This window comes from Flectobacillus roseus, assembly GCF_030056595.1.
Taxonomy (GTDB): Bacteria; Bacteroidota; Bacteroidia; order Cytophagales; family Spirosomataceae; genus Flectobacillus; species Flectobacillus roseus.
The window spans coordinates 1-57,671 of sequence record NZ_JASHIF010000027.1; the positions used below are offsets into that span (position 1 = coordinate 1).

Below are 57,671 nucleotides of genomic sequence, written 5' to 3' on the forward strand. Positions count from 1 at the left end.
AACAGAAGATATTCGTTCCCACTTTCGTCGGTGGCGATAAAGTAGCCATTGTCCTCTTTGAAACTTAGATTTTCGTTCGGTAGAAGTATCCTGTAAGCCAAATTCATTTTGTTGGGAAAAGTCCTTTCTTTGTTCTCCAAAGTGACCTCTTTTTGTGCTTGGATATACAAATCACGTGGGTAAATGTCATCCGAAAACTTCTGTTCGTTAGACTGTTTGATGATGGCTCTTTGGAAATATTGCCAAAATGAGGGCGGAACGTACTTGTATTGATGATAGATAAGAAATACATCGTTACAATTAATTCTATTGTACGCCAATAGGTCAATATACTGTGGAAAGTTTCTTACGTTCCCAGTTATACGAGAGCCCACATCATCGAGTATGGTGATGGCATTCTTTACTGTAAGAGCCTCCTGACAAAAGTCCTGAACCCTGCTGCCTCTATCTCTTACTACTGCCCAGCAGTAATAATCCTCCTTACTTGCACCATAGCTTTGAATGTCATCTACTGTTATGACTTTGTAGTTTGGGAGTACAAAGTTTGGGTTGATGAAACCTATGGCTTTCCTAATACCTGCAGGCTCAAAAGACTCATGCCACATGGGGTCATATATCAGCACCTTTTTGATAAGTTTCTTCTGCATGGCCATTGCTTGGATGATATAGGCAAGCTGAAGCACTGTTGTGGTCTTAGCGGTTTTTTGAGCGCCCACAACAAGCCAGTTGAAGGCTTGTTGTTCAGCATTAGGAGGACTATTTGACAAGGCTTCTTGTATTCGTTTGTACAAGTGATAGTCCATAATTGTCTTAGCTACCAAGTAGCTGGTTTTTGAGTTCTTGTCTGAATATCTTAGGTACTGACTCCAAAATAGTGTCAATATTAGTTTCGAAGTATTCTTTGGTTTCGTTTGACCATTTTTCAAAACATTGATTGATGGCGTCTTTTACTTGCTCATGTGAATTTTTTTCAACATCAAAGTATAAATCTTTGACTTTATTCGCAGTAACTATCACACAAACACCACTGGAGTGTTCATGAGAAACTTCCATATTGATATAATGCTCCTGAATATTCTTTGTTTTTTCTTGCAGAGCTGATAGGTCTAATCCAAACATAGTTTTAGATAATATGTGTTAAAATGAGTTCGATAAATTGTCCAAGCTTCTCCATGTTAGGTTTTCTTGTTAGTGAATTTTTCTAAGAGTTGCTTACCATATTCCATAGCTGGCTTCTTGTATTTGAGCGCCTTATCCACCAACATATCTGCACCTAATTCATAGATTGGCGTACTCATAATGGTTGTGTACATACTGATAATTTCCATCTCCGAAATCATCTGGTGTTTGCCAGCCATATACTCAAGTCTGTACTTTTGGAAAAGAGTATCTTCTAATAGCTCCAGTAAATCTTCCTCAATGTTCGTAGTGAGCTTAGTGAACTCTTTGAGTTTCATCTGGTTTTGCAAAGCGACTCTAATCTCGTCAGGCAAATCTTCCACTTCATCAATGTCATCAATGTCATTTTCCTTTTCGTAGTCCTCAAGCTTTTTCTCTTCATCCAAGTCTTTTACGACCATCGTAAACAGTACACGCATGGTCACACCCTTTTGGCGTAGCACGGAACAGATTCTTCGAGCGTTAATCTTTGCTTCTTGTCGAAGGTTCTTTTCCACTTGTTCGATAGGAGCTGCGAAGGTAGCCTGTACTGGAGCAATGGTTGCCTGAGGATAATTGACAGAAGGTTGTTGTTGATACGGATAACTTTCCTGAGAAATTTCGCTCGTTTGTTGTGGAGTACCCGCCAAACCGAATAGCCCAGGACCTTGTGTGATGTTATTGACATTTTGAGCGAATTGTTGTGTGGATTCTAACACACTTTTGCCTTTGTTGAAAGTATTTTTTAGATTCTCAAACATGATGTTTTATTTTTTGTCTAGTCTTTCGAATGCGTCTATAATCGCTTTTCCGATTCGCGTCCTCTTTATAAACTTCTTACCCCAAAGCATGGTAGCAGTCCAGATGTTCTCTTTAACACGTGATTGAAAAGCTGAGGATGCTTGCAAGTATTTTTCCTCCAGTTGCTTGGTTTTCTTCTTTCTCCAACTCCATCGAAATTTTGTTTGAGCATAATGCTTTTCCACTGAGTGCATAATCAAAGGTTCTAATTGAAGCCCTTGAGTAGTCAAAACCCCTTGCTTGATAAGCATCTCGAATAGCGCTTTTAGATGGACTTGATTGAACTCCTCAGTTTTAGAAATCTGATTACGATATTGGAGGTTATTAAGTGCCTCCTGAAAGAATGAATCCCAAAAAGCTGTGTCTCCTTCGTCGTAGATTTTGCAAACTTCGAGAGGTGCATGAGTGGTATCATCTATGTCAATTACCGCTAGTACTTTCATGTTTTTCTAAGAGTTCAGCAAAGTATTCAGGAGTATAATCTCTCTCCCTAAAATGAGGCTCATTAGCAAGTTCTGCCGCTATTCCAAAGACATATTCCAAGCCCTTGAGTAGTTCATCAAACTTTACGGACAATGCCTGATAGCTTGCCGTGTTCTCCTGTTGAGAAGCTTGTACAAGCGATAGTTTTTCGTACTGACTGCGATAATAAATTGCTTCCTGTTGTGCTTGCTGAAGCTGTGTTTCGAGTTCTTCAAGACGAAGCTTAACAGCGAACGAGCTTTGCGTCTGAATTTCTGGTTTTTTATCTGGTTGTTCCCCATCATATTGGTAGTCGTTAACGGCGTTAACGCCATGTTTTACTTCGTTAACGCTAGCGTTAACACGTGTAAACGGCTGGTTAACAGCGTTTACACTATTTTCGCAACTTTGAGTGAGAGGGTGGGGGTGCGTTAACGCCATTTTGGCTAAACCTGTAAAAAAAACCTCCTTCAAAAAGTCCTGAAAATCCAGTTTTTGGCTTTCATTTTGTCCTTTTTCTCGGCTTTGAACTACCTCATATAGCTCAGAAAGTTCACTTTCTGACAGACATATATGTACTTTATGGGAATCATAATCAAGCCTGTTGATATACAAGAAAGTTCGGTTTAAAATCAAGTAGTTTAGCAAAGCTGATAGCCCTTCAAATCCGAAAAAACCTGCTTCTGCCTCAAGATTCCTTTTGGTAAGTTCAGGTACTCTTGCCCCAATACCGACACGTGCGATATCCTCCATGATTAGTATGGTTTTGAAATTTCAGCAATGAGTGTTACAGGATTTGAAATGACATTATTGTCTTCATCTTCAGTGTCAAAAATATTGACAGCTAGCCCCAAATCATTCAATTCTTTGGAGAGTGTATTGATAGCAGAGAGGTGTTGTCTTAATTGTTCAGACTTTTGATTTCTGATTGCTTCATCATCAAGGTTTTCTTGAGCATTTACTACAATATCAGTCATGTTCGTAGTTGTTTAGAAGAGAGAAAAAGTGTATTTTTGGTAGTCTTTTCCAGAGATACTACAAAAACCTCACTCATCCTCTCTTTAGTTAGCATCTGCCTTTTGTTTTTGTAAAGGTGTGATGGCTACACTTCGTACGCAAGCCCTGATACACTATTGAAACACTAATGAAACGCTTTTGAAACAATTCTAACTTTAGACCGATGAGAGGTATTACAAAAAAAGAAATTAGGACTATACTTAATTGCGAAAGTAGAGCTACATTTAATCGCCACATTAACAGAGGGGGACTCCGCACAAAGCTTCCAACATTTTTCTATGAACGTAACACTTTTTATGGGGAGGAGATAGCGATTTTGGAGAGAGTGTTCAGGGTGAAGTTGGGGTGAGGGTAAATAAATATTAGAACTGCATAAGATTTGGGTATAACTAAAATTTAGTAATTCTAAAACGATACTATTTTGGAGAAAATTACAAAGAGTCAGATTTTCCCTAAATGTTTTGGTCATGTAGTTTTATATTGTAACAATATAAAATTACATGACCATTTTTGATTAATACTATACCAAAGTTCTAACTATTATTATGGTTACTCATAAAAGGCTGATTGTAATACCTTTTACCAGTAGATTTATACAAAGCGTTGGCAACAGCCCCGAACACAGGAGGGAAAGGCGGCTCGCCAAGACCTGTTGGGTCGATGTTGTTTTGTACAAAATGAACGTCTATCTCTTTGGGTGCTTCGTTATGACGAATGATGTGGTAATTATGGAAATTACTTTGTTCGGCTGCTCCGTTTTTGTGGGTCAATGCCCCGTAAAACGCATTACCGATGCCATCTACGACTGCCCCTTGTACCATGTTTTTGGCGGCATCGGGGTTTACGACAATACCGCAATCAATGGCACTGGTCACTTTTTCAACATAAGGCTGACCGTCACGCATGACTATATCCACCACATGACCTGCATAAGAAGCATGACAAAAATAAGCGGCTACACCACGCTTTTTACCTTTATTTTCGGGTTTGTTCCAGCCCGATTTTTCTCTGAGCAACTCCAATACGCCAGCGTATCGGTCGGCATCATATTCGTTGTTTTTACCTACTGGATTTTCTTTGGCACGTTTCAATAAATCCAGACGGAAGGCGATTGGGTCTTTGCCCATTGCTTCTGCTACTTCGTCTAAAAACGACTGTTCGGCCGCAGCGTTAAAATTTGAGCGAGGTGCTCGGAAAGCCCCAATGGTAATATTAGAAGGAATTTCCCAAGCCTCAGCCAAGTAATTATCCACTGCACCAGCAGGGAAACGATTGGCGTGAATAGGATTTTCGGGAATACCGCCTCCTTTTACGTGAAAAGCAATCAGGTTTTTGTTTGCGTCTAAAGCCGCACGGTAAGTCGCCGTGTACATAGGGCGATAGATGCCGTAAGTCATATCGTCTTCACGGGTATAAATCAATTTGATAGGAGCTTTCAAGCGTTGAGAGATACGAGCCGCTTCATACACATATTGCCCATAAGCTCTACGTCCAAAACCACCACCCATACGGGTCATCTGAATCTCGATTTTATCGGCAGGTAAATTCAAGATTTTTGAAAGTGTTGGCTCCATCCAGCCGGGGGCTTGTAAAGGACCAGCTACTAAAGCTTTATCTTCTGAAACATGGGCGAAGAAGTTCATCGGCTCCATGGTATTATGAGCCAGAAACGGAGCGTTATAAGTCCGTTCAATCACCAGAGCGGCATTTTTGAAAGCCGTTTCTGGGTCGCCATCTTTTCTTAATTGCTGTGCAGGTCTTTTTGAGTATTCCGCCATCAATGCTAATTGGTCGCTTGTGGTTTCTAATCTGCCCGGAATGGTTACTTCTCTTTTTCCCCCTCGTCCCATCATGGTTTCTTTGATGTCGCCAGTGGGTTCCCATTGGGCTTTGATTTTTTTACGAGCGTTCATTACTTCCCATGTAGATTTACCCACAATGGCAATCATTTCGTTGGAAGTACGAGTATCAAAACCACCTTGTTCAAACCCATCGTCATAGAGTTTGAAGCTAAAAACATCTTTGATTCCCGGCATTTTTAAAGCTTGGGACGCATCAAAAGATTTGAGTTTCATCCCAAAAGCAGGCGGATGCTGAATCATGGCAATGAGCATTCCGTCAACTTTATAATCTATGCCAAAAAGCGGTTTTCCCGTAACTACTTTTACTCCTTCTGTATTTTTCTTTGAATGACTAACGATAGAAAAATCTCTTGGCGTTTTTAGCTTTACTTCTTTCGGAACTGGAATAGTAGCCGCCTTGCTCGCCATTTCGCCATACTTTGCCGATTTTCCGCTTGAATGCGACAAAACACCTGCTTGAGTTGTAATTTCATTGGCCGGTACGCTCCACGTTTGAGCCGCTGCCTCGATAAGCATTTGTCTTGCCGAAGCCCCTGCGTTTCTCAAAGGTTTCCAGTACATTCTTACAGAATTACTACCGCCCGTAAATTGTGGCCCTAATTTTACGTTATCGTGTGGTCCCATTTCTACGACCACGTTTTTCCAATCTACGTCTAATTCTTCGGCTACCATCATCGGGAGCGAAGTCATGACGTTTTGACCAAATTCGGGATTTGGACAAATAATTTTGATAATATTATCGGGCGTAATTTTGATATAGCCATTGAGTTCATTCCATTGGTCTGGCAAATTCATTGCCTCCATTTTGTCGGCAGCTTGAGCATTGGCGAGCCAACTAAAACTCAACAGGAGTCCACCACCTGCCAACATAGAAGACTTTAAAAACGAACGACGGTTTTCTGTATTGGTATTTTCCATTTTTAATCAAGGTTAAGGTAGGTTACTTTTGTGCTGCTGCCTTAATCGCCTCTTTGATACGTAGATAAGTACCACAACGACAAATGTTTCCACTCATATAATTATCAATATCTTCGTCGGTTGGATTAGGATTGGTCTTTAGTAAAGCCGTAGCACTCATGATTTGTCCAGCCTGACAGTAGCCGCATTGAGCCACGTCGTGTTCAATCCAAGCTTTTTGTACGGGATGTGTCCCATCGGCAGATAGCCCCTCGATGGTTGTAATGGCTTGTTTGCCAACAGCCGAAACAGGGAGGCTACAAGAACGCACCGCAGTACCATCTAAATGAACTGTACAAGCCCCACACATAGCCATACCGCATCCAAATTTAGTACCTGTCATATTCAAATGGTCTCTTAACACCCAAAGAATTGGTGTTGAAGGATCTACATCTATCTGTTGAGTTTTTCCGTTTATTTTTAGAGAATATTTTGCCATAATGCTTAGTTTACTTTAGATGGATGATTAACAAAACTATACGATAAAATCAAGGTTAAATAATGCTATTCAAATAAAAACCTACGATTTTCAAACATTCGTACTCTCAAAAATCACAAGTTTTCGCTGAAAGGTTGATTGTAAAAACGCTTACCTGTTGCCTTGTATAAAGCATTTGCCAAAGCCGCATATACTGGCGGATAAGCTGGTTCGCCCATACCCGAAGGCTCAAGTGTATTTTTCACAAAATGTACCTCTATTTGTTTGGGAGCTTCATTGTGGCGAATCATACGATAGTTATGGAAATTATTCGCATCTGGAACGCCTTTCGTGAATGTCATTTTTCCGTACATGGCTGCTCCGAGGGCATCGACAATTCCGCCTTCAGCCATATTTTTGGCAGCATCAGGGTTGATAACAATGCCACAATCGATGGCACACCATACTTTGTTGACAATAGGCATACCGTCTTTTACTTCCAAATCAAGGATATGAGCTGCATAGGAATCATGACAGAAATAGGCTGAAAAACCTAGTTTTTTATTCATTTTGATACTTTCCCAATTCGCTTTTTCTTTGACTAATTCCAATACTTTGGCAAAGCGTTCGGGTTCATATTCGTTGTTTTTGCCTACAGGTTTTTCTTTGGCTCTATTCAATAAGGCTAAACGAAAATCAATGGGGTCTTTTCCTGCCACTTCTGCTACCTCATCCAAAAATGATTGTTCGGCAGCAGCCATGAAATTGGAACGTGGTGCTCGGTACGAACCGACTGTAATATTTGAATCAATGGTAAAATCTTCTGCTAAATAATTATCGACAGCCCCAGCAGGAAAACGATTGGGATACAAAGGAGATTCTGGTGTTCCACCTGCTTTTACATGAAAAGCAATTAGGTTATTGTCGGCATCTAATGCCGCCCGAAAATAGGCTGAATACGTAGAGCGATAAATCCCCGCAGTCATGTCGTCTTCACGGGTGTAAAGTAATTTTACAGGTGCTTTTACTTTTTGTGAAATCAATGCGGCTTCTAGTAACCAGTGTGCATAAGAACGGCGACCAAAACCACCACCCAAACGAGTCATTTTTATATCTATTTTCTCTAAAGGCATCCCCAGACGAGCCGAAAGGGCTTGTTCTGTAAATTCTGGTTTTTGTAATGGTCCAGAAAGTTCGGCTTTTTCGTCTGTCACATGAGCAAAGAAATTCATAGGTTCCATGCAGTTATGTGCCAAAAATGGTGCATTAAAAGTACGTTCTATGACTTTTGCAGCATTTTTAAAAGCAGTTTCTACATCACCATCTTTGCGACGAACCGTAGCAGATTGGCTCATTCGTTCAGCCAATTTAGCCTTGTGTTCTGTGGTATCTTCTAAGCCAGCAGGAATTTTTTCTACTATCTTTCTCCCCAACATATTGCGATTTTGGGTATAGCTTTCTATAGATTGCCAAGTAACTTCCAAGGCTTTTTTTGCCTGCATTACTTCCCAAGTACTGTTGCCTACAATAGCGACTACTTCGTTGAAAGTGGTTGTATCAAAAAACGTTTTTTCGTAATCGTCATTGAAAATCCTAATGGGAAAAACCGCTTTGATTCCCTTAATTTTGCTAACAGCTACTTCGTTCTGTATCGACTTAAATTTCAAGCCAAATGCAGGCGGATGTACAATCATGGCGATTTGCATTCCTTTAACTTGGGTATCAATACCGAATAAAGGTTTGCCCGTTACAATTTTCGCTAAATCAACATTGCCCTGACTTTTTCCTATGATTTTGAAATCTTGGATGTTTTTTAACTTTACTTCTTTCGGAACAGGAATTTGAGCCGCAGCTGTTGCCATATCGCCATAGTTGGCTGATTTTCCTGAATTTTTGTGATACAAAACACCCGACTCAGTACTTATTTCATCCACAGGAACATGCCATTGTTGAGCAGCCGCTTCCCTGAGCATTTGGCGAGCGGTAGCCCCTGCCATGCGTAGCGGTTGCCAGCTCAAATGTATCGCCTGACTACCTCCGATAAATTGTCGCGTAAAATGTTTGGTATCTAAATCGGCTTGTTCGATTATGATTTTGGAAAAATCAACGTCCAATTCTTCTGCCACAATCATCGGCATCGATGTTTTTACGCCTTGTCCGCCTTCGGGATTGGGCGACATGATTTTGATGACATTATCGGCCGTAATTTTTACAAAACCATTGAGTTCATTCCAACCAGCGGGTAATGGTGCTTCTTTCTTTGTATCAATCGCTTTAAAACTTGAAAAACCAACAATACTTAGCATCAATCCGCCCCCTGAAAGAGCAGATGCTTTTAGAAATGAACGACGACTATGAGTTTTCATATCTTTTGAGTTTAGGATCAATTATTTATCTAACCCTTTTTCTTTCAACCATTTAGTGAGCAAATCAGCAATTTCAACATTATTCAAATCAGAAAAAGGAAAGTGCGTATTGCCTTTAATACCTATTTCGGGTAAATGAACCACCCGAACATCGCCCCCATATTTATTTACTGTATCACGCCATTTTTTTGCCATTTCCATTCTTGCTCTCCAGCCATCTGCACCCGGATTGGGGTCTGGTTTTTCTGGAATAAAATCGCCATAATAAATGATAATGGGGATTTTGGTGAGTTTCATAAAAACAGACATCGGTACACCGATTGCAGCAACTGGTCCAGCCGAACTTTCAACAGGTGCTGGAACTTCATTTTCTGGAAAAAGAAAACCGCTACCCGGTTCGTAAGATGCAATTGCTTTGATTTTACTATTTTTTACGGCGGTAGCCCAACCAAAACCTCCCGAATGAGAGTGTGTTACGAGTACTCCTTCCCCAATTTTATCAAAAAGTTTTGACGTAGCATTGGTTATAACTTCCGTATCAAAACCACCAATATTGGGTACCATCTGACGAAAATACTGGTTTAAGGTTTCTTCATCTTTGGCAAATTGTACCCCCGGAAAATAGTCATAACCAATCCCTACTCTAAAAGTACCAAACCATGTTTGCTCGTCTGGTGTTGGGTTGATGGTAGCTGGTACTGTACTTCTACTTGCATTTCCTCTGCGAGGCTGGTCAATGAGGTAAACACCAAATCCTCTTCTCAGAAAAATGTTATTAAATCCTTCACGCCCATCGGGTGTTGTTTCCCAAGTTTTAGAAAACTGTCCGATGCCATGCCAAAAAATCAAAGGTAATTTTCGTGCTTTTGCAGGTATTTGATAGGTAATATAAGCGTGGTCGCCATGAAAAGTTTGTCCCTCCGGCGTTCGTTTAATAGGGTCAAAAGTACCTTCATTTTTGATGACCGAACCTCCAACGGCGAAGCTTCCTTGGTCTTTGATGACTAATAAATTCTTATTAGAAACGCAGGCAGTCATCAATAATGGAATACCTATTACTGCCACCAGAAAATGATTTCTTCTAAAACCAATCATGTTTTAAATTATTTTGTAAAAGCTTATTATACAAACCCAATATAAATTTAACTGTTTTATATTGTACTTTTTAACTTAATCAAACTTTGTCTAATATACTTAAAGTGTTCCTATGGTATCAATAATTTAGTAAATGACAAAGAACCCATTTTCCATTCATTCCCAACTTTAACATATACCTCTGTTACCATAAATGGATTGCTCACTTCATTTCCATTGACAACTGCCAATAGTGTAATTCTATTAAGTAAAATAACAGTATTTTCGATAACTATTGGGGATAAAACCTCATGAATGTCAGCCTGTTTATAATGAATGAAGCCTGTTTTAATAACCTCTAATTCACGTTCTTTGCCCCAAGAGCCACCCATGTGCACAAACATTGATTTATCATCAAACAATTTGGCTAATTTATCGACCTCTTTATCTGCCATCCATTGCCATTTGTTTTTTGAAAGAGTTTTGATTTCATCTCCTATGGTATTTTGAGCAAGCATATTCATTGAAAGTAAAGTAAAAGTTATGATTCCGAAAATTGTTTTTTTCATTGTTTTGATTCGTTTAAAAGTTATTTTTAATCTAATAATTCATTCGTACACTAAAAGGTAAGCATCATTAGCTTCTTGCTTTTCTCTTCTCTATGTAGGGTTTTTGTCATCATAAATTCAGTTGCGACAACATTATATGTTATATTCCATAGAATGGCTGTTTTATTCTAAACTTCAACAGAAGTATCATAAACGAAATTTTAGCTTGTTGATTCTCATCGTACTGTTATACATATATTTGAGTGTTTAAGCTTTATTTTGAGCATAAATGAATTGCCTTAAAACGATTACTATTTATTACAAAGGTCTTTCTATTTTCAGGAATGAATAGTATAAAAATTACTGCATTTTCTACCATTTTCACTGATTGCAATCTGTGCTTTGAAATAGTTTTTAGTGAATGAGTACTTTTGTTTCAAATACTAAAAAGATGGAAATTTTATACCCGATAAACAATATCAGTAATTACAATGCTGACAATAATCATAAAACACTTCACCCCTTGGTAAGTGTAATGGATTTCTCAAAAGCTAGTGAAAGAAATTGGGGAACGGAAGCCAAAACTATCAAGTTTCAGTACGGGCTTTACTGTATTTACTTAAAAGATGTGAAGTGCGGCGATATTCGTTATGGTCGAGATTATTATGACTATCAGGCTGGCACATTGGTGTTTTTTGCTCCGGGGCAAGTGATGGAGGTTGAGAATCCTGGAATAAGTTATCAGCCTATGGGCTATGGCTTGATTTTTCATCCCGATTTGATACATGGTACAACTCTTGCCAAAACCCTTTGCGAGTATAATTTTTTTAGTTACAAAACCAACGAGGCATTACACATTTCTGATGATGAACGCCAATTGATTTTAGACCTTTTAGCTAAAATTGAATTAGAATTAAAACAGCCTGTCGATAAACATAGCAAGAAACTAATTGCCGCTAACATAGAATTATTTCTTAATTATTGTGAGCGTTTTTATGACCGACAATTTATCACAAGAGATAATGTTAATAGAGGGATTTTAACAAAATTTGAAGACTTGCTTAATAACTATTTTCTATCTGAAAAACCGCAAAGTATTGGTGTGCCTTCAGTGGCTTATTGTGCCGATGAACTTCATTTATCTGCTAACTATTTTGGTGATTTAATAAAAAAAGAAACAGGACAAACCGCAAAAGAATATATCCTGAACAAAACGATTGAAATAGCTAAAAATAAAGTATATGCAGGCGATAAAACCGTGAATGAAATTGCCTACGAATTGGGCTTTAAGTACCCACAGCACTTTACTAGATTGTTTAAACAGCGAGTAGGATGTACGCCAAATGAATATAAGCACTTAAACTAAAATCATGCAAACAGTAAAACTAAACAACGGAATCGCAATGCCAATTTTAGGCTTTGGTGTGTTCCAAATTCCAGATGCTAACGAATGTGAAAAGGCTGTGATTGATGCCATAGAAACGGGTTATCGCCTTATCGACACTGCGGCATCTTATATGAACGAGCAAGCGGTAGGAACGGCTATCAAAAACTGTAGCGTAGCCAGAGAAGAACTTTTTATTACGACCAAACTTTGGGTTCAAGATACAGGTTACGAAAAAACGAAATTGGCTTTTCATAAATCTTTAGAGCGATTGCAAGTAGAATATTTGGATTTATATCTGATTCACCAGCCGTATGGCGATGTTTTTGGCTCATGGCAAGCTATGGAAGAACTTTATAAGGAAGGCAAAGTACGAGCTATTGGCGTTTCCAATTTTCAGCCAGATAGAATTATGGATTTATTAATGTTTGGAGGAGAAACGCCACCCGCAGTAAATCAAATAGAAACACATCCTTTTTGTCAGCAAATCGACAACCAAACTTTTTTAAAGGAAAATAATATTCAGATAGAATCTTGGGGACCATTTGCAGAAGGAAAAAACGCTATTTTCCAAAATGAGTTATTGCTCGGTTTGGCTGCAAAATATAAGAAGAGTGTTGCTCAAATCATTCTTAGATGGCTTACCCAACGTGGCGTGGTAGTCATTCCAAAATCGGTGCGTAAAGAAAGAATGGCGGAAAATTTTAACAGCTTAGATTTTGACCTTGATGAAGTGGACATGGAAAGTATCAAAAGTTTAGATACAAAAACAAGTCTCTTTTTCGACCATAGAAATCTAGAAATAATCAAGTGGATGGGTAGTAGAAAATTAGACATTTAAAGTTGTTCAGTGCTCCCTGATTTATTTCTTCCACAAAATATCAGGGAACACTTAGGTCAAAAACGCTAGTTTTACTTTTTCTCAAAGCTATTTTTTCGATGCTCCAAACCCCACTCCAACATTAAAGGTATCACTTGTTGAAATGCTTGACTCGATGCTGTCAATTTTTGCTTAATCTTAATAGAAATGGGTAAAAAGCCATTTTATTTTTTTCAACTATTGGTGAGCCCTGTAGAGTGGCTGAGTTCTACTGGGTGTGCTCACTAAAAATCGTCCTTCAAGGTTTGTTGTAGCATTTCGACCAGTAGTTCGTCTAGTGCTTCAAATTCTCCCAATATCCGTTTATAGCTAGATTTGTGATACCATTGAATGTCAAAGCACTTAAAGAGGGTTTCCATTTTGCTATTTCAGTGCTTAAACGAGCATTTGAGAGTGTCATCGCTTCATGAATTTGAAATTTCATAACACTGTCTCTATAGTCATGTTAGTCAAACCAATGATGGAAATGTGAATCAAAAAGCGATGCTACAATTAGGCTTGGGTTGAGTACCTTTCCATTTATTTCTGTTTTAAGCTTTTGGAACACTCTTTACAAGTATAAACCTCTGAACATCCGAAGGACGTTGTTTCTCCACAGTCCTTTGAACATATTTTACATTCTAACTTAAACATCATAGGAATATCTAAATAAAAGTCTGAAAGACTTTTATAAGAATAAAACGGCCCATCGTATATTTTGAGTGACTTAGAAACATCTAGTTTCAGATGCCAGATAAAATAAACAGTTTTGTATATGCACTTATAAACTCTTTCTAATAAGAGCCAAATTGTATCTCGAGTAAAAAGGAGAATTTTACGAATTAAAATAAATAGATATTTCATTAGACATATATTTCAATTAAAATGAGATTTATATTAACTCTCTTTCAACAAATAACACCAAATGGTCTGCACACCATTCAGCCTTGTTTGAAGGGTCAAGCGATAAATAATTATTAAGCCAAATGTCACAAGACATTCTATCTTTCATCAAATCTTTCACTTGTTCATATCTTTCATCTGTAAATAAGTCTATTTTTTGCTTTTCTTTAAGCATTTTCTTTGTTTCTAATTTCATTGGTTTGTATTTGAGAGTGGTTGATCTATTTACAATACGTTAGAATCCAGTTATTGAGTATTTTAATATGTGATAGCATTTCCATGTCTGCTTTGATGTAGGGCTGTTCCTCTGGGACATCATCAGAACCAGCTATTGTATCCTCAAGCCCATATTCAATCTGATAGGTACATTTTTCATAGATTTCTAAAAACATTTGCTTCTCCAGCTTATTAAGTTTCGCCATCTTCAGATAAATTAAATTGCTACCAATTTTCAGAGCTCTATGTTGTGGCCGCAGAGCTGATCCGTTTGAAATTGGTAGCAAGAATGAAGTAAAATCGACTAAAGTATGTACTTGGTGAGTAATATTGCTATCGAAAATGCTTACGGATTGGAATATTTGTATCGTAGACTACGGCATACTTGATGAACCAGTATGCTATAAAGAATGGAGACCAGATATAAATAGTTAGTCCAATAAAGTGCCCTATCATTTTACTTTGATTTGGATAGTCGAAAAATGGTTCTATACTTTCGACTTCCACACCAGACACTCGTAAAAGCCAAATGAATGGCTCACAAACTATACCTACAATGCTTAAAAGCACCAACATAGGCAATGGAAAAAATGTAAAGGCAATAAGTAAAATACAACCATACAGAAAAATGAATGGAGATAATATTACCCTGAGCAACAACTTGCCTGTACTCTGGTACGATTGCTTATTTGTCATTCTATTTTGCTTGTGTTTTTTTCTTGTTTGCTCTTCTATATTCTACTTGATTTTTGGCATAATATCTAAATTCTAAAACATTGATTGTTATGAAAAAAACACAAGAACAAAAAACTGACACATCAGTTTGAACAAAGAAAGTTAAAATGAAGAATATTGAAATTGATAGGAATACCCCTACAAAAGTCATTAAGTAAATTAAAATTGCCATTTTTAAGATTTTATAGTGTAGTGGTATCCTTGTTTATTCAAAGCAACTTAAGTTCCCAATCAATTTCATTAAGTCTTTTCTGAAGTTTTTCTTTCTCCAGACGGAGTCGCTTAATTTTTAACTCGGTTGGTTCTATCCATTCGTAGCTTCCCTCTGCAAAGCCTTTTGAATAATCCTCGGCTTCTTCTTTTTTTAAGAATTGTTGCCCACCAAGAAGTGTAAACACATCTTGTTTTTCGTCTGACCACTCGACATACGCCCAAAGGTATGTCTGTGAGTGCTGTCTAACTTTTCTGTGTATTGCCATTTTTATTATCAACCATTGGTTAGCCCTGTAGAGTGGCTGAGTTCTACAGGGTGTTTAGATTATAAATCGTCCTTAAAATTATCGTCGTTAAAGGTTTGTTGTAACATTTCGACTAGTAGTTCGTCTAGTTCCTCAAATTCTCCAAATATTCGTTGATAGCCAGATTTGTGATACCATTGTTCGAAAGTCAAAGCACTCAAAGAGGGTTTCCATTTGGCTATTTCAGTGCTTAAACGAGCATATAAATCTTGGTATATTGATTCTCGTTTTGCGGAAAGAGCATTTGAGAGAGCCATCGCTTCATGGATTTGAAATTTCATGATACTGGCGCCATAGTCAGGTTCTTTGTATTCATACTCAAAATGCGAATGAAAGAGCGAAGCTACAATCAGGCTTGGGTCAAGTATCCAGAATGATGTTGAATTCTGCTTTTTAAAATAAGCCTCTATCATTCTCTTTTCACGATGAGTATAAGCCCTGAGGGCATTATACTCATGAAAGTTTATTATTATGCCTACTCGGTTCATAGGTCAATGATTTCGCAAGTGTCATCCACATAGAATATCCAATCGTCACCTGCCTGATCAGTGTAGTACACTCTATTTCGTAGATCGTTTGCTTCACCTACATAAGTTCCACCAACCTGAATGTCTGAATTTGTACTTCTTTTGCCTTCAATGGCAAGTACTCTAAATCTTACTGCGTGCATGATATTTTTTATTGGATGTTAAATTTTGTGAACTTCTTTTAAGAATTGAGCAACATTCATGAATCTGTTAAAACCGTTGATTCCTGATACGAGATACTCAATTGATTTATCCTTTTCTTCCAGCTCCTCTTCACTTGATTTTTTGAGTTCTTGAAGCTTCTCTCTAAGCTCTTTAATCTCTTGTTCTTGCCTTTTGTAGGTTCGAATGATATGCTGAACTGCTTTATTTGCTGAGTGGTTAAACTTTTGGCTCATGACCTCATTGATGATTTCAACGATATCCTGATTTTCCCGACTGTTCAAATCTCGAAGGTTAATGATTTTGAGTTCCATTTTGCTACCAATATTTGATTTATGAATTGCTGTTGAGTGATGTTACAATACTTTTGCTACCAAATAAGATCTACAGAAGAAAAAAATGCTTGTTTTCCTGGTTTAAATTGGTAGCAACTAGCGGACGCTTTTTTTGAGATTATTATGATAGGAAGCACGATGTTTTGAGTTGCAAAAGAGGCTTCCTTTTCGTTTGTCTTTTAGGTTTTCACCGCAGAAGTGACATTGTCCTATTGGTGTAAGATTTGATTCTAAGTCGATTGAGTTATCTCCTTCGTCAATGTCCTCTTGTTCTTCCTCTGCCAGATATTTTACGATGCCATTGTCAATTAGGTAGAAAAAGTCAACACCTAAATCCAAGCAAAGAAACTGTAGCCGAACAGAATATTTTGACTTCTCTGTATTGTTAATACATCCAAGGTATTTTCCGTAAGTATAGATAATATCCTCACGTAGTTTGATAACTTGGCTATTCGTCAAATGACTGAAATTATCCATTGTCCATGTTGAAGAGTTAAAGATGCTGGCTGAATGATTTTGTTTCTGCAATCGGGTTCTGAGTCTTTCAAATAGATTGAATAGTATTGTGCGCTCAGTTGGGTTGAAAAATTGATAATGTTACCTTGGTTGGAAAAATCGACGTTAGCTTGTTGCTCCCAACGGTCTGATAGCCTTACGAATGTGATTCCTCTAGCTTTTGTGATGATGATGTAGTTCATGTGTAGATTGGGGTACATTTGGTTTAATTGTTCCTACGATATCCATGATGTCCATTTGGATGTTACCCTGAAACTGTTGTCTGGAAAGACCAAGATAATCTGATAGCCGTTTGACAATTTGCGGAGTGACATTCCTTTGTCCCCTAAGCATTTTTCGGATATTCGAATTATCTGTATTCTCTCCGTATCCAAGTTCCTCTCTGATGATGCTGTAGAGCTTTCTTCGCTCAGAAAGAGGCATTTCTTTGTATTTTCTCTTAATCTGGAGTGGAATTGTTGTAGGATTTTCAAAAGCCTTCATGTGACCCGATATTAAGTGTTGTGACCCGTTTTTTAGAGTGGTGTTGAAAAGACTAATCTTTTTGTTTCTTTGTCGAATCGTGCAATTTCGCCCAAATCTTTACCCGTTTTCTCTTTAGCGTAGATAATCGCAAGGTCAAAGCCACGAAACTTTTTTATCATATTCTCAGCGCTTTCGATTCGCTTGTTGAGATACTTATTTTGATAAACTTGAATTGGCGTTCCTTTGCTAGTGAGCGCAATGTTTGTTCCTGATGGCATTCTGTACTTGATATGCCATTCTGCCGTTCTGATTAATTCGTCCATTGTGATGATAAGTTTGTATTGGATATGAATGAGTAATATTTTTCTAGTGTTTCTGGACTCGTTCTTTTTGATATTCTCTTAGCCCAGTAAAGAGATAACTCGCTAATCGAAAGGATTTTACCTTTTTGCCCACGTGGTATGATACCAAATGCTAATGAATTCTTCGCTTTTTCCAATTCGTCCTCAAATCTTACTTCTATGAATTTCTTTTGCTCACGTTTGAGCCACACATGGGCGATTAGGAAACCACCTCTATCACGATACTTTTTCGAGAAGTAGTTAAGTGGCCAGTATGCCTCACGGTCGTACTTTTCATTGTGCTTTTTAACCAAATCTACCTCAGCTATCTTGGTCATACAGAAGGTTTTCCAGTGGATATAGCTCTCAGTTCCGTTAAAGTGCCCAAATACATCACTACCAATCAATCTCTTGATTTTCACCTCAGTTTCACCGTTAAACTTCTGTTTAGGATAGAGGTTCTTTTTGGCATAGTTCCAGAATTCTGTAATTAATTGTGCCTTTTCGTGTGGCTGAATCGGCTTTTCTTGTACAGGTTTGGTGGTTTTGTTGGGTAGGGGGGACTTAAACCCACCAAGGTGGCGATTGCGGAAGTATTCTGCTCTACCGCTAGAGTAGTTGTCCACATCATCGGTGTCGGCGGCGCCACTGGTTTCATTTTCCTTGTCATTTGTGGAACTTTCAAGGTTATTTTTTTGGAAAGAAAGGTCAAAGGGCTCAATTTGCTTTTTTTCCCTGTCAATTTCCCTGTGTCTTTCCCCGTAATTTTCTTGGGTAGATTCAACATCTACTGCTATATATGTATTGTTTAAATTTATCCTGTCTTTTAATATCGGAAAAGTTTGCCACGTCTTAGTAATTAGGATGTCCTTGGGTAGGGCACTCAAAGCCTTCAACTGAGGCTTCAAATTGACATCACCAAAGGCGATATAAAGGTTTGGAATGATTGTGTATCCCCCTGTCGAATTGTTGTCTATAATGTCAATAAAACGTGCATTTGACAGCCTAGCAAGGATGTTGTAGATGTTTCTAGTCTCACAAGAAATAAGTCTAGCCAACTCTCTACGGGTAATGTTAATGGATGGAATACTCTGAGTATCAACCCATGTCGATGAATTGACCAGCTTGCGGAACATCGGCAAATACTTATAGAGAATTGCCTCCATAACCTTTTGATGTGGAGTGCGAAGCTTTGCTGACAAACCTAGATATTGTAGGGCATTAAACTCCTCTGCAAGCGCATGGTATCGCTTGTAGACGTTTGAGCTTGTCTGCTCAAGCGTCTTAGGCATCCTTACGAAGTCTGTGTCAATCGCCGATTTAGGTGAAAATAGATTCATATTTTATGAAATGGGCAAAGTATCGCCACAGGTTTGGTCGTCACACTACTTTCTGTAGCAGATACTTCAATTTGCTTTTGTTGCCAATGAGGGGTTCGAACCCTACAGAACGTACCAAATCTACATTCTGACACCGTGAAAGGGCATAACTTATTTAACTATACGTTTCGGTCTTTTCTCCCGAACGGTAGAATGACCACAAGGGCTATAGAAAGAATCAAAATAATTTTCATAGTGAGGAAAGAAGCTACCACACAAGGTGTGGTAGTCTTTAAAATCTATTTCTACACCTATTGTCTTCAGAGAAAGAACCTCCCACAGAATGATGTGGGAGTCTAGCTAATCACTCAATTCATAAATCCAAACAAATGGATTTATGAAGCCTCTTTCTTATTTAAACCCGTCTCTTTTGTTTTTCTCGATAAAGTGCCTCACCGCAAAGAAAACGATAAATGATGGCACGAATACTTTCAAAAAAACTGCACTCCAATGCGATAAAATACTAATGATCATCCTCTAAATCGCCTCCTACGAAGTCTTTTAATTTGTCCTCCAAACTTGTTCCAGCAATACAGCTGTAGGCAAAGTTGGCACAAAAAAAGGCAAAGCCCATAGCCATAGCGCTAACAAAGAAATCAACGAGGTTTTCAACTTCAACAGTACTCATGTTTGTAAAAGGATAAAAGTGAGAATGATAAAACTATTTTGAGAATTGTTCCTTAAGCCAGTCTACAGTACACAACAAAAACTCAAGAATTCCGAAAAATAGTAACACTGGAACTAGAAGTAATGGTATCATACTGTAAGATGTTAAGGTTTAGAAGCAAAGGCAGGACTCGAACCTGCGACCTTGAGGATATGAGCCTCACGAGCTACCTACTGCTCTACTTTGCGGTGTTAGTGGTTGGTAATATAATATTTATGCTACTTGTAAGGATTGAATCTCTTCGTTTGCCTTTTCCACTTCGTCAGGATGATACATATTAAGGTATTCCCAGATTGTCATTTTTTGCATCGGTGTGAATGTATCATACACACAATGATTACCCCAAGTTCTTTCTTTCATCCCTTCAAACCACTTATGTTGTAGGCAGTAACGTTTTAGCGCTGTTTTCGGAATATTCCCTTGGAAGAGACCGTAAACTTTCTTCCAATTTCTAAAGTCTAGAGTTGTCATAAACTTGTGATGGTTAGAATATTTACTTGTATAATGAAAAAAAATATGCACTATTTGTGCGCTAAATGTACATTTTTCGTTTACTTAGTGTTGTATTTGATACGAAAGTATATTTTTTTGCATTACGATGCAAATATTTTTTAATCAAAATTAAAATAAATATGAAAGTTTCTGATTTTCAAGTACTTGAAAAAGTAAAAAAATTATTGATAGCTGACAGAAGAACTTTCAAAGAGTTAGCTGAAGGAATTGGAATGACTGAGCAAGGTTTGAGTACAAGTTTAAAAAGAGGAACACTCAAGCTTGAAACACTGGTGCAAATAGCAGATTACTTAAAGGTTGATGTTAGTTTTTTTCTATCAAGTAGCCCCAAAAGAGATGAGGAACAACAAACAGTTAGCAAAACAAGCGTAACTAATGAGGATAATAAATATCTCTTAGAAATTTTGGCTAGGATAGAAAAACAAATGATTGATAAGGATGAACAGATTAAAAGGAAGGATGAGCAACTAAGCCAATTATTGAATACAAACAATGCTCTGGTGATGGCTCAGTTGGGTCGAACAAATTTTAACTTGAGAATAGTCGATACCATCAGTTCTGAAGAGGAAAATGTAGGCAAAATAATTTTGTTTACGCCCTTGTTTGAAGCGTTAGTAGTAACAGCTTAAGAACTGCGGCTATTCTCCATAGCACTTTACGAAAGTACTAATTGGTTAATTATTAGATATATAAGTGTAGTTCAGTGTATTCCCGTACGGACTACCAAGCCTCTCAATTTTGAGAGGCTTTTTTGTTTATATGGCTTGCTTTAAACAAGCTCATTTTCTCGATTGTTGCTTCTTTTAATTCAAATTTTCTTCAAAAGTCGTATACCCAAACAGAGATTGCACTATTAATCAGTGTGGCGATTATCAGAGGTTCTATCTGATCCCAGGTTCCACCTGCTAATCCGCAGCCTATTCTTGGCATGTGTACTGAGGCATTTTGAGCCTTTGCAAAATCACTTACTTTTTGAAGCCCCTCCAAAACAGCCTCATAGCGAATAGGTGGATTCCCTTGTTCATCTTTATTGATTTTATGTTGACCTATCAAGTTGGCAACCCAGAGATTTTCTTCTACTTGGACAAATTGTACTTGTCCGAGGTCAAAATTTTCTTGGGATTTATACCAAGCGCGATACTGAAGTTCTGGTTCTTTCCAGCGTTTTGATATAGCCTTGACAAATCCTTTTCCCCAACCCCCGATGTCGTTACAAATATGTACAATAATCTTGTTGCCTGATTGTGCTGGTGCGGTTGCATCTCCTTTGATATAGTTAATAGACATAGTTGTTCAATAGTTTGATGAAAGTGAGAATTAGAAAAGGCCTTAATGAGTTTTGCAATAAGTAATCATTTTTTAATGAAATTCAAATATAGTTCAATTCTCTTTAGCTTGATTGCTGGAGGTCGTCATTACTATGCTCGTGAGCTTGATGGGTATCGTTTTGAGGTTTTGAATGTTAGGGTAAATATTAGTCATTTAGCTCATGTTTTAACAATACAACATTAGGATTTTTCTTCGAATATACTATTTCAACTGAATCACCAACTTTATGTCGCTTGTAGAACTCTGTTTTGACACCTGTGTTTAAGGAATATTTTTTTCCATTCACAAGATAGCCAATATCAACCCCCTTTCCCTTATATGACCTTTTTGTGGTGATAACTCCTTTTGCATATATTGGATTTGATAGTATTTCTGCTCGAGTTTCTTCAAAACTTATATCCATATACTTCCATATTATAAGTACAAGAGAAAGCGTAAGTAATACAGCTAGAATAACTGATATGACCTTTTGAATCAATCTGAATTTAGAGCCCAATTTCATCTGGAGGTTTGTTTAGATATTGTATGACACTAGGTTTTTTATAAACATGTGTGTGTGATATGATCCCAAAGGCAACACATTGACAGGAACCTAGTTACTTAGATTCTTAAAGTAAGATATCTGTTAACGGGTGTATGACAAAACCTGTAATATCATGTTTTTTTATTATTTCGATGAAGGTATTTGAAACAATGTTTCGATGAAACATATTATCATAAAACAATTCATAGTTAGGGAAATTTGATTTTAACCTGATTTGACTTGGTCGTAATTGCCTTACATGTGAAGCTTGTTTAACTATCTTAAGACAATCCTCTTTTGATATAATCAACTTATCCTCCAATTTTTTGTACTCCAAATCAACATATTGAAACATCGAACTTCTAAAATCTATATATTCAGATAGGTCTGAATAGTATCTCATCCAAAAATATCTATATGATTCATTTTCATACTTAACATCTATTTCATTAAATCGATGGTTGGGTAAACTTAGATTCTCAACCAATAGTTTTAATTTTTCACTTATCACTAAACCTGAAGGTAAAAACGTATTGTCTAGAACATCCGTGAGTTTTGCTCGTTTGTTTACCGTTATTGAAAATTTTTCTATTGGATTATTGACTCCAGTATCATTTCGTAAAATCATTCTTGCTTCATCACTAAAGTCATAAAGAAGTGATAGCGTATTGTTTTTTGTTTGTGGATAATATCCAATTATACTTTTATCTGTAGAATATGATAGGCTATAAAACTGAGGAATCATATATGTTTGAAAGGTTTTAAAAAATTCTTGAAATATCTGTTTAAACTATTCTAGGATTAAGATAGAGTCTTTGCATTATAGGCTCATATGAAACTTTCCGATTCAAGGACGTAGATTACAGTCTAGCCAATCTTAAGAATTTCAAATATGAAACTGGAGGCTTATTCAATCTGAGACATTTCTAAGACTACCAACTGTAGATGCAATTTAACAAAAAGATTATCCCTTAATAATTCTGACAAAAGGCAGTTTATTCTGGAATAATTATTTGTATTTCATCGCTTTAATCAATCGTTCGGTACGTTTGTCGGCACGGGCATTTTGTAGTGAAATCACTGCCCAGATAGCAGCAGGAATCCAGCCAATGAGCGTTACTTGCAAAATTAAACAAATAATAGCCGTTAATATTTTTCCTCTAAATAGGAAAGATAAAAATGGGAAGAAAATTGCTAACAGAGTCATCATAATAGGTCGTTTTTGTGAAAAATATATCTACAATTATGAAACGAAATAGAACGATTCTCAAGCAATAACCAAGATTTTTGTGATATAAGAACTTTTATTGATATAAACCCCGAGCTTAGTGTGGTGAGTTGAGAATGTGAAATACTTCATAGTAAGAACGAATCGTGACTCTGCCTGCTTGATAACATGTTCCATAGAACAATAAAACAAATTCTATATTATCTTCGCATAGAGTAGCTCACCTACTGAAACATTAAAAACTACCTCCGAAAACAATGACAAAGAAATATTTGATTGATGGGCTTAAAAAGGTGATGAAGCCTTATTTGGACGAGCATGGAATTACCATAAAGCAAAACGGTAGTATTGTTAAATCAGATGATGACCTTCGTTGTCAAATCATGTTTAATTTTAATAATTACGGAACGATTGAGATTCAAGCCGTTTTTACTGTCCTTAGATATAACCATCTGGAGAAGGCTGTAATTGACATTGTTTATAATGGAGAAGTTGATAAATTCACTAAAGAACCATATTCCGCAAAATATATAAAAGAAAGGTATGAGTTTATAGAAACAATGAGAGGCCCTTATTTAAGGGGGAGGTAGTAGAATTTTTTGTTGATGAACAAATTGATTTGTTAGCAGAGTTCCTAATAGAATTCATGGAACAGAAAGTAAAGCCTTTTTGTGAAAAATATCCTGATATTTACTCGATTGGCCCAGAATTTTATAAATATGAACCACCTTACCAAGAGGGTGTAGGTTATGTAGGATTATTTGAAGAATACCTTGGAAACCTTAATAAAATTCAAGGGGATTATCGTTCTTGGATTGTACGAAGACTATTGTTATTAAAATTTACAGGTGATCCAAGATACGATGATTACATGAAATGGATGCAAGATTGTAAAAATACAGGACAGATACTCCCAACTTATCACAATCTAATCGATAAAGTTATAGCGTATCCAATCCCTAAATTTTACTTGAAGTAAGGTTTCTGAATTTGATTTAACAATGATATTGTACTATCACTATTATTTTCTTTCAAATGGTGGAACACTATGTTTCCCAGCATTTGAAAGAAAATAATAGGCTGCTGATATCAACTAATATCCGTCAATTGGGTAATAGTATCTCCTTTAAACTCAAATATGGATTTTCCAGATAATTGTAGTACTTGTCCTTTTTGTAATCCATTAGGAAAATCCATGCCAAGGGTTGCTACATACTGTATCTCAACCTCTGTAGTATGCTCGAGGTGGGTAATAGCAGTAATGGTTTGTGTTCTTTCTGAGAAATAGGCTTTTGCTGTTTCAGCTTGTTGTCTAAATTCGCTCAAGCCATTTAGCACTAGATTTGTTTTACCGTTTTGGATGTTTTCAAATACAATATTGATATCAAAATCTTTCACCATTTGGTCTATATCAAATTGATTATATCCATCGATATAGTTTTGAATAATTGCTTCTCGATTTGTCATGACGGATGGTGTTGGTTTGTCGTGAATAGATTTTGTTTAGCCTTTTCTAACAAAATTGCCTTTTATTTTTAATACTTCATCTTAGCATTGCCAGAATTTTGGTAGTACTTTGTTCAATCTTCGTCTTCATATTCCCAATGAGGTAAATACCTTTGAAATAGAATTGTTGGGATTAATGCTATCTTATTAAAATTCCTTATTTGAAATTTCATTAAAGGGTTTTCACTCAAATCTAAATATCTCAGATGCGAAGATTTGGGTAATTCAGGTAAGACTTTAATGCGGTTTTTCCCAAGTTTTAAGCTTTCTAAATTTGATATCAGGTAAATATCTTCATCCACTAATTCGAGTTGATTATTCGAAAAATCAATTTCTTGCAGACTTTGAGTGAAAATTATATCTTCTGGGACTTCCTTTAGTTGATTACCTCTTAAATACAAATGCGTAAGCTTTATATCTGGAGGAATTATGAAGGTCTTTATGTCCGATAAGTGATTATGACTGTAGTTTAATACCTTAAGGTTTATGGAGTTGAATGGAATCTTAAAGGATGTTAATTTATTTTGATGAACATCTAATGTTTCTAAGTAGAGAAGTTTTAAAATCGTAGCTGGTAGTTCTGTAAGGTTATTATGGCTTAGATTCAAATAGTTGAGTTTAGGAAGTTTTTCAATGGTGTTTGAAACTTTGCTAATCCGATTTCCTTTGAGATTAAGCGATTTTAGACGTTGTAAATACTTTATTTCCATGGGTATTTCACCAATGTCGTTGTTCTCTAAACTTAATTTTTCTAAATACAGGCAGCTAAAAATCTCTTTGGGAATACTTTTGAGATTTTGTTGTTTTAAAGATAGCACTTTAACTTTCAAGGGGTTTTTACGTATTTCAGAAGGAGCATAAAAAGTACTATCAGTCGTTAGGGATTGACTTATTGCTGATTCTGTCAATAAAATTAGAATAAGATGTAAAACGATTTTGTGCATAGATTTTCAGAATTTTAAAGGTTATCACTATTTATTTTCCTCCTCAATTTCCTTCAATATCCTTTGTGTATGTTCAATAATAACTCCATACTGATTTCTTAACTCAGATAGACTTCTTGAGGCATAGAAACTATATTTTTGAAGATAGGGGATTTTTAAAATTGCTGGGTTTATAAAAGAATGCGAAACTTTATGGTCAATATCATTTTCTGATAAGTCTACATTGGGTTGGCTGAGCGACCATTCGTCTAGGTTTTTACGTTTGTAGCTCAAATATTCTAACTCCAGACGAGTCAACCAAGTGAAGCGTTCCTCATATAAGTCGGTAATATCGTTTAGCAAGGCTTTGTTTTTGAGAAGACGAAAATATCCAGCACTTTTGGCAGCTTCATAGTTGCCATTGTTGGGGCTAATTAGGGTCGTTGTGTAAAAAAGAGTAGCATTTGATTTTAGAAATGATGATATACTATCTTGGGTGATTTCGGGATGAAGAGGAAGTGTTCTGATAAAGGTCGCGCACAGAAGTTGACGGCTAATAGAAGCAGAGTCTTCCTTCATTTCCAGCAAATCATGTGTCAAATCTCTTGAAATACTTTTCAGGAAATTTTGTGCAATCTCCTCATTTTTATTATCCTCACTCCAATTATTTACCCACAAACTTATGGTGATTGAAACAATGATGATAATGGCTTCAGTAAGGAAATAGGCTCCCTTTTCGATAAGGGAAATTTGTATTTTTTTCAGAAGAGAGGTAATGTGTTTGATGAGTTTCATAGCGTTCAAGAGATGAAATGGTGTAGGCAAGATACGGTTTTTTCATAAAACAATGATGATTCAAAAATCAAGGAGGCGCGATAATCTGCGCCTCCCAGCAGGTTAGGCAATTCTACTTTTTTTGATATACTCTTACATAGTCTACCTCAAAGCGATTAGGGAAAGTGGTATTGCTTGGGTCGCCACCATTTTGTCCGCCAATGGCCAAATCAAATAGCATGTAGTGTGGTTGTTTGAAGGGATTAAACCCACTTCCATCTTTATTTTCGAGTTGGGAGAGGGGCGTGCTAATCATCAATTGGTCATCGACGTATAGTGCAATATGTTCCTCGTCCCAATCCATGCGCCAAGTATGAAACTGGCTTGCCCATGTACTATCTACGCTTTGGGTTTTGCTATGCCATTCGGTTTTGTTGCTGGTCCCCAAACAAGCGATATTAGCCAGTATTTTGCCTCTGTAAAATTCCATGATATCGATTTCGCCGTTAGCTGGCCATGGCTTTTGAACACCCAAAGTCCACCATGCTGGCCACAAGCCCAAACGAATGTCAATTTTAGCACGTATTTCAAATCGTCCATATTGCCATTGTTGTTTTCCTTGGGTGATTAAACACGAGGAAGTGTACTCGATATTGGGACGATTTTCTCTCCAAGATTTACTGCCAGCTTTGTAATTGGGGTTGGGAAGATTCACCTTTTTTGCCTCAATGATTAATAGACCATTTTCACAACGAGCATTATCGGGTTGATACCATTGTAGTTCTTCGTTGCGTACAAAGCCTTTTTCGTAGTTCCAATTGTTGGGATTGGGAGCACCGTCCTGATTAAATTCATCTGCCCAGACTAACTGATAAGCGTCTTTGGGTTTTTCTTGAGCCATTCCTGTACAACTAGACAGTACTAAAGTGGCAAAAATGAGGTTTTTGATTTTCATAGAGGGTTTTCTCTAAGGCTTATTTCCAAGCCAAATATCTTTTCATTCCTTCCAAATAATAATAATCCGCATAAGTAAGCGGTACATCGATTTCCGTATTTTGCGGAATATGTCCCACACAATGTTCGATGATAAAGCCACCATTTTTGCCTTGTGCTGCATGGTAAGGCGCTTTTGAAAGATTGACCAAAATCGTTTCTGCTTCCTTGAAATAGGCTTTATTGAGCTTTGGCGTACTGTATTTGGCAAGTTCCAAAAGTGCGGAGGCAGTCACTGAAGCCGCCGATGCGTCTCTTAAAGCGTTAGGAATATTGGGTGCATTGTAGTCCCAGTAAGGAATCTTATCCGCAGGCATATTGGGATTGCTCATGATAAATTTAGCAATGTTTTGCGCCTGTTTTAAGTAAATAGGATTTTTGGTTTCACGAAACATGACCGTATATCCATAAAGTCCCCATGCTTGTCCACGTGCCCATGCCGATTCGTCAGCGAAACCTTGTGCGGTTCTTTTTTGCTGAACTTCTCCTGTTGTTGCATTGTAGTTGATTACATGGTAAGAACTGTAGTCTGGGCGAAAGTGGTTTTTCATGGTTGTATTGGCATGTGTCACCGCAATCTTGTAATAGCTAGAATCGCCAGTGACTTTCGTAGCCCAGAAAAGCAACTCCAAATTCATCATGTTGTCGATAATCACCAAGTACTCATTTTTGTTGCTATCCCACGACTTGATACAGCCCACTTTTGGGTCAAAACGCGAAGCCAACGATTTAGCACTTTGAATCAAAATATCTTTGTATTCAGGTTTTGGGTCAATGTCTTTGGCATTACCAAAGCTACAAAACATCATAAATCCCAAGTCGTGGGTAGAGGTATTGAATTTTTCTTTTTCTAATACCTTCAAAATACGATTTGCTTCGGTCAATGTAGCTTGATCTTTGGTTTGTTCGTATATGTACAACAAAGAACCAGGGTAAAAACCACTGCACCACCAACCTGAGCCACTCCATTCATATTTATTTGATTTGGGGAAATACGTTTTCGGGAATTTATCAGCAGGAAGATTTTGGGCTAAAACTTTATATTGTTCGGCTGCCTCAGAGAATGCTTGTTTAAAGAGCTTTTTGTTTTGGGCAGATTGCGCAAAAGTCAGTGTTGTCAAAAGGATTAGAGCATAGGTTAACGCAATGCGAAAGTTTTTCATAAATAATGTAATGAATAAAATGAGTAAAAAAGTTTTTTAACTGTCGTAAAGCTACTTCGAATCTCTGGCACAGGAAGGGCGTATTTTAAGAAAAATAAGGGGTTAAAATATTCAAAAAAACAAAAGAGCCGTCAATTGAAAAAATCAGTTCACGACTCTTTTGATAGGTGCAGTCCCAATCAGTCAATTATTTGAGTGCTGAGTGTCGAGTTTAGAGTGCTGAGTTTTGAAAAAGAACTCCGCACTCATCACTCCAAACTCATCACTCAAATTTCTCTTACCATCCTGGATTTTGGAGCATAGCTGGTGCTTTGCGTACTTCCGAGTCAGGGATTGGTAATAAATACATTTCGGGTCTGAAGTTATGTCTTCTTATCGACTCCGTTACTTGATATGTGTAAGTGTTGTTAGCGTTTTTGATAATTCTCATACGTTTGTTGTAGCCGTTTGATACATCCATGGCAATTTTCCAACGACGAATATCATTCCAGCGGTGGTCTTCAAAAGCCAATTCGACACGGCGCTCGTTGCGGATGATTTCACGCATTTGCTCTTTGGTCATATTAGCTTTTAAACCATACAATTTGTCATCTCCCGCTGTTATACCAGCACGGTCACGAAGCGCAATAAGCGGGGCATAAGCCAAATCAGTTTTGCCTGTCTCGTTGATTGCTTCAGCATAATTGAGCAATACTTCGGCATAGCGCATTAACGACCAACCACGGTTTGTCGTAAAACTACTGTTTGAAGAGATATTGGCATCACACATTTTTCGGCTGTAGTATCCTGTTGTTTGTCCTGCCTGCGTAAAGCCATCAGAAGGAGCATTTTCGTAAGTCAAAACTTGTCTTTGTGCATTAGCACTTGCCAAATAGTACATCGACTCGTTGTAGACAATCGAATATTCAAAACGAGGGTCACGGTTTTTATATGGATTGTTTGGGTCATAACCCGAACTTGCATCTGAAATAGCTTTTCCGTTTTTCATTGGGAAAGCATCCACCAAGTTTTGCGTAGGCATCGCATTATATGCACCTCCACGGGTTGGCATATTATAGAAACCTTCCATGTCGCGGTTGGCAGAACGGTTTTGGAAAATAATAAACTCAGGGTTTACACGATTTAAAAACACCTGATAAAAACCATAACCAGGCGCAGTTGTATTGTCTTTGTACAAAGAATATTCTCCCGAATTCATTACTGCCATAGCTGCATCAGCAGCTTTTTGCCAATGTGCTACATCATACGTAGGATTGCTCACGATTTTGGCAAGGTCCGCATTTTGCGTTTCGGCACCACCATTGAACAATGGGCTTGCTGCATACAACAAAATACGAGATTTGAGTGCTAAACAAGCGCCACGAGTAGCTTTACCATAATTTTGCTCAGAATAATCAGTGCTTTTTGGTAAAACTGCTGCCGCTTCGTCTAATTCTTTTACTAAATAACTCACACAATCAGCATACGAATTACGTGGTAAATTGATAAAGTCGGTAATGTCATATACTTTGTCACCTACCAATGGCACACCTCCAAAGCTAATCAATAGCCAATGATAGTACCAAGCACGTAAAAATCGTGCCTCTGCAACCATTTGAGCTTTCATGGGTGCTGAAAGTGGAGCATTGGGAAGTTTTTCCAACAATAAATTGACCCTACGGATATTGTTATAGGGTGTTGACCAAAACTCAAAAAATGGGAAGTTGGTCGGGCTCACTGTACCACTGTAAAGAATTACGGCTTTTTGTCCTGTGCCCGAATAACGATATTCTGCGTCGTCGGTGGCTTCTTCGGTATTGCCATGAGAATCCCAACGACCTTTTGTATAACTAAAACCAATATCGCTATAAATTCGATACAAAAAAGCTACTGTACGTGTACTATCAGAAAAAACCGTTTCCTCGGTCAATGCTGTAGTTTTGGGGTCAAGGAAATCATCCGACGAAAAGCAGGAGGTAAGCCCTATGACACATGCGAGTAATAATATTTTTTTCATAAACTAAAATCAATGAGTTGAATACCTTAGAAAGTAGCACTAATACCAAAGTTGATTAACCTTTGTGGAGGATAACTCACACGGTCGGTACCCGATGAAATTTCTGGGTCAAGTTGATACAGTTTGTCGAGGCTTGTGAAGGTCAGTAAGTTAGAGCCGTTTACATAAATTCTTGCTTGCTGAATACCCAATCCTTTGGTCAAACTACTTGGTAAGTCGAAGTTGATTTGTGCATTTCTCAATCGTAAATAATCCCCTGGAATCAACCAGAATGTTGATGGATAAGCCGTTGGGTCACTAATACCGCCGAGCAAGGTCAAACGAGGGTATTTGGCATTGTCGCCTAACTCTGGAGTCCATGCGTATTTGTGTACCTCAGTTAGGTTTGACGAGAATGCACGGATAGATTCTGCTGTACCTCTTACACTAAAGTTACGTGCTCCTTGGAAGTTGGCACTGATGCTGATTGCCTTATAGCGGACACCCAAGTTGATACCATAAACAGTATTTGGGGTGTTTGGATTTCCAGTTACCGACATATCAAAGCCATCTATTTTGCCATCGCCATTCAAGTCGGCATATTTCAAATCACCTGGTTGTACTGGTACAGCTGTTTTGGGGCTGTTGGCGATATCATCGGCATTTTTGTAGTAACCTATAAAGGTGTAGGCTCTCATTTGACCAATGCTGTTGCCTGTGTACATTTGGTATGGATACAAAGAGCTTGGTTCATCTTGGAAGACAATTTTGTTTTTGGCTACCGAATAATTTCCCTTAATATAATACGAGAAGCCTCCTTTGGTAGGACTTTGATAGCCCAACTCGATTTCATAACCTCGGTTGTTTACTTTTCCCATGTTTACAGGAGGAAGACCTTGCCCAAAAATGGCTGATACTGTACCACGAGTGGTCAAAATATCATATCGATTATTATCAAAGTAGTTGAAACTACCTGTCACATTACTATTAAACAATCCAAACTCGATCGCTAAATCTAGTTTTTTCTCTTTTTCCCACGTTACTTCGTTGTTGGCAAGCGTACCTTCTACCACACCACTATAGGAGTTGCTTGAATAGCCAAAATTTGGAGCAACTACCCCGTTACCGTTTGAATAATTTTGTTGGTAATAATAAGAAAAGCTACTTCCGATGGCGTCGTTACCTACAATCCCATACGAACCTCTGATTTTCAACAAATCCATGAATTTTGGAAATGAATTTTTATAAAATGGTTCTTCTGAAATATTCCAACCTGCCGAAACTGCTGGTAAAAGCCCAAATCTTTTGTCTCTTACAAAACGGTCAGAACCATTGTAAGCCACATTGAATTGTACCAGATAACGATTTTTGTAATCATATCCCACACGACCAGAATACCCTTGGAAGTTGTTTGGAATAAAATTATACACGGCATTGCTACTGGACGCTTCTGTTGAGTTACGGTTAAATAGACCTAAGGCATACACATGGTGTTTTGAATCAAAAGTACGGTCGTAGTTAACCATCAATTGCATATTCAAAACTCGCGAAGTACTTCTGGCATCATATCCTAAAAAGAAACGACGCACACGATACACATTGGGGTCGCGAGCCTCGTAGGTATCTGTGGCTGAATTATATATAAATGATGGAAACTGGTCGCGGGTCATGCTACGTCCGTAGCCATAGTTACTCGTAAACGAGATACGACCTTGGACAAACAAGCCTTTGGTAAGGAAATCTAATTTTTGCTTCGCTGAACCAATGAAGTTGATGTTACTTTCATTGGTTTGGTTATAACCATAGTACTTCAAACGTCCCACTACATTGTTGACGTTGTAGCTTGGATTTTCGTTTCTAATCCAAGTACTGTAACCCAACGAACCATCTGGGTTATACACAGGATAAGCAAATGGTGCTAAAGTCAAGAAACTACTGTAATCATAAAACAAGTCATTGTAGCCAAATGGACTACCTACTTGTGGGGTATTTACTTGTCCAAAATTGCCATACAAATCCAATCTCAAATCAAGTGATTTGGTAACCGACATATCCAAGTTTGAACGATAGTTATAACGTTGGTGAAAATAATTACTATTTACCCCTTGGTCTTGACCAAAATCTTTGAGCATCCCATCTTGGTACAAATAACCTACCGAAACAAAGTATTTTACCTTTTGTGTACCGCCTGATAAGTCTAGGTTTCCACGATATTGTTTTGAAAACTGTTTGAACAAAACATCTTTCCAGTTGACATTTGGGTGACCATAAGGATCTTTGCCATTTTTGAATAATTCCAAATCTTGGTCACTCCAACGTGGTTTAAACGATGGGCTTGGGTTTACGCTATTGTCGTTAATTTGAGCTTGGTTGTACATTTTTGCACTCTCGTAAGCATCCAAATAGTTTGGAATAATCGTAGGCTGAGAAAGTGCCATTTCAGCACGCATTGAGATTTGCGGAGGACCTTCTTTACCTCTTCTTGTCGAAACTACAATTACGCCATTAGCACCACGAACGCCATAGATTGCCGTTGTTGAAGCATCTTTCAAGATCGAGAGATTTTCGATTTCGTTAGGGTCAATACGAGCAAATTGGTCATACGAATACTCAACATCATCTACAATAATCAAAGGGCGGTTGTTGCCATTATAAGAACTTACCCCTCGAATATAAAAACTTGCGCCATCGGCACCTGGACGACCAGAAGGTTGTTGCGAGAAAAACCCTGGAAGTTTACCTGCCAAAGCATTTTGCAAACTTGCAGAAGGGTTTTCACGGATTTCACGACCTGACACTGAACTTACAGAACCTGTCAAGGTGATTTTTTTCTGCTGTCCGTACCCAATTACCACAACTTCATCGAGCGATTTGTCTTCGTCTTCAAGGGTGACATTGACAGTTGAGCGACCAGCTACACTAATTTCTTGTTGTTTGAAACCAAGCGAACGAAATACGAGTGTATTGCTTTGTCCTTTTAAAGTAATTTTAAAAAAACCTTTTGCGTCGGTGAGCGTACCGTTGGTGTTTCGCCCTTTTTCGAAGACTGCCACGCCTGGCAGTGCTTCCTTGCCTCCTGTCACTACTCCCGACACAGCCTGACCTTGAGCAAGGGCATTTTGTGCCATGAGCGTAACAATAGAAATCCATATATAAAGTATTTTTTTCATAAAAACATGAGGGTTTTCAGATGGAATTGAAGCCATGAATTTGTTGTTCATAACAATGAAGTAATCGTGCAAAATGAGATTTAATTATTAAGCTTTCGGCTTTCAGCTATGGGCATTCGGCTTGCAGCACAATAAGGTCCAGTGGATTTTGAGTGTAAAGGATTGATTATTAAAAAATACATTCATAATTCACAACTCATCATTCCGCATTCTTACTTACCAGCCTTCGTTTTGAATAAGCTTATTGTTTTTTAGCGTTTCGTCATACGGTAAAGGCATACTGTATAGTTTGTTCGAAAACTTCATCGTCGACACTACAAATGGCGTAAAAGTCAATGTTGCATTAGTGTTTTTTACGATTTTCATTCCTTTTAGCGAACCACTTGTCGCAGTTTCTGCTATTTTCCAGCGACGAATATCCCAAAAACGATGTTCTTCAAAGGCTAATTCAATACGTCTTTCATTTTGGATAAGCGCACGCATTTCGGTTTGTGAAATACCCGCTTTGATACCGTAGCGATTGTCGGTGCCTGCTCGGATTCCTGCTCTTTTACGAATATCAATGATTCTAGTGACGGCTTCTGTGGTACGGCCTAACTCATTTAGGGCTTCGGCTGCGTTCAACAGTATCTCCGAGTATCTGAATAATGGGAAGTTATGGCTCTGGTTTGTATAGGTAGTATTGTTAGAAAAATCTGCCATAAACTTACGTAGGTAATAGCCTGTACGTGTTTGAACGGCAATACCTCCTGGCTTGTCCAAACCGCCTTCGAAAGTTTCCACTGCTCTACGCAACCAAGTTTGACCATTGAAAAATACTGTCAAAGCCAAGCGAGGGTCACGGTTGGCATAAGGGTTTTGTGGGTCGTAACCTGATTGAGCATTGGTAATATCTAGTCCAGTAATCGTAGGAAAAGCATCAACTAAGTTTTGCGAAGGACTCGTCAAGCCCAGACTTGCAGCGGGCGAACCGAAGCCGACTGGGGCGTTGTAGTTTTCAATAAGAAAGTTATTTCCTGACTGTTTGGCAAGAATGATTTCGGTATTCTTTTTAGTGGTAAAAACACCAGAAAAAGAAGTCTGCAAAGCATAATAGTTGAGTCCAATCAATTCGTTGGCAGCATCTAAGGCTTTTTGCCAACGGTTAACGTCATACGTCGGATAGCCCATTAATGCTTTGAGGTTGGCATTGGTGCTGATGCCTCCACCATTAAATAGCGGGCTAGCAGCATATAATAGTGCACGAGCTTTGAGTGCAATCGTAGCTCCTCTTGGAATTTTTCCCCAGTTACTATCCGAAACAGGTTCTGGTGTAAGTGTACCTTTTACGGCATCACATTCTGAAACGATGTAGTTGATACATTCTTCGTAGGTATTACGAGGAATCGACAAATCATCTTGGATGGTAAATACTCGGTCACCAATTAATGGCACACCACCATAACGTTTTACCAATTCAAAATACAATAACGCACGAATATAACGCGCTTCGGCTTTCCAGATAGTAATACTGTTTGGGTCGGCTGGCACTTTGTCGATATTACTCAAAAAGATATTGACACGACGAATACCCGCATACGAAGTACCCCAATAAGGGTCGGGGTTGTTCACTGTACTAATTAACCCATTGGTATAATATTCTGCTTGGCGATTGGTTCTAGACGGAATGGCATCGTCTGTACCTGTTTCCAGAAAGTCACCACCCAGTCCATTTATTCTATTAAAACCATCTGGGATATAACTGTAAATGTTGTTGAGGAAAAAGACGGCTACGGTAGCATTTTTATCTTTGTCGTCCCAAACCAAAGTGTCAAGAATCCAATCACGAGGCTCAGTTTCTACCCTTTCGCAAGCCGCAAAAGTTAGTGCTGTAGCCAAAATAAAGGATGATATATATTTTTTAGAAATCATTTTTTCTGAAAATTTTAAGCTTGATAAAAGCCATTTTACAATTTGAGATTTACACCAAAATTGAATACTCGCTGAATAGGATAGTTGCTCGAAAAGCCCTCAGGGTCAAGGTATTTGTCGGCATTAAATGTCACAAGGTTGGTTGCGTTCGCGAAAACACGAATTCCCTGCACTTTGATATTTTTACAAAGCTTACTAGGAAGGGTATATCCCAATTCGATATTTTTCAAGCGAACATAATCCCCTGAGCGTGCCCAAAAAGTAGAAACTAATTGGTTATTAGTGTTTGTACCAAGCCACAGACGAGGGTACGAAGCGTTTGGATTGGTAGGAGTCCAGCGGTCGAGGTGTTGTTCGAATGCTTGTCCAAAACCTCCATTCTGGAAAGCCAACATCGAATTGGCATTGGCCACAATTACTCGGTTAGCCACGCCCTGCACCAACACAGAGAAGTCAAATCCTTTTCGCGAATATCCTAATGTTGACCCGAAGGTAATGTATGGGCTTTGTGGTCCGATTGGCGCCACATCAAGCTGATTGATTACGCCATCATTGTTCAAATCTTTGTATTTGAGATCCCCTAATTGCGGCTGATAGCCAACCGTTGTAGCACGTGATTGTAGTTCGGCAGTGGTTTGATAAAAACCGTCTGAAATAAATCCGAAAAGTTGTCCAACTCTTTCTCCAGTGCGATACATCCACGGATAAGGCTGTGTCACTTCGTCGATATAAATCACTTTTGAGTTTTGGAAGCCTGCATTTGCAGTAGCATAAAAATCACCTATCGAGGTACTTTTTTGCCAATTCAACTGTAAGTCAATTCCTGTATATTGATTCTTACCAATATTTTCATTTGGATAAACATTTCCTAATATGCTAGAATTGCGACCACGTTGAATCAACAAATCATAATATTGCATATTGTAATATTCGACGGTAAAGCCTAAAGAATTATCAAATAAAGCTCCTGTAAGCCCAATATTGAGTTTTTTAGATTTTTCGAAGCTGATATTAGGATTCGCCAGTGGCTCTTCTGTAACCCCTGTATTGCCCCCTGCCCCTGTACCGAAAACGGCGCCAGTATTATCAAAATAACGTTGGATATAGCTAAAATAACCAGGGTTATCGTTACCATTTTTACCATAACTAGCATATAATTTCAAATAAGAAATCCATGCTTGAGATTGTAGGAAATCTTCCTTCGAAATATTCCAAGCCAAACCTACTGCTGGGAAAAAACCATATTTGGTTGAACCTCCAGTAGGGTATCTATTTGAGCCATTCAAGCCGAAAGCAAGGTCTAGGATATATTTTTGTTTGTAATTATATCCCATGCGTCCTGCTAAGCCTGTAATCGTATAAGGTAAATCAGAGCCTGAAACGGAGTTTTGACGATTAGCCAATAATACAGCATTTACACCATGATTTCCTTTGTTTTTGTCATAACCCAAAGACACTTCCAAATAGTCAGAGCGTCCTTGGTAATCCATGTAGTTATAGTTGCTTTGGTCGCCATTTACTCCAAACTGTTGATAAGATTCTTGTCCAGTGGCGGATACATTTCTCTGGAAAACAGCAAAGGTTTTGTTACGTACTACGTTTTCTGAAAGCGTAGCATAATAGGAGCCCACGGCTTTTATCCACATGCCAGAAGCGATTTCGTCGAGCGTTCTTTTCAGGTAAAAGTCAGCCAACATATCTCTTTTGAAGTTTTGTTGGTATCCAGAACCAATAGTCTGTGCTAAGATATTGTTTTGAAACTGCTGATTACCACCGTACGAACCATTAGGATTGTACACAGGATAGGCATTGTTAGGCGTGTTGAGAATACTATTCAAAATATTGCTTGTCCCAGCACCTGCATCATTACCATTCAGAATACGACCCAAGAGATAAATACCGCCCGAAAGCTTGGAATTTAGCTGTAAATCAACATTCGAACGTATGGTATATGATTTAAAGTTATTATTGGTATTGTAAGGGGTAGTGGTATTTTTTTTCAAAAGCCCCGTTTGGTTGATATGGTCAAACGAAATAAAGTATTTCGAAAAATTATTTCCTCCTGTAGCACTAAAAGTATAGCGATCCATACGTGAAGATGGCTCTAGCGTAGCATCACGCCAGTTGACATTCGGATAGTTGTAAGGATCTGAGTTGGTCGCATAAGCCTGTAAAGCTGCATCAGAATAAACAGGAGTCAGTCCGTCGTTTACACGTGCTTCGTTATAGAGTTTGGCATAATTATAGGCGTCCAATCCCTTTGGGAATTTCAAGGGTTGTTGAATCGCTGTTTGCGCTGTAAATGACATTTTAGCATTTGAAGCCGAGCCTTTACGAGTATTGATTACCAAGGCACCACCATTGCTGCGCACGCCAAGCATGGCATTGGATAAAGCATCCTTGTGTACGGTGATTGATTCGATTTCTTCCAAATCAAAAATGGTAAGCTGTCTCGGAATACCATCGATGATAACTAACGGACCCTGCCCGCGAAGTCCGAATGAAATACCATCGCTTCCTGGTTGTCCCGAAAACTGGAATGTACTGGTACCTGCAAGTCTACCCACTAAGGTATTGAGTATCGACGTAGCAGGCATTTTTTGAATATCTTTGTTGTAAATTGCTTGCGACGAACCAGTACTTAGTTCTGCTTTGAGAGACTGGTTGAAAAGTCCACGAATAGGTTTGATACGAGCAACAGCAGGGTTTTGACTACTCAAAATAACTCTTTCAGAAATATCTTTTATCGAAATTTCTTTTAGAAAAGTCCCCATACAGTAAATCCCAATTTTGTCACCAATTTGCGCATCAATGGTGGCAATACCATTACTTGATGTAGTCGCAAACATTCCTGTTCTACTGTTTTTAAGACTCACATTTTCCAACACTTCATCATTGTCGTCTGTTACCAAAATAGTACGTAAAGTAGAATTGGAAGATTGTGTGTTTTCGGTAGTGTTTTGTGCTTGAGTGGTATGGCTTAGAGGATAACCACTCAAGAGCACCATCAACCAAAATGAGGAGGGGGGAAACCTGAGGAATTGAGGTTTTCGTAAAAGTTTGATCATAATTATAGGGTTTGATAAAACGGAAAAAGGTTTGGAATGAAATAGGTTGGTTAAACAGAAAAGAGCTTTCGTGTTTTTACAATAATATATTTGAATAATGCAAAAATGGGGAGAAAAAATGGTCTAATGTAGGGTGAAATTCGTTTAAAAACAGGGTCAGTTTAAGCCTTTGAGGTTAATAGGGGAGGTTTTTGATTATTTTGCAATTGAATTTTTCTAATGGAGTAATATTATGATTGAATTTACTTATAGATACGTAAGAGCATAGTGTTTTACCATAGTTAAGATCTTAATGATTGCTTTAAACCATGAAGAAAATTATACGATTACTAATTACACTACTATTGTTTTGTGAAGTATTCTCAAGCAAGTCGCAGGAGAATATCCATAAATATCGCTTCGAACATATTACTGTTAACGATGGGCTACCACATAGCGATGCTAACTGTATTGTGTCAGATAGTACGGGGTATATATGGGTGGGTACCAACAATGGGGTATCAAAATATGACGGCTATTCGCTCAAAAACTATGACCTGCCAGTCAATCCACACAACGGTTTGCCCAGCAATAGAGTAGTGGCTATGCACCTCGATGCCCACAAGCGATTATGGGTGGCATCAGGAAGCGCAGGATTAAGTTTTTGGGATAAGCATCACGATAAATTTATCAATGTTGCCGAACGAGAAGGTAGTGGGGTAGACCAAAATACGCTTGAAAAACTTCGTGTTAGTAATGTTCTATCCATTTCCAGCGACTCTTTTGGAAGGGTTTGGGTGGGCACTCGTACCATGGGCTTGTTCATGTTGGAATTTAAAAATGAATTATTGGTTTCTATCCGTCAAATAGCAATACATGGTACCACACAGTATGGGGTATCCTCGATGGCACGTGAGCGTGATGGTTCTATTTGGATTGGTACAATTAGTCATGGGCTGTGGCATTTAGCTCCTAAACAGTCTATGCCAACTCCGACACTTTTTACGAATCATAAAATTTCTGCTTTGTGGGTCGATAACCTCGATAATCTGTGGATAGGAACACAGTTTGAATTATTTTTTGCGAATAAACAAGAAAAAAGAAACCGGGTTTATCATACAACATTAATACAGCAGTTTTCAGAAATAGGTAGTGTCTTTGTGGATTCTTTCCAGCATCTATGGGTAGGAACAAATCATGGTTTATACTATTGGGCAGGGATTCCAACAAGTACAGAGCCTGCTCTATTGACTGTTTGGAGAAATAGCATGCAAAGTTTTTTCCCAACAGATGGAGACTCGTACAGCATTAATTCAGGGAGAGTACATCAGATTTTAGAAGATAAATACCATAATCTTTGGCTAGCAGCATCTTCGGGAGGGCTCAATAAAGTAGACCTTAAAAGAAAACCCTTTTTTGTGATTCAACGCCAATTTGGAACCGCTTCCTCATTGCCTAGTAACTACATTAATGCCGTACTTACCGATCAAGATCAACAACATCTTTGGATAGGTACAAGAAATGGATTTTCTAAATATCATCTTCAAAATCATACCTTTCAAAATTTTGCTCATACTCCTATCAATGGCGATGGGTCAGGAGTGGATGTTTCTGCTTTTTATCAACAAAAAGATGGTACCCTGTGGGTAGGAACTCGCTATCGTGGGTTGATAATTTTTAATGGAAACAATCGAAAAGTACTTACGGATGTGAATGCCAACCTTTCTTTTTACGGAACAAGCGTAGAAAGAATTTTGGAAGATCGGTTTGGTACAATTTGGGTAGCGACTTTTGAACGAGGTCTTTTGCGTTTTGATAAAACAGGGAAGCTATTACAGCAATATTCGCTTGATGTTAATAATTTTCCTGCCAGACAATGTACCTATTTGTTGTATGAGCCCAACACAGACCATCTTTGGGTGAGCTCACGCGATAAAGGAGTTCTAAAACTCAAAATCTCGGCAACAGCGATGACCTTGGTCAACAATTATCAATATGAAAAGAACAATCCCAATAGCTTGAGTGGAAACTATGCTTGGCCATTGGTCAAGGATTCAAAAGGCAATTTGTGGGTTGGTACGATTGGGGCAGGACTGAATAAAATCTCTCCTCAAGGTACAGTCGAGCGATGGGATATTGGTTATTCAAATATCGAATCGCTGATATTTGATCGTCAGGGATACCTGTGGCTAGGTGGCGATGGCTTGATGAGGCTTAATACGCAAAATCACCAACAGATTCATTATGATGTCGGCGATGGGCTACAAAGTAACTCTTTCAAAATTGGCGCTGTTTGCCAAGATAAAGGAGGCTATTTTTATTTTGGAGGCATCAAAGGTATTACTTATTTCAAGCCAGAGCAGATTCAGCCAAGTAATCAAAAGCCTGAAATACATCTGACTACGCTAAGAATCTATAACAAAGAGGTACACATAGGTGAGCCATTTGAGGGACGAGTGATTTTGTCGCAGCCATTGGATGAAACAAAAGAGCTGACTATTGAACCTAATGAAAATTATTTTTCCATAGAATTTGTCGGTATTAATTACAAAAACCCCAAGAAAAACCAATATGCTTACAAGTTGGTAGGCTCAAACGACGACTGGATTTATACAGATTATAATCAGCGTATTGCCAACTTTTCGAACCTTGATGCTGGTGAATATACATTCTTGGTCAAGACCAGTGATGGGGAAGGGGCATGGTCGGCCAAGCCGGCCGAAATCAAAATTCGGGTGCTGCCGCCTTGGTACAAAACTTGGTGGGCGTTCCTCATTTATGCTTTGATTTTATTTTTTGCTTTCAAAGAATACCAAAAGGCAACATTAGCAAAACAGGCTTTGAAAAATGATGTCTTGATGGAAAAATACAAAGCAGATCAAGAAAAGACTTTGACCGATCTCAAACTTCGTTTTTTTACCAATGTTTCACATGAATTACGAACGCCACTAACCTTGATTTTGGGGCCAATTGAAGAGTTGGCTTCTACAGAACATGAGAAAAAGGACAAAATAATGCTGATTTTACAACAAACCAGAAAATTACTGGATTTGGTTAATCAATTGCTCGATTTTCGAAAAGCCGAAACGGGCAATATGAAAATACTGGCAACCTTCGGCAATATCATTCCGATGATAGAGGAGGTGTTTTTGATTTTCAAACTCAAGGCTCAAGAGTCCTCGATTGATTATACCATGAGTTTGCCACAAACGACAGTAGAGCTGTTTTTTGATAGTAGTAAATTAGAAATTATTCTGACCAACTTGCTATCCAATGCGTTTAAATATACGCCATCGGGAGGTAAAATATCTTTGAAAACAGAAATTGTCGGTAGTTCTTCTGAGGAGGCAGTTTTTGAGGGAGGTAGACCAAGTAAGAACTTTCTCCAAATTTCTATCCAAGACTTTGGGGTTGGTATGTCGGTCGATGAATTGGATAAAATCTTTGACCCTTATTATCAAGCTTCCCACACCGAAACCCTCAAAATTAGAGGAACAGGGATTGGATTGTCACTGGTTAAACAGTTGGTAGAAGCTCATAAAGGTAGCATAGAAGTCGAGAGTGCCATTGCTAAGGGTACAACATTTATCTTAAAATTACCTTTTAGTAAAAAACCTCTTGTCGAAAACACCCAAGCTGAACAGCATTACGAAGAGACAAAGTCAACAGTAGAGGAGGTTATTCCTGTTGTAGCACCTTTGGAGAAGTTTTCGGCGAAAGTCTTGATTGTTGAAGACCAAGAGGATTTAAGAGCGTATTTGAAGCAAATTTGTGAAGTAAGTTATGAAGTTGCCACCGCTGTTGACGGACTAGATGGTTGGGAGAAAGCCTTGGAATGGCAACCCGATTTGATTATCAGTGACATCATGATGCCTAATAGCGATGGGTTGGAGCTTTGTCAAAAAGTCAAACAAAATCCTAAAACTTCGCATATTCCTGTGTTTTTGCTGACGGCTCGTGCAGCAGTCACACATGAAGTGGAAGGTTTAGAAATGGGAGCAGATGAATATATGGCAAAGCCATTTAATCCCTTGGTTCTGAATGCCAAAATTGCTTCTATTCTTCAAAATCGCTCGCAATTGCGTAGCTATTACCAAAAGCAGATTTTGCTAGAACCGAGTTTGCCAGATATTCCAGACGAAACAAAAGCATTATTGGAAAAAGCTATGGCGATAGTGGAGGCAAATCTAACCAATCAAGAATTTACGGTACAGACTCTTGTGAAGGATATGGGCATGAGCCAGTCTGCGATATATCGTCAAATCAAATCTATTACAGGACAATCTTTGGTAGAGTTTATTCGAGATATTCGCCTTAAACGAGCAGCGCAATTGCTGAGCAACGGCAACCTTCGTGTGACCGAAGTTGCTATGCTAGTGGGCATTGAAGACATGAAGTATTTCCGAAAAATGTTTCAGCAAACCTATAATGTCTCTCCCTCAGAATATGCTAAACAGAAGAAAGAGAATTTGATGTAGTGAGGTGGGGATAGTCAAGGGTTTTGGGGGAGAGATTGAAGCTAAACATGAGTCATCCAGAATTTTAAGATTGGGATTGTTCTCCAAGTTTTCATCAAAAAAGCGGTCAAAAAATATATTTTTCGACCGCTTTTTTGATGCTACTATGCTAGATTTGACTCGGCTTAAGACGCAATCATTGCGTCTCTACTGCTAGCATACAAATTTTAACACAATCACTCATTCGTTCAATCTCTAAATCACTAAATTAGAGATGACTCATGTTTGGTATTTCACGTTTTGTCTTAACAAATAGAAGCTAATTTATCTCCCTAGCAACCGCCTTGGCGAAGAGCACGTTTATAAATTATTTTATGATCTTGTTCTACATAGTCGCCCGCTACTATTGGATACGAATACTTGGGTGCATGCGATACACTGTGGCTTCTTATAATTATTTTGTCCTTGACTTTCAGGTTATGCAATTGCTCAAATTCGGTGTTAGTATTCAAAATATTATTGCCAGACTTTTCTGGTCCAAAACTAAGGATATAATCTTCTCCATTAATTTTGACCATTATCCCGAAACCCAATCTTGAGCCTGCTGGGAGAGAAAGAGATGTTACAATGGCCTCCATATTAGAGAAAGCACCTATGTTCTTCCTTATTTTAGCTTCGGCAGCATATACTTTTTGGCCTGCGGGAGACGCTTCCCACTTTTTGAACATCACACCATCAGGGCTTGCTTCCCATTTTTTTAATGCGGCATTCTTTTCTGCAATAGTGAGAGGCTTTGAGATGGACTTTTTGGAAGTTTCATTGGCAGGTTCATGATTTGCAAATACCAGCCCACTTGCTCCAACCAGTGCTAAAGTCAGTGTATAAATGATTTGTTTCATATTTTTTTATCTGTTAAATTGAATAGAACAGAATGTGCAAAATATCGAGGCATAAAAGAGGTGTTTAGGATACGATAATTTTCATACTGTTCACATGACAAAATTACCATAATCTACTAGCTACTTGCTGTCACTCAAGTGTTATTGATATGTTATAGAGTTGTTAAAATGATCTTGCGCTGGTGCTAGCTTCTCTCCAAAGCTATTCCTTTTACGGAGTTGGCTTTTATTCTAATAGTAAAGGATTAGAATCCTTAGATTTGGTAAGTACTGGCTAGGAAGCCAGCACTAGCGGGGGCGTGACGCTCTTTACCATTTTAGTTCGTAGTCGATGTAACGACCAATATGGAGTAAAAATCAAGGTTGTTTTTGCAAAAACCTACTACTCATCCAACCCAAGGCTCTTGGAGCTACTAAAGAATCTCGTCTATGAATGAGATTCTTTTTTAAGTTATCTGCTGGATACATTTCCACGAACCACCAAACTCTGTTACTTTTATCTTTGTACTCAGCCCAAGCTAAACCTTTGGCATTTTTGGGATATTTCGTAACCGTATTTCCTTCGCCAATCGCATCGTAAATGTAAGTTGCAGTGTCTTCTTTCATTGGCTCTGAACGAAGTGCGTAACCATCGTTGAGTGTCATGAATTTAATAGGCGTACTCCATATAGTTTTAGGTGCTTGAGTACGTACCATTCTTGCTCTTTGGTAGTTGAATATTATGTTAAAATCATCACCAACATTATACTTTGTTTCATATTCTATGTATTCGCCACAACAGCCAAAATCAAGAAGAATAAAAGAAGTGAGTTTTTTGTTTGCATCAAAAATCAAGGTTGATAGCTCTTGATAGCCTTCAAAGACTTGAACAAACTGATTTTCTTTGTGTAGAAAAATTTTAACTAAATCTGGTTCGCTTCCGCTAGAACCTCCATAAATGACATCTAATTTCCCATCTGCATTCAAGTCCATAAAGTGAAAACAGTCTTTGAATTTTTTTTCCTTGTAAGATTCATTATCATAATAGTAAGCCAAAGAATCAAAGTGAACTTTTAGTTTTTCAGTGATTTGTTTTCGATATGTGTCTGTAACCTGTGTTTCAAACTTACGCCAATCAATCGTATCAGCATATACAAAAAAACGCATAGGCTCTAATACTTCTTGATTTTTACTTACGGAATCTACCATACCTAATCCTGATAAAGAGTCAGAAGCAGTGTTATTCTTATCGTTTTTTTCAGAAGAACAAGCAAAGGCAAATAAGCCTATAAAAATTAAGCAAATGTTGAAATTATTTTTCATGTCATAGAAGTATTAAAAGTGTAATAAGCATAACGAAAGTTATGAATACTTTGGCAAAAAGAAGACAGGAGCGTAACGCCGATGCTGGCTTCCTCGCCAGTACCCATTTTTTCTCTGGATTCTATCCAGCGAATATCCAAGCTATTGCAAACTTCTCGCAGCAGCGACTCCTTTTCACGGAGTTTAATTTTTCTAATAATACAGGATTAGAATCCTTAGATTTGGTAAGTACTGGCTAGGAAGCCAGCACTAGCGAGGTTTTTTATTGAAGTTCGTTGAAATTAGCATACTTCAAGTCTGTATATGAGTCCGCCATGTGTATTGTCGAGCTATTACTAATTGTACTTTTTTAACAAATCCTGCATTGTTTTGATGTCGGGGGTATCATACTTTTCACCAATATCTTCTTTGATATTTCCATCACTATCTAAAATCAAAAGAGTTGGATAAATATAACTTGGATAAGCCCTTTTATTGTATTTTTTGTTTACCTCTATGCCCTCGCCAACCTCAGCATCATATTTCAAGTTGATAAACTTACTGTTTAAAACTCGTGAAACTTCTCCATCTTTCAAAACAGTTTTACTAAAATGTAGACATGGTCCACACCATCCTGTATAAATATCTAAAAATATCAATATATGCTCTTTTTTTGCTTTTTTGAGGCTTGCCTGAAAGTTATCTTCTTCAAAATTTACAGCAGACTGTGCATGAATCTTTCTATTATTTTGCACTTCTGTGAAGTAAATAAATCTATGAAAGATCATCATAAAGGAGTAAAATAGTGCTAGCCCCACAATCAATGCTTTTAAAACTTTAAAAGCTATGCGTATAGAATTAAAATACTTGTAGAAAATGATTACCAAAAAAGGGATAATAATGGCAACAATAAAGTTGGTTTCATCTGCAAATGGTTTGTATGAAATAATTAAATAGACGCCTATTAGACCTAATATGAAGACTATGAAGTAGAATAATTTGTTGAGGTAGTTTTTCATGGTGTTAGTTTGTTTTGGGGACTATTCCCAATGTTTCTGAGCTTGGTAAAGGTGTTTTTTTAGTACAAAAGTTTATTATATGCTCAACAGCCTACCTGACGCAATACTTGTATGCTTGTTGCACAATTCAAATATATGGAAATGAAAATAGATTGTTACACTGTGTTCCGAAGAAATGTGTATTAATGGTATTCAAATGTATAAAACTCATTAACTAGTTATCTTTAAAAAATAAACCTCCTTTAAATGGAATTAAAGGAGGTTTTTACAATTAATATAACAATATCCATAATACTCGAATGCTATTTTACAAATGTCTTTCAGACTCGTTTATTTCAAGATCGTTGATGCTTGCGTATCTTTTTTGCATCAAGCCATTTTCATCAAACTCCCAGTTTTCGTTTCCATAAGCTCTGAACCAGTTGCCTTCTTTGGTTTGATACTCATATTCAAATCTAACTGCGATTCTATTTTCTGCATGCGCCCAATACTCTTTTTTGAGTTTGTAATTCAATTCTCGTTGCCATTTATTAGCTAAGAATTTCACGATTTCCTCTCTTCCGTTGACAAACGTGCTACGATTACGCCATTCACTGTCGACGGTATACGCCAAAGATACTTTTTCTGGGTTCTGTGAGTTCCAAGCGTCTTCAGCCATTTGAATTTTCTGTTTTGCGGTCTCCAACGTGAAGGGAGGAAGGGGATGTTTCTGTTCCATTTGATTAGTTATTTAGATGATACTTTTGACTATTGCCTTTGATTTATGGATAATTTCGTTTGATTCGAACAATTGACTTTCTATGATTGAGCTTTCGAAAAGCAGATAAATATGGGTTGCCAGCAATTCGTCTTCGATGAGCTGACTAAAAAACACTCTCAAATCATTTTTATGTGATTGGATTACCTTAAGAATGTTTTCTTGCTCTTTTGAAATTTCAGACATGATATTGAGAAAACTACAACCTCGAAAGTTTTCCTTTTCATTCATGTGCATGATAAAGTCAAATGCGGCAACAATTTTTTCTTGGGTATTTTCAGATGTTGAAGTGAACTCTGAAAGTGCATTAAACCAAGATTCGTGTCTTCTATTCAGAAAAGTGACACATAGGTCGTCCTTTGTTTTGAAATGTTGGTAAAAACTCGCTTTTGCCACATTAGCCTCACTAATAATCTGGTTAATACCTGTGCTGTTATAACCTTGATGATGAAATAAAATGGAGGCTCGTTCTAGTATTCTTTCTCTTGGTGAACTCATGATTTCCTTTTTTTTATCAAAGGTATGAATAAAAATATTGTATACAAACAAGTCTGTCTGTTTTTTGAAAAATTATTTTCTTGAGAAAAAAATTGATATGATACTTTTAGAACAACAGAAAAGAATTTAAAAAGCAGAAAGTGTAAGCTTGCTATTTATGGGAGGTTTTGAAAACAGTCGGTTTTATGATTTATTTGAAAGGTAAGAAACCTGAATTGTTTTTTGATTAAAGTAAAATCAAGATGCCCTTTAAGAATCATGTCAAAGTTATTGAACAGTACACTTGTAGAGCTTAAACTCTCGGTGTATATCTGCTTACTATCCTGTTATGGGAAAATATTATCCTCTTCATTGAGTGATTCTCTAAAAGCCGAATACTTGGGGTTTACTCGACTTAGTACTTTGTCAAGTAAGATACCATTCACTATGGCTATTGGGATAAATGTAATGCCGACCACAGCTGTGATTATTTCACCATTCTTCTCAAGCTGCTCTGCATAATAGGGCCAAATCGTGGGCAATACTTTTACTCCCAAGATGATAGAACAAGCTATTGAAGGTATAATATGGAAAATACTACAAATGTTTTCTAGTTTGGAGTCTGATATAATATGGCTGGGAACTATCAAGTAGTTTGTTTTTTCCTTAGTGAAATACATTCCTACTCTCATGAGTAGTTTTAATAAAAGAATAATTAAATTACATGGAAAAAAAAGTGCATAATTGGTGGGTTTTAAACTGGTGATAAAATTACGGTCAATATCGATTTCCTTAAAGATAAGTCTTAAGCGCTGGCTTATTACAATATAGGTTAACAAATGTAAAGGAGCATATTTTTTGTCCTACTCTTGTATAAATTTCTTCAGGTGGTTGTTTGAAACGGACAATACTTGGTACCTACTGACTGGATGAAATTTATTGGCAGTCGTACTTAACTCCCCAAATAACTAAATGTTCTGCTCCCTGCTTAAATTTTATACTTTTATGATTAATTCCTTATAAAATCTCGGGATTATTTATTGGATTAAATAATGCATTAGGATTAGGAATATCATTTCTATCTTTCTTGAATTCTAATTCATAAAAGTGGTTATTAGTCTTTGACATTAGAATTCCAGATATTTTTCAAATCACGGTAATATAAATTTTCTTCTTTATCTATCCACAGACTACCTTCATCCTGAATGATTCCTTGTTCTATTAACTCTTCAATAATAATTTCAGTCACATTCTGAAAGTTCGTAAAAAAATCAACTTGATACTTTTTTCCACAAATTATAAAACTGCTTTCTACATCATTGATGAAACTAATTTGATCTCCAATATTCGATATCAAGTAATAAGTAACAATTGTCGAAGCTACAGTATTGCCACTCAACTCACGAAGCTTAGTTCCAGTGTCAACTCGGTAAAAGTCTATCAATTGTTTTTTATCAATGTTTACTAAAATATGTCCGACTCCCATGTTGTTAGATGAAGGTAGTTTTGAGCTGAATTGTGTAGTTAATATTGATTCCTAAAAAGAACCAAAATTTAGAGGGAATGTACCTTAAGTCTCTACATAATACCTAATGCTTATTTTCATTGATATTTTTGTCGCTAAGTTGTGTAAAGTAGTAGATTGTTCCGATAGATAATATTATCTGGCTAAAAGTCCAAAGCCAATAACCTGCATTTAAACGCTCAATAGCTGCTGTTCGACCGCTTTCTGCCGCTAAAATTTCTTTCCAACTTATAAATGACAGAGCAATAATTGTTGCTAAAATTGACAGCTTTATACTTTTCTTATCAGATTTGTAAAATAAAATTAGCGCAGAAAAGTATATTGGATTTGCAAGCCAAGTAAGCCATTCTAAGGTTCCACCACCAAGAATTGCCAGCCCACCCATCAACAATAATGCAAAAGAAGAATGGGTTTTCTGTCCATCAAAGTCGTTGTAGGTTAAGGCGGTCTGTGTCAGCGAAAGGATAAAAACAGTCAAGCTGATGATTGAAAAATAGGTCTTAACTTTAAGTAGTTTGTTATCTTTTGTCATTTTAAATAGTTTGATTTATAAATAGGGAAAATATTTGAGGCTGTTTTAATTTTTGTTGGGCAATGGATTGTTTATGCCTGAGCATACCTAACAGCGTTTTTGAAAGTAAAGAAGATTGAAGCTTTTCATTAGTAAATATCAAACCATATCTCAATCTCAAGTTTGGCGAGTTTCGAAAGTTGAGCTGGTGAAAGAGTTGGACCACCTTGTCCATTTTTTGAAGACCAAAAACAACTTATATCTATTTCAGCACCTCGACTGGCAAGTTCTTTTAATTTATCGCCGATTGGCAATATTTTGTCAGCCAAGTAATCTATGTGTCGTCTACTATCTCTGGAATTTATGATGTTTTCAGATGTTAAGAACCAAGCACTATATGGTATTGGCTTAGGCATCAAAATATCTTCTGTCTCCTCTTTTTCGATAATTTTGGAAGGTGCTATTCCAAGGTAGTGTGTAATCTCTTGAGGAGATAAACGAGTGGAGTAGACTCTTAATGTGACAAATGTTTCGTCACAAGATTCGTAGTTGTCATTATACATGGTACAGTTTTTTGCAAAATTACTACTTGAAATTCTGTCCTAAACCAAACAGCCTGAGTATCATTGATTCCATTTGAGGACAATATTTGCAACACTTGGGTATACCTTCTTTGACAATAGGTTATTGAATTTTGTATCATCCATTGGTTCCTTCTGATTCTTTAATACTTGCCATAACTTTATAATCGCTTTTGATCCTTCAGCATTATAGATTTCTCCTGCCGATTTGTGCCAACGACACTGATACCAGCCATAATTTTGAGGATATTCTTGAACAATAAGATTATAATTACTTTCGAGTTCGTTCAAGGTCGTAAATTTCAAAATATGTTTATCTGTTGAGGATACTACCATTTCAGGGAATACGCTTAAAGTTGGTAATAATTCAGGTTCTTTTTCGGCTATGTAGGTATGAAGTAATATATTGGCGAACAATTCCTCCATCCATCTGCGCTGCATATTTAGACCTCCTTGTTCGTGGTAGGCATGTCCTAATTCATGGACAGCCAATAAATCAAAAAAGCCACGCATTGTTAAGGCGTTGTCCTTATCAGCATAGGTTTTGGTAATAGTTTGAGCAAGTTCTTTGGGTAATTGGTCTACGGGAGGAATAAAACTTCTCCAAAAATCATTATCCTCGGAAGCGACAATTAGGGTTTTCGACTCAGTATAATGCGGCATGCCATACACAGGTAAATTGGTGTATTTACTCCAGTCTTTAGACGATAGTACTAATAAGGTGACATTCGGTTCAAAGTCGATAGATTTTTTATAAAATGCTATTACGTTATCACAGCGTTTTGCCATAATTTCGGCTTGCTCTTTCGCCCCATTACTGTAAAAAGTCTTTACCTTATGTCCATCCAAATGGTTTAAGTCATTAATTGACTGAGCATTAATGTTAGAAGCAGAAAACAATAACAAAATATTATGCCAAAAGAATACATAAAATAGTCCTTTAAAATAGCTCAATGGTTTCATAATGCTTTGGTTTGACGTTTATGCAGGACAACTACCTAACAAAAATGTAATATCGTTAATTCTTTGATTTATTGCTTCTTGGAGAGAATCTTTTAGCGTGCGATGAGGCTTTCTAAAAAGATTACCTCATATGGCTATTGATGAGAATTTTAGTTACTAATTCTCTCATGCTGAATTGGGGAGTAATCCATTTTAGTTTGTCCATCAACCTGAATTTTGTCAAAATAACATTTTACTCCTGTTGCTGTATTCATGTCTTCAACATTTTGGATGTGAAAATGTAAGTGTGCCTCAGATGAATTCCCTGAATTTCCACAAAGTCCAAGTAGCTGTCCTTGTTTTATTTTCTGACCTTCCTTTACAATAATCGAATGATGTTTGAAATGAGCAAAAAACAAGAATTCGTTATTCTCTGTTTTGATGATAACGGTATTGCCTGGGACGTACACGGGGTTTAGCACGCCTGGGACATTGTCTTTCACTCCGTCAACTACCAAAACTATTTCTCCATCACAGGGAGCAAACAATTCTTTGCCAAAGGCATAATAGTCTTCATTGGTCTTTCCGTCGGTTTTATAGGATTTTCCTATACTATCAGTTATTACAAAGTCAAAAGCATTTTTTTGAGCCTCACTTTCTACATGATAGTTTAAATCTTTTGTATCACCACCCCAAATTACGGTCCATTGATCTTTAAATGGTAAAATGAGTTTAGATGAGTTACGAACTATTTTGGGAAGGTTACTTTCCTTGAAAGGTTTTACAAAAAGACCATTGATTTTATCGTTATTATCAACTGAGATATTCACAGCAAATAATGCTCGCTCAAAATTAGTTTTGTACGAGGCGTAAGTTTGTTCGTATTTCACAAATTGTCTTTTTGTAATTTTTCCTACTTGTGTTTTCAGACCTATCAAAAACTCTTTCGTTTTGTCGAGGGGTAATGCGTTTTGCATTTCTGGGGAAAAACTTAAGAATATCTCTTCAAAGTTGTCAGAGTTGTAATTTGCTTCAAAGCTATCGGCTACGTTTTTGTTTGATATTCTTTCGGTTTGTCCGAATACAAAATTCACGAAACCTATCAATAGGATAGCAATAACATATTTTTTCATCTGGTTTAATATTTTAAGGTTTATTTCCTGTAGTGCTTATGTTGATTAAACACCATATTCATTAGCCAAGTCTATGTATTTACCAAAAATATCTGGTTGACTTGTAATTTATTAAATTATTGTCTTTTTTTCTCAAGTTTTGGTTAGCAGTGTTTATATTAAGCTAAAAGGTAAGTTTGGAGTGCTATACTTAGATAAAGCGATTACTGAGAGTCAAGTAGAGCGTTTCTAAACGGAGTTATTTTACCTAGAAATCTTAAAATATTCAGGAATGCTAACAATGACTTTGGTGTCAGGAGACAAAGTTGCCTTGAGAATATTCGCTTCCTGCTTTGTCATTTTAACATCCACAATTTTCAATACTTTAAGCTTGGGTAATTGCTTAAGCTTGTCAAGGTGTTGAATAATGACTAAATCCTTATTGACAGACAAGTCAAGAACTTCCAGATTCTTAAGTTTTACAATTGACTTGGGAAGGATTCGTAATTGGTTGGTATTGAGAATCAGGGTTTTCAAATTTGTTAGAGATCCTATTTTTTCAGGTATAGAAAAGATATTGTTTGAATTGGTATCAACTAATGCTGATAGTGGTGGATAGAATGTTACGCTGCTACTTCCTAAGTCTAAGTATGTGGTTTCAGTGTGTTGGAATACACTGTCTGGAATTTCGTTTAAATGTTTTCCGCTTAAATCAACGCTTATTTCTTGCTGTGTCGTTTGTTTTTGGGAACAAGAGTACAAAGACAAGAGTACTATTATGATTGGCATTAGCTTCATTGTGTTGTAGACAATAATGATATGTGTGAGGTTATTGAGCGAAATTAAAGCTTTACACTCTAAGGAAGGTGTAGGAGGTGTCAAGCTAAACTGTCTGTTGAGATTATGAGTTTTGTATTAGATAACAAGCAATTTGGGAGCTAGGCTCAAAGAAGATATACAAAGAGCCTACTTCGCTGAAATCTAGCTCCTCGAAATACTGTTCATCCCAATCGTCGCTAGGTGCTATTTTTGATCTCTTAACCTTTAAGGTACCGTCGAGTTGGCATAATAATTTCATTAATTTGCCACTCTTTGGGCATACTGGAATTTTAGGGAATTGTTTCCAAATCGGGACCCCAGCATGTCCATATTGCGACCATTTTAGACTTTCATGAAAGTTATACTTTACTTCTTCGAATACAATTTCGCTATCCTTACCTATGTTCTCTTCATAGACCGTTTCAGCAGATTCGATTTCTAGTTTATTGATAATCGTTGGATGATAAGGAGAAGTATAATCCAAAAATACTTTTTCAATATTTAAGTAGATAGGGCATATTAAATGGACTTGAAAGGGTAACCAGTTAAAATTAGTATCTTCGTTACTTATAAAGCCAAAGTATTGGAATGGGACCGAGGAGTTACTTTCAGGCAATTTGAATTCTGATGGGACTTCTCCTCCTAACTGATGTAGTCCTTCTTGGGTTTCAACGATTTGGAACAAATTGTTAGGTTGGTAGTCTGGATAGCTAAATCCTTTTTCATCAGCAAGCAATAAACGAGGATATTGAGTCCCTTCCTCATAATCAAAGGCTTCTACTAACTTTTCATTTTCAAATATGAGTTCTAGACCACAAGTAAGGTTTTTTACCACTTCCTCAGTCGTTATTTGAGTTGCTATATAGTTATTACATTGGATATCTCCATTAAGCCGAACGTCCCATCCAGCCAGAAAAACTTTCTTTTTCATATTTTGTATGTTTTAATATGCCTTAGGTCAAGAGTATTCGGCACTTTTGGGGGATTACTACCTTTGCTTCCCAGAGAAACTAATACCATTGTTCTGAGTGAGGAATGCAAAGCATTTTTTTGAGACACTTATAGCATTGTATTGGGTTTTCTTTTAAAGGAAAAAAGGCACATGCTGAATGTTATGATAGCTTTCTCTAACGTTATTCAATTGTCATTGAATTTTACACGACTGATTATATGTAATGAATTGGTGTTATACTCCCCTTTAATGTCATGGCATTAGAAAAATATCAATCAATAATTTGTTGTCCTGTCGCCACTTTAGCCAACCCGTCAGCGGATTTTTACATTTATCAATATAGGTTTGACAAGGCATTCCTTCATGTGGATTATTATCTTCATTGTAAAAACAATCATACTTTACCTTCACCCAGTCGCCCTTAACTTCTATAGGACAAAACATTTCTAGTTCATTCGGAATCGTCAAGGTTTTTGCATTGTCATTTGGATCTTGTCTCAATGGCAACTTTGGGGTGGGTTCATCTGTCTCAGAAGTGAGTCTTCTAATTCCAAAAGACTCTAGGATGTATTGATCCCATGTTTTGAACTCGTAAGAATTGACTTTAGGCAAATATTTAAGTTGTGAATTGTTTACTACTACTTTATATGCTTTGGCTGTTTGGGCTACACAAACAAAGTGCATTATCCCATAATCAGGTTTATAAAATAACGAGGAAATAGTCGAATTACTACCATCTTCGGAGTACATATCCTTACTGGTAAGTTTATCTGTTAGTAAGCTATCATTAAATACATCAAACTGACTTGGAGGAATAATTAGGCCAATACCCAGCGTTGAGACGTCATTTGAATACTGTAAATTATTCTCTTGAACCGTTAACGTACTTACTTCAGTTGTCGCTGTAGGAGTATTGACTGTTTGTTTTACAGTGGTGTCTAAATTATTGCTTCTATTGGATTTTCCTTGTCCACACGAGAGTAGGAGGGTTGAAGTTAGAAGGATTAATATTGTTTGTTTCATATTGTATCAAAATAGCTTGTAACAGCATCGGCATTAAGGGTCATAAATGTTCAACCATCAGTTCTAAGGCTATTTACATGTATAGAGGAAATTTTAATTTTGGGAAAAACTACGGTTATCGGTTTTTAGTCTCCTCTAAGTTATCACTGAACCAGTCATAGCCTACAATTTTTCTATACTCAGAAGGGACATCATTGCGTCGAGCCAAGATCTTATGATTGGGATGACTTGGCAGATTCTTTGAGACAATCAGTTTACCTGTTTTCCCACCTTTATTATTTTTTTCGTAATAAATGTATTCCACTGTGTCCACAGACTCTTTATTCCATTTGAATTTGTACATTTCTGTTTCGCCAGGGTGTCCATAGCATACACCTCTAATTATTTGTTCTTTTGGAGAAAAAGTTGGATTGATAAATTTCAGACTTCTTGAAAAACGTTTCCTGTCGTCTCTTTGCAAGTACACATTACTAAATGCCTTCAGGCAGCATCCTGTAGCACCATACCAGTTGACTATGAAATCTTTTAAGCCATCTCCATTAATGTCAGTAATGGTATCTCCTGTATATTCTAAAATCGATTGTTCGTGAGAAAGTACTTTCTGGAATTTACCTTTGTTTTTTGAAAAGATGTCGATAAACAGAGTAGAGGAAGTCTTCCTTCGAATAATCAAATGTGGAAATTTGTTTGAAAAGTAAAAGCCTTCCTTTAGGTTAACTTCTACTTTATCCGAACTATCGGGTGTAGAAATAAAGTACTTCTTTTTAAAGATATTTAATCCCTTAAGTTTTTCGGCCATCCTTATGGCTTTTGTTAAAATCTTGCTGTTGTTTAAGCTGTCCCAATTCTCTTGTACTTCTATTGGGCTGGCATTGCCAGTTCGTACCGTCTCTTTTAGATCAATCAAAGTTTCTGTCGGATTGCTTTGGTTTGTATCAACAGATTTCTCTTCCTGAGGTTGCCCACACGAGATAATTAATAGGATAATTGCAATTGTAAAAGTGTAGTTTATGAGTTTCATTGGGGTATATTTTGGTGCTGTTGAAGAGGTAATTAAAGGAATAGTGTTTTCTAGAATTTCTGATTAAATATGAAAATAAATATCACAAGAATTGGTAACTATAGCCAAGCTGTAAATACGAATTATAGCCCATTTTGTCCATCTGCAGTAGAGCAAACTATTTTCCATTTGTAAAAAGAGGAGCTATGCTTGATTAAATTAAATGTATTCTGATAGATTAAAAAGTGCTAATCGAGTTTTTAAAGATGGTGATTTGTCAACCATTAAGGCAGTAATATACCGATAAAACAAATACGTAAGAGTTAAGCCTCTTAATTGGCAAGCAAATTGCTCAATGGTTTGTAGGAGCAGGTTATTTGAAATGACCCTCCGATGACGAACACATTCTGGTTATTTGATTAATCATATGCCCATTCAGTAAAGGTTAATATGTTTGAAGGCCTGTCTATAGAAATAATCAAAAAGTAGTAGGTATAAATCCAGCTCTCAGGATCGACTACCCTTTTATCCTCTTTGTCGAACCAGTTGATGGATAAAATATAAAACTCCTTATTTTCCCATTCGCTGTAAACTTCAAAGTATCTGTCGCGTAATTTAACAAAATCGTTTCTATCATCGCCCCAATCTGGTTCGTTCAAAAAGTCAGAAAGGAATTCTGACACTCCTTGTTTGTCGGTCTTTTTAAAGTCGGTTACTTGTATTTTATCAATATAAAACGCTTGTCTCAAATAAGTTTTGTTTGGTTCAGCCTTTACATAGTCAAGTAAACAGTCAAATGAGAATTGTTTTGAAAGAATAAAATCTGCAACAATTTGGTCGCTTACGGTTGAGTCATTAACCTCAAGGGCAAATTGTGTTAAGTTTACCACTTGATATCCTTCCCAAATTTCGATATGTTTTATAGGATCAGAGATTGTCATTTTATCTGCCAGTGGCTAAGGATGATAATAGTTGTGTTTCGTAAATGTTTATTTTACAGGAAGTTATTTGCTTTTGGAAAAGCTGTCTATTAACGTGTCTGTTAAAATACGTTCTTTTATTTTTGTCCATGAGTTATTTGATTCAGGAAAACCAGTTCTGCAATACCCAGCTTTATTCCTGAAGTCAAACACGGCGTGGTAATAATTATTTATTGAAAGAAAAGCCTTTGATTCGTCCTCTGTCCAAAGAATTTTTAAAGTAGAAGGCTTGTGTTTGTCAGTCACGTTGGCGACATTGTAGATATGCAGACCATCTAATACCTTCATGTTTTTACTATCCACAGCGTAGAAATAACCAGTTTCGCCATTGTCTTCAAATACAACTGCATAACTGTTTTCTGTGGTACTATCAATGAATAAATCATCACCACCCTTGAAAGTCTGTTCTTCGTAAATGATGAGCTTCAGTTTTGTTGTCATAACTTTTTCTGGTATGTGGTATTGGGTCTAAACAAAAGGAGTTTAATGGTGGATTGTGCTTATAATCAGTGGTATATATTCAATGTGTTTAGTTGGTGTTTTATTGGTGTTGTTTGTTCATTTCTCTATTTTCCATTCACTATCGTTGCCATGTTCATGTATGATGAGTT

General features: G+C 37.2%; 64 protein-coding genes and 1 tRNA gene (1 of these 65 running past the window's edge). 7 read left to right on the forward strand and 58 right to left on the reverse strand.

The features are described 5' to 3' along the window. From QM524_RS23560 to QM524_RS23610, 11 genes are all read right to left on the reverse strand, one after another. Positions 1–803 (reverse strand): hypothetical protein (locus tag QM524_RS23560; protein WP_283346495.1); only part of this gene is annotated, 803 nt, incomplete at its 3' end. Positions 804–810: 7 nt separating this feature from the next. Continuing rightward, positions 811–1,119, reverse strand: a complete 309-nt coding sequence (locus QM524_RS23565; protein ID WP_283346496.1) for a hypothetical protein — start codon at positions 1,117–1,119, stop codon at positions 811–813. Positions 1,120–1,175: 56 nt separating this feature from the next. Then, complete coding sequence (locus tag QM524_RS23570) at positions 1,176–1,919, reverse strand: hypothetical protein (RefSeq protein WP_283346497.1); 744 nt, start codon at positions 1,917–1,919, stop codon at positions 1,176–1,178. Positions 1,920–1,925: 6 nt separating this feature from the next. Further along, a complete protein-coding gene (locus QM524_RS23575) occupies positions 1,926–2,402 on the reverse strand; it encodes a hypothetical protein (RefSeq protein WP_283346498.1) in 477 nt (158 codons plus the stop codon). Further along, positions 2,380–3,174 carry a hypothetical protein gene (locus QM524_RS23580; protein WP_283346499.1) on the reverse strand — a complete coding sequence of 265 codons (795 nt, stop codon included), beginning with the start codon at positions 3,172–3,174 and terminating at the stop codon, positions 2,380–2,382. Before QM524_RS23580 ends, QM524_RS23575 begins: the two co-directional genes overlap by 23 nt. Before the next feature lie 2 nt (positions 3,175–3,176). Beyond that, positions 3,177–3,398: a hypothetical protein gene (locus QM524_RS23585; protein WP_095167785.1), complete on the reverse strand. Its 222-nt coding sequence runs from the start codon at positions 3,396–3,398 to the stop codon at positions 3,177–3,179. A gap of 573 nt (positions 3,399–3,971) precedes the next feature. Beyond that, on the reverse strand, positions 3,972–6,218 hold the full coding sequence (locus QM524_RS23590; protein WP_283346500.1) for a xanthine dehydrogenase family protein molybdopterin-binding subunit: 2,247 nt from the start codon (positions 6,216–6,218) through the stop codon (positions 3,972–3,974). A 22-nt stretch (positions 6,219–6,240) separates the two neighbouring features. Further along, the gene (locus tag QM524_RS23595) at positions 6,241–6,696 is read right to left on the reverse strand and encodes a (2Fe-2S)-binding protein (protein ID WP_166580176.1); all 456 of its coding nucleotides are present in this window, start codon (positions 6,694–6,696) and stop codon (positions 6,241–6,243) included. Positions 6,697–6,809: 113 nt separating this feature from the next. Further along, complete coding sequence (locus QM524_RS23600) at positions 6,810–9,041, reverse strand: xanthine dehydrogenase family protein molybdopterin-binding subunit (RefSeq protein ID WP_283346501.1); 2,232 nt, start codon at positions 9,039–9,041, stop codon at positions 6,810–6,812. A gap of 21 nt (positions 9,042–9,062) precedes the next feature. Then, on the reverse strand, positions 9,063–10,136 hold the full coding sequence (locus QM524_RS23605; protein ID WP_283346502.1) for an alpha/beta hydrolase: 1,074 nt from the start codon (positions 10,134–10,136) through the stop codon (positions 9,063–9,065). A 110-nt stretch (positions 10,137–10,246) separates the two neighbouring features. Beyond that, the gene (locus QM524_RS23610) at positions 10,247–10,684 is read right to left on the reverse strand and encodes a nuclear transport factor 2 family protein (protein ID WP_283346503.1); all 438 of its coding nucleotides are present in this window, start codon (positions 10,682–10,684) and stop codon (positions 10,247–10,249) included. Between the two features lie 430 nt (positions 10,685–11,114). Between QM524_RS23610 and QM524_RS23615 the strand changes: the two genes are divergently transcribed. Together QM524_RS23615 and QM524_RS23620 are read left to right on the forward strand one after the other, a co-directional pair. Continuing rightward, positions 11,115–12,029, forward strand: a complete 915-nt coding sequence (locus QM524_RS23615) for a helix-turn-helix domain-containing protein (protein ID WP_283346504.1) — start codon at positions 11,115–11,117, stop codon at positions 12,027–12,029. Between the two features lie 4 nt (positions 12,030–12,033). Beyond that, positions 12,034–12,888 (forward strand): aldo/keto reductase, encoded by an 855-nt coding sequence (locus QM524_RS23620; protein WP_283346505.1) that lies wholly within the window; start codon positions 12,034–12,036, stop codon positions 12,886–12,888. Positions 12,889–13,151: 263 nt separating this feature from the next. On the opposite strand, the gene QM524_RS23625 is transcribed toward QM524_RS23620, so the two are convergent. The 16 genes from QM524_RS23625 to QM524_RS23700 form a co-directional block, all read right to left on the reverse strand. Beyond that, complete coding sequence (locus tag QM524_RS23625; protein ID WP_283346506.1) at positions 13,152–13,286, reverse strand: hypothetical protein; 135 nt, start codon at positions 13,284–13,286, stop codon at positions 13,152–13,154. A gap of 512 nt (positions 13,287–13,798) precedes the next feature. Next, positions 13,799–14,005, reverse strand: coding sequence for a hypothetical protein (locus QM524_RS23630; protein WP_283346507.1), 207 nt, complete (start codon positions 14,003–14,005; stop codon positions 13,799–13,801). Between the two features lie 25 nt (positions 14,006–14,030). Beyond that, positions 14,031–14,201, reverse strand: coding sequence for a hypothetical protein (locus tag QM524_RS23635; RefSeq protein ID WP_283346508.1), 171 nt, complete (start codon positions 14,199–14,201; stop codon positions 14,031–14,033). Between the two features lie 157 nt (positions 14,202–14,358). Next, a complete protein-coding gene (locus QM524_RS23640; protein WP_283346509.1) occupies positions 14,359–14,721 on the reverse strand; it encodes a hypothetical protein in 363 nt (120 codons plus the stop codon). A 248-nt stretch (positions 14,722–14,969) separates the two neighbouring features. Next, positions 14,970–15,239, reverse strand: coding sequence for a hypothetical protein (locus QM524_RS23645; RefSeq protein WP_283346510.1), 270 nt, complete (start codon positions 15,237–15,239; stop codon positions 14,970–14,972). A 59-nt stretch (positions 15,240–15,298) separates the two neighbouring features. Next, the gene (locus tag QM524_RS23650; protein WP_283346511.1) at positions 15,299–15,691 is read right to left on the reverse strand and encodes a hypothetical protein; all 393 of its coding nucleotides are present in this window, start codon (positions 15,689–15,691) and stop codon (positions 15,299–15,301) included. 71 nt (positions 15,692–15,762) lie between these two features. Then, positions 15,763–15,948, reverse strand: a complete 186-nt coding sequence (locus QM524_RS23655) for a hypothetical protein (protein ID WP_283346512.1) — start codon at positions 15,946–15,948, stop codon at positions 15,763–15,765. Between the two features lie 18 nt (positions 15,949–15,966). Further along, positions 15,967–16,281, reverse strand: coding sequence for a hypothetical protein (locus tag QM524_RS23660; RefSeq protein ID WP_283346513.1), 315 nt, complete (start codon positions 16,279–16,281; stop codon positions 15,967–15,969). Positions 16,282–16,398: 117 nt separating this feature from the next. Beyond that, positions 16,399–16,779, reverse strand: coding sequence for a hypothetical protein (locus QM524_RS23665; RefSeq protein ID WP_283346514.1), 381 nt, complete (start codon positions 16,777–16,779; stop codon positions 16,399–16,401). Further along, positions 16,758–17,000 carry a hypothetical protein gene (locus QM524_RS23670; RefSeq protein ID WP_283346515.1) on the reverse strand — a complete coding sequence of 81 codons (243 nt, stop codon included), beginning with the start codon at positions 16,998–17,000 and terminating at the stop codon, positions 16,758–16,760. The genes QM524_RS23665 and QM524_RS23670 overlap by 22 nt, the downstream gene beginning before the upstream one ends. Then, entirely contained in the window at positions 16,972–17,301 is a 330-nt protein-coding gene (locus QM524_RS23675) for a helix-turn-helix domain-containing protein (protein ID WP_095160484.1), read from the reverse strand. The genes QM524_RS23670 and QM524_RS23675 overlap by 29 nt, the downstream gene beginning before the upstream one ends. 32 nt (positions 17,302–17,333) lie before the next feature. Beyond that, on the reverse strand, positions 17,334–17,606 hold the full coding sequence (locus QM524_RS23680; protein WP_283346516.1) for a hypothetical protein: 273 nt from the start codon (positions 17,604–17,606) through the stop codon (positions 17,334–17,336). Continuing rightward, positions 17,594–18,964 (reverse strand): hypothetical protein, encoded by a 1,371-nt coding sequence (locus tag QM524_RS23685; RefSeq protein ID WP_283346517.1) that lies wholly within the window; start codon positions 18,962–18,964, stop codon positions 17,594–17,596. The genes QM524_RS23680 and QM524_RS23685 overlap by 13 nt, the downstream gene beginning before the upstream one ends. A 502-nt stretch (positions 18,965–19,466) precedes the next feature. After that, positions 19,467–19,631 (reverse strand): hypothetical protein, encoded by a 165-nt coding sequence (locus tag QM524_RS23690; RefSeq protein WP_166580213.1) that lies wholly within the window; start codon positions 19,629–19,631, stop codon positions 19,467–19,469. Between the two features lie 154 nt (positions 19,632–19,785). After that, positions 19,786–19,858, reverse strand: a tRNA-Met gene (locus QM524_RS23695). A 25-nt stretch (positions 19,859–19,883) separates the two neighbouring features. Further along, complete coding sequence (locus QM524_RS23700; RefSeq protein ID WP_095167836.1) at positions 19,884–20,141, reverse strand: hypothetical protein; 258 nt, start codon at positions 20,139–20,141, stop codon at positions 19,884–19,886. A gap of 161 nt (positions 20,142–20,302) precedes the next feature. Between QM524_RS23700 and QM524_RS23705 the strand changes: the two genes are divergently transcribed. After that, positions 20,303–20,812 (forward strand): helix-turn-helix domain-containing protein, encoded by a 510-nt coding sequence (locus QM524_RS23705; protein ID WP_283346518.1) that lies wholly within the window; start codon positions 20,303–20,305, stop codon positions 20,810–20,812. 190 nt (positions 20,813–21,002) lie between these two features. Here QM524_RS23705 and QM524_RS23710 read toward each other — a convergent pair whose 3' ends face one another. From QM524_RS23710 to QM524_RS23725, 4 genes are all read right to left on the reverse strand, one after another. After that, complete coding sequence (locus tag QM524_RS23710; protein ID WP_283346519.1) at positions 21,003–21,470, reverse strand: macro domain-containing protein; 468 nt, start codon at positions 21,468–21,470, stop codon at positions 21,003–21,005. A 187-nt stretch (positions 21,471–21,657) separates the two neighbouring features. Next, positions 21,658–22,014 (reverse strand): hypothetical protein, encoded by a 357-nt coding sequence (locus tag QM524_RS23715; RefSeq protein WP_283346520.1) that lies wholly within the window; start codon positions 22,012–22,014, stop codon positions 21,658–21,660. A 106-nt stretch (positions 22,015–22,120) separates the two neighbouring features. Continuing rightward, entirely contained in the window at positions 22,121–22,780 is a 660-nt protein-coding gene (locus QM524_RS23720) for a hypothetical protein (protein WP_283346521.1), read from the reverse strand. A gap of 264 nt (positions 22,781–23,044) precedes the next feature. Beyond that, positions 23,045–23,245 (reverse strand): YqaE/Pmp3 family membrane protein, encoded by a 201-nt coding sequence (locus tag QM524_RS23725; protein WP_283346522.1) that lies wholly within the window; start codon positions 23,243–23,245, stop codon positions 23,045–23,047. A 275-nt stretch (positions 23,246–23,520) separates the two neighbouring features. Here QM524_RS23725 and QM524_RS23730 point away from each other — a divergent pair, with 275 nt between their 5' ends. Beyond that, complete coding sequence (locus QM524_RS23730; protein WP_283346523.1) at positions 23,521–23,853, forward strand: hypothetical protein; 333 nt, start codon at positions 23,521–23,523, stop codon at positions 23,851–23,853. Between the two features lie 56 nt (positions 23,854–23,909). Beyond that, positions 23,910–24,242 (forward strand): hypothetical protein, encoded by a 333-nt coding sequence (locus tag QM524_RS23735; RefSeq protein ID WP_283346524.1) that lies wholly within the window; start codon positions 23,910–23,912, stop codon positions 24,240–24,242. A 110-nt stretch (positions 24,243–24,352) separates the two neighbouring features. Here the strand turns inward: QM524_RS23735 and QM524_RS23740 are convergent, their stop codons facing one another. The 9 genes from QM524_RS23740 to QM524_RS23780 form a co-directional block, all read right to left on the reverse strand. Beyond that, on the reverse strand, positions 24,353–24,730 hold the full coding sequence (locus QM524_RS23740; protein WP_283346525.1) for a nuclear transport factor 2 family protein: 378 nt from the start codon (positions 24,728–24,730) through the stop codon (positions 24,353–24,355). A gap of 113 nt (positions 24,731–24,843) precedes the next feature. Continuing rightward, positions 24,844–25,713: a leucine-rich repeat domain-containing protein gene (locus tag QM524_RS23745; protein ID WP_283346526.1), complete on the reverse strand. Its 870-nt coding sequence runs from the start codon at positions 25,711–25,713 to the stop codon at positions 24,844–24,846. 27 nt (positions 25,714–25,740) lie between these two features. After that, a complete protein-coding gene (locus tag QM524_RS23750; protein ID WP_283346527.1) occupies positions 25,741–26,487 on the reverse strand; it encodes a DUF6090 family protein in 747 nt (248 codons plus the stop codon). 112 nt (positions 26,488–26,599) lie between these two features. After that, entirely contained in the window at positions 26,600–27,421 is an 822-nt protein-coding gene (locus QM524_RS23755; protein ID WP_283346528.1) for a glycoside hydrolase family 16 protein, read from the reverse strand. Positions 27,422–27,440: 19 nt separating this feature from the next. Next, complete coding sequence (locus QM524_RS23760) at positions 27,441–28,622, reverse strand: glycoside hydrolase family 88 protein (RefSeq protein WP_283346529.1); 1,182 nt, start codon at positions 28,620–28,622, stop codon at positions 27,441–27,443. 277 nt (positions 28,623–28,899) lie between these two features. Then, positions 28,900–30,618, reverse strand: a complete 1,719-nt coding sequence (locus tag QM524_RS23765) for a RagB/SusD family nutrient uptake outer membrane protein (protein WP_283346530.1) — start codon at positions 30,616–30,618, stop codon at positions 28,900–28,902. A 26-nt stretch (positions 30,619–30,644) separates the two neighbouring features. Next, positions 30,645–33,767, reverse strand: a complete 3,123-nt coding sequence (locus tag QM524_RS23770) for a SusC/RagA family TonB-linked outer membrane protein (RefSeq protein ID WP_283346531.1) — start codon at positions 33,765–33,767, stop codon at positions 30,645–30,647. A gap of 216 nt (positions 33,768–33,983) precedes the next feature. Next, positions 33,984–35,678, reverse strand: coding sequence for a RagB/SusD family nutrient uptake outer membrane protein (locus QM524_RS23775; protein WP_283346532.1), 1,695 nt, complete (start codon positions 35,676–35,678; stop codon positions 33,984–33,986). A gap of 35 nt (positions 35,679–35,713) precedes the next feature. Continuing rightward, the gene (locus QM524_RS23780; protein ID WP_283346533.1) at positions 35,714–38,746 is read right to left on the reverse strand and encodes a SusC/RagA family TonB-linked outer membrane protein; all 3,033 of its coding nucleotides are present in this window, start codon (positions 38,744–38,746) and stop codon (positions 35,714–35,716) included. A 308-nt stretch (positions 38,747–39,054) separates the two neighbouring features. On the opposite strand from QM524_RS23780, the gene QM524_RS23785 reads away from it, so the two are divergent. Next, complete coding sequence (locus QM524_RS23785) at positions 39,055–43,203, forward strand: hybrid sensor histidine kinase/response regulator transcription factor (protein ID WP_283346534.1); 4,149 nt, start codon at positions 39,055–39,057, stop codon at positions 43,201–43,203. A 311-nt stretch (positions 43,204–43,514) separates the two neighbouring features. Here QM524_RS23785 and QM524_RS23790 read toward each other — a convergent pair whose 3' ends face one another. After that, positions 43,515–44,081: a hypothetical protein gene (locus QM524_RS23790; RefSeq protein WP_283346535.1), complete on the reverse strand. Its 567-nt coding sequence runs from the start codon at positions 44,079–44,081 to the stop codon at positions 43,515–43,517. Between the two features lie 357 nt (positions 44,082–44,438). Beyond that, positions 44,439–45,383: a hypothetical protein gene (locus QM524_RS23795; protein ID WP_283346536.1), complete on the reverse strand. Its 945-nt coding sequence runs from the start codon at positions 45,381–45,383 to the stop codon at positions 44,439–44,441. Between the two features lie 50 nt (positions 45,384–45,433). Here QM524_RS23795 and QM524_RS23800 point away from each other — a divergent pair, with 50 nt between their 5' ends. After that, positions 45,434–45,622 (forward strand): hypothetical protein, encoded by a 189-nt coding sequence (locus QM524_RS23800; RefSeq protein WP_283346537.1) that lies wholly within the window; start codon positions 45,434–45,436, stop codon positions 45,620–45,622. Positions 45,623–45,718: 96 nt separating this feature from the next. Here QM524_RS23800 and QM524_RS23805 read toward each other — a convergent pair whose 3' ends face one another. The 16 genes from QM524_RS23805 to QM524_RS23880 all read right to left on the reverse strand — a co-directional run. Next, positions 45,719–46,381, reverse strand: coding sequence for a thioredoxin family protein (locus QM524_RS23805; RefSeq protein WP_283346538.1), 663 nt, complete (start codon positions 46,379–46,381; stop codon positions 45,719–45,721). Between the two features lie 307 nt (positions 46,382–46,688). Continuing rightward, entirely contained in the window at positions 46,689–47,099 is a 411-nt protein-coding gene (locus tag QM524_RS23810; protein WP_166579600.1) for a nuclear transport factor 2 family protein, read from the reverse strand. 12 nt (positions 47,100–47,111) lie between these two features. Continuing rightward, positions 47,112–47,636: a TetR/AcrR family transcriptional regulator gene (locus tag QM524_RS23815; protein WP_283346539.1), complete on the reverse strand. Its 525-nt coding sequence runs from the start codon at positions 47,634–47,636 to the stop codon at positions 47,112–47,114. Positions 47,637–47,962: 326 nt separating this feature from the next. Beyond that, positions 47,963–48,307, reverse strand: coding sequence for a hypothetical protein (locus tag QM524_RS23820; protein WP_283346540.1), 345 nt, complete (start codon positions 48,305–48,307; stop codon positions 47,963–47,965). Between the two features lie 422 nt (positions 48,308–48,729). Beyond that, a complete protein-coding gene (locus QM524_RS23825) occupies positions 48,730–49,101 on the reverse strand; it encodes a hypothetical protein (RefSeq protein WP_283346541.1) in 372 nt (123 codons plus the stop codon). 103 nt (positions 49,102–49,204) lie between these two features. Next, positions 49,205–49,672: a hypothetical protein gene (locus QM524_RS23830; RefSeq protein ID WP_283346542.1), complete on the reverse strand. Its 468-nt coding sequence runs from the start codon at positions 49,670–49,672 to the stop codon at positions 49,205–49,207. Between the two features lie 128 nt (positions 49,673–49,800). Further along, positions 49,801–50,214 carry a DUF4279 domain-containing protein gene (locus QM524_RS23835; RefSeq protein WP_283346543.1) on the reverse strand — a complete coding sequence of 138 codons (414 nt, stop codon included), beginning with the start codon at positions 50,212–50,214 and terminating at the stop codon, positions 49,801–49,803. A 60-nt stretch (positions 50,215–50,274) separates the two neighbouring features. Next, complete coding sequence (locus tag QM524_RS23840; RefSeq protein ID WP_283346544.1) at positions 50,275–51,195, reverse strand: hypothetical protein; 921 nt, start codon at positions 51,193–51,195, stop codon at positions 50,275–50,277. Between the two features lie 149 nt (positions 51,196–51,344). Further along, positions 51,345–52,307, reverse strand: a complete 963-nt coding sequence (locus QM524_RS23845) for a M23 family metallopeptidase (protein ID WP_283346545.1) — start codon at positions 52,305–52,307, stop codon at positions 51,345–51,347. Between the two features lie 243 nt (positions 52,308–52,550). After that, a complete protein-coding gene (locus QM524_RS23850) occupies positions 52,551–53,075 on the reverse strand; it encodes a leucine-rich repeat domain-containing protein (protein WP_283346546.1) in 525 nt (174 codons plus the stop codon). Positions 53,076–53,187: 112 nt separating this feature from the next. After that, positions 53,188–54,036, reverse strand: coding sequence for a hypothetical protein (locus QM524_RS23855; RefSeq protein ID WP_283346547.1), 849 nt, complete (start codon positions 54,034–54,036; stop codon positions 53,188–53,190). A gap of 273 nt (positions 54,037–54,309) precedes the next feature. Then, complete coding sequence (locus QM524_RS23860) at positions 54,310–55,080, reverse strand: hypothetical protein (RefSeq protein ID WP_283346548.1); 771 nt, start codon at positions 55,078–55,080, stop codon at positions 54,310–54,312. Between the two features lie 115 nt (positions 55,081–55,195). Continuing rightward, the gene (locus QM524_RS23865) at positions 55,196–56,101 is read right to left on the reverse strand and encodes a hypothetical protein (RefSeq protein ID WP_283346549.1); all 906 of its coding nucleotides are present in this window, start codon (positions 56,099–56,101) and stop codon (positions 55,196–55,198) included. A gap of 398 nt (positions 56,102–56,499) precedes the next feature. Continuing rightward, positions 56,500–57,021, reverse strand: a complete 522-nt coding sequence (locus QM524_RS23870; RefSeq protein ID WP_283346550.1) for a hypothetical protein — start codon at positions 57,019–57,021, stop codon at positions 56,500–56,502. A gap of 63 nt (positions 57,022–57,084) precedes the next feature. Further along, positions 57,085–57,501 carry a DUF2251 domain-containing protein gene (locus tag QM524_RS23875; protein WP_283346551.1) on the reverse strand — a complete coding sequence of 139 codons (417 nt, stop codon included), beginning with the start codon at positions 57,499–57,501 and terminating at the stop codon, positions 57,085–57,087. A 117-nt stretch (positions 57,502–57,618) separates the two neighbouring features. Beyond that, on the reverse strand, positions 57,619–57,671 hold the final stretch of the coding sequence (locus QM524_RS23880; protein WP_283346552.1) for a serine hydrolase. It continues 1,321 nt past the right edge of the window; only the last 53 of its 1,374 coding nucleotides appear in the window; the start codon falls outside the window, past its right edge; its stop codon occupies positions 57,619–57,621.

Coding starts and splice junctions, on each gene's coding strand:
- QM524_RS23690 (WP_166580213.1), bottom strand. CDS start 19,631: ATGAGTACTGTTGAAGTTGAAAACCTCGTTGATTTCTTTGTTAGCGCT.
- QM524_RS23675 (WP_095160484.1), bottom strand. CDS start 17,301: ATGAAGGCTTTTGAAAATCCTACAACAATTCCACTCCAGATTAAGAGA.
- QM524_RS23865 (WP_283346549.1), bottom strand. CDS start 56,101: ATGAAACTCATAAACTACACTTTTACAATTGCAATTATCCTATTAATT.
- QM524_RS23765 (WP_283346530.1), bottom strand. CDS start 30,618: ATGAAAAAAATATTATTACTCGCATGTGTCATAGGGCTTACCTCCTGC.
- QM524_RS23700 (WP_095167836.1), bottom strand. CDS start 20,141: ATGACAACTCTAGACTTTAGAAATTGGAAGAAAGTTTACGGTCTCTTC.
- QM524_RS23795 (WP_283346536.1), bottom strand. CDS start 45,383: ATGAAAAATAATTTCAACATTTGCTTAATTTTTATAGGCTTATTTGCC.
- QM524_RS23660 (WP_283346513.1), bottom strand. CDS start 16,281: ATGGAACTCAAAATCATTAACCTTCGAGATTTGAACAGTCGGGAAAAT.
- QM524_RS23650 (WP_283346511.1), bottom strand. CDS start 15,691: ATGATAGAGGCTTATTTTAAAAAGCAGAATTCAACATCATTCTGGATA.
- QM524_RS23655 (WP_283346512.1), bottom strand. CDS start 15,948: ATGCACGCAGTAAGATTTAGAGTACTTGCCATTGAAGGCAAAAGAAGT.
- QM524_RS23780 (WP_283346533.1), bottom strand. CDS start 38,746: ATGATCAAACTTTTACGAAAACCTCAATTCCTCAGGTTTCCCCCCTCC.
- QM524_RS23590 (WP_283346500.1), bottom strand. CDS start 6,218: ATGGAAAATACCAATACAGAAAACCGTCGTTCGTTTTTAAAGTCTTCT.
- QM524_RS23635 (WP_283346508.1), bottom strand. CDS start 14,201: ATGTTTTTAGAAATCTATGAAAAATGTACCTATCAGATTGAATATGGG.
- QM524_RS23740 (WP_283346525.1), bottom strand. CDS start 24,730: ATGACAAATCGAGAAGCAATTATTCAAAACTATATCGATGGATATAAT.
- QM524_RS23850 (WP_283346546.1), bottom strand. CDS start 53,075: ATGCCAATCATAATAGTACTCTTGTCTTTGTACTCTTGTTCCCAAAAA.
- QM524_RS23565 (WP_283346496.1), bottom strand. CDS start 1,119: ATGTTTGGATTAGACCTATCAGCTCTGCAAGAAAAAACAAAGAATATT.
- QM524_RS23640 (WP_283346509.1), bottom strand. CDS start 14,721: ATGACAAATAAGCAATCGTACCAGAGTACAGGCAAGTTGTTGCTCAGG.
- QM524_RS23580 (WP_283346499.1), bottom strand. CDS start 3,174: ATGGAGGATATCGCACGTGTCGGTATTGGGGCAAGAGTACCTGAACTT.
- QM524_RS23805 (WP_283346538.1), bottom strand. CDS start 46,381: ATGAAAAACTACCTCAACAAATTATTCTACTTCATAGTCTTCATATTA.
- QM524_RS23665 (WP_283346514.1), bottom strand. CDS start 16,779: ATGGATAATTTCAGTCATTTGACGAATAGCCAAGTTATCAAACTACGT.
- QM524_RS23595 (WP_166580176.1), bottom strand. CDS start 6,696: ATGGCAAAATATTCTCTAAAAATAAACGGAAAAACTCAACAGATAGAT.
- QM524_RS23750 (WP_283346527.1), bottom strand. CDS start 26,487: ATGAAACTCATCAAACACATTACCTCTCTTCTGAAAAAAATACAAATT.
- QM524_RS23570 (WP_283346497.1), bottom strand. CDS start 1,919: ATGTTTGAGAATCTAAAAAATACTTTCAACAAAGGCAAAAGTGTGTTA.
- QM524_RS23730 (WP_283346523.1), top strand. CDS start 23,521: ATGACAAAGAAATATTTGATTGATGGGCTTAAAAAGGTGATGAAGCCT.
- QM524_RS23770 (WP_283346531.1), bottom strand. CDS start 33,767: ATGAAAAAAATACTTTATATATGGATTTCTATTGTTACGCTCATGGCA.
- QM524_RS23755 (WP_283346528.1), bottom strand. CDS start 27,421: ATGAAAATCAAAAACCTCATTTTTGCCACTTTAGTACTGTCTAGTTGT.
- QM524_RS23835 (WP_283346543.1), bottom strand. CDS start 50,214: ATGTATAATGACAACTACGAATCTTGTGACGAAACATTTGTCACATTA.
- QM524_RS23840 (WP_283346544.1), bottom strand. CDS start 51,195: ATGAAACCATTGAGCTATTTTAAAGGACTATTTTATGTATTCTTTTGG.
- QM524_RS23775 (WP_283346532.1), bottom strand. CDS start 35,678: ATGATTTCTAAAAAATATATATCATCCTTTATTTTGGCTACAGCACTA.
- QM524_RS23680 (WP_283346516.1), bottom strand. CDS start 17,606: ATGGACGAATTAATCAGAACGGCAGAATGGCATATCAAGTACAGAATG.
- QM524_RS23745 (WP_283346526.1), bottom strand. CDS start 25,713: ATGCACAAAATCGTTTTACATCTTATTCTAATTTTATTGACAGAATCA.
- QM524_RS23630 (WP_283346507.1), bottom strand. CDS start 14,005: ATGAAATTAGAAACAAAGAAAATGCTTAAAGAAAAGCAAAAAATAGAC.
- QM524_RS23855 (WP_283346547.1), bottom strand. CDS start 54,036: ATGAAAAAGAAAGTTTTTCTGGCTGGATGGGACGTTCGGCTTAATGGA.
- QM524_RS23725 (WP_283346522.1), bottom strand. CDS start 23,245: ATGATGACTCTGTTAGCAATTTTCTTCCCATTTTTATCTTTCCTATTT.
- QM524_RS23645 (WP_283346510.1), bottom strand. CDS start 15,239: ATGGCAATACACAGAAAAGTTAGACAGCACTCACAGACATACCTTTGG.
- QM524_RS23620 (WP_283346505.1), top strand. CDS start 12,034: ATGCAAACAGTAAAACTAAACAACGGAATCGCAATGCCAATTTTAGGC.
- QM524_RS23605 (WP_283346502.1), bottom strand. CDS start 10,136: ATGATTGGTTTTAGAAGAAATCATTTTCTGGTGGCAGTAATAGGTATT.
- QM524_RS23825 (WP_283346541.1), bottom strand. CDS start 49,101: ATGGGAGTCGGACATATTTTAGTAAACATTGATAAAAAACAATTGATA.
- QM524_RS23760 (WP_283346529.1), bottom strand. CDS start 28,622: ATGAAAAACTTTCGCATTGCGTTAACCTATGCTCTAATCCTTTTGACA.
- QM524_RS23720 (WP_283346521.1), bottom strand. CDS start 22,780: ATGATTCCTCAGTTTTATAGCCTATCATATTCTACAGATAAAAGTATA.
- QM524_RS23710 (WP_283346519.1), bottom strand. CDS start 21,470: ATGTCTATTAACTATATCAAAGGAGATGCAACCGCACCAGCACAATCA.
- QM524_RS23875 (WP_283346551.1), bottom strand. CDS start 57,501: ATGACAACAAAACTGAAGCTCATCATTTACGAAGAACAGACTTTCAAG.
- QM524_RS23815 (WP_283346539.1), bottom strand. CDS start 47,636: ATGAGTTCACCAAGAGAAAGAATACTAGAACGAGCCTCCATTTTATTT.
- QM524_RS23845 (WP_283346545.1), bottom strand. CDS start 52,307: ATGAAAAAATATGTTATTGCTATCCTATTGATAGGTTTCGTGAATTTT.
- QM524_RS23810 (WP_166579600.1), bottom strand. CDS start 47,099: ATGGAACAGAAACATCCCCTTCCTCCCTTCACGTTGGAGACCGCAAAA.
- QM524_RS23705 (WP_283346518.1), top strand. CDS start 20,303: ATGAAAGTTTCTGATTTTCAAGTACTTGAAAAAGTAAAAAAATTATTG.
- QM524_RS23585 (WP_095167785.1), bottom strand. CDS start 3,398: ATGACTGATATTGTAGTAAATGCTCAAGAAAACCTTGATGATGAAGCA.
- QM524_RS23790 (WP_283346535.1), bottom strand. CDS start 44,081: ATGAAACAAATCATTTATACACTGACTTTAGCACTGGTTGGAGCAAGT.
- QM524_RS23735 (WP_283346524.1), top strand. CDS start 23,910: ATGGAACAGAAAGTAAAGCCTTTTTGTGAAAAATATCCTGATATTTAC.
- QM524_RS23785 (WP_283346534.1), top strand. CDS start 39,055: ATGAAGAAAATTATACGATTACTAATTACACTACTATTGTTTTGTGAA.
- QM524_RS23685 (WP_283346517.1), bottom strand. CDS start 18,964: ATGAATCTATTTTCACCTAAATCGGCGATTGACACAGACTTCGTAAGG.
- QM524_RS23670 (WP_283346515.1), bottom strand. CDS start 17,000: ATGAACTACATCATCATCACAAAAGCTAGAGGAATCACATTCGTAAGG.
- QM524_RS23860 (WP_283346548.1), bottom strand. CDS start 55,080: ATGAAACAAACAATATTAATCCTTCTAACTTCAACCCTCCTACTCTCG.
- QM524_RS23600 (WP_283346501.1), bottom strand. CDS start 9,041: ATGAAAACTCATAGTCGTCGTTCATTTCTAAAAGCATCTGCTCTTTCA.
- QM524_RS23715 (WP_283346520.1), bottom strand. CDS start 22,014: ATGAAATTGGGCTCTAAATTCAGATTGATTCAAAAGGTCATATCAGTT.
- QM524_RS23830 (WP_283346542.1), bottom strand. CDS start 49,672: ATGACAAAAGATAACAAACTACTTAAAGTTAAGACCTATTTTTCAATC.
- QM524_RS23870 (WP_283346550.1), bottom strand. CDS start 57,021: ATGACAATCTCTGATCCTATAAAACATATCGAAATTTGGGAAGGATAT.
- QM524_RS23615 (WP_283346504.1), top strand. CDS start 11,115: ATGGAAATTTTATACCCGATAAACAATATCAGTAATTACAATGCTGAC.
- QM524_RS23820 (WP_283346540.1), bottom strand. CDS start 48,307: ATGAGAGTAGGAATGTATTTCACTAAGGAAAAAACAAACTACTTGATA.
- QM524_RS23625 (WP_283346506.1), bottom strand. CDS start 13,286: ATGGAAACCCTCTTTAAGTGCTTTGACATTCAATGGTATCACAAATCT.
- QM524_RS23610 (WP_283346503.1), bottom strand. CDS start 10,684: ATGAAAAAAACAATTTTCGGAATCATAACTTTTACTTTACTTTCAATG.
- QM524_RS23575 (WP_283346498.1), bottom strand. CDS start 2,402: ATGAAAGTACTAGCGGTAATTGACATAGATGATACCACTCATGCACCT.